Origin of the sequence: Halomonas litopenaei (assembly GCF_003045775.1) — a bacterium.
GTDB lineage: Bacteria > Pseudomonadota > Gammaproteobacteria > Pseudomonadales > Halomonadaceae > Halomonas > Halomonas litopenaei.
In genome coordinates this window covers 1-43,162 of record NZ_PXNS01000022.1, presented here as the reverse complement: position 1 = coordinate 43,162, position 43,162 = coordinate 1, and the positions used below count along the sequence as shown (strand labels likewise).

General features: G+C 60.9%; 33 protein-coding genes and 3 pseudogenes. 17 read left to right on the top strand and 19 right to left on the bottom strand.

Going from position 1 to position 43,162, the window contains the following annotated elements:
* Positions 1–2,371, bottom strand: a 2,371-nt coding sequence (locus C6W88_RS20805; RefSeq protein ID WP_146164694.1) for a retention module-containing protein, incomplete at its 3' end; no start/stop codon positions are given.
* 482 nt (positions 2,372–2,853) lie between these two features.
* Positions 2,854–3,894, bottom strand: a complete 1,041-nt coding sequence (pyrC, locus tag C6W88_RS20800; protein ID WP_045993004.1) for a dihydroorotase — start codon at positions 3,892–3,894, stop codon at positions 2,854–2,856.
* A gap of 249 nt (positions 3,895–4,143) precedes the next feature.
* On the opposite strand from pyrC, the gene C6W88_RS20795 reads away from it, so the two are divergent.
* Positions 4,144–4,686 carry a hypothetical protein gene (locus tag C6W88_RS20795; RefSeq protein ID WP_308812456.1) on the top strand — a complete coding sequence of 181 codons (543 nt, stop codon included), beginning with the start codon at positions 4,144–4,146 and terminating at the stop codon, positions 4,684–4,686.
* Between the two features lie 223 nt (positions 4,687–4,909).
* Here C6W88_RS20795 and C6W88_RS20790 read toward each other — a convergent pair whose 3' ends face one another.
* Positions 4,910–6,151, bottom strand: coding sequence for an NAD(P)/FAD-dependent oxidoreductase (locus tag C6W88_RS20790; RefSeq protein WP_108133868.1), 1,242 nt, complete (start codon positions 6,149–6,151; stop codon positions 4,910–4,912).
* A gap of 136 nt (positions 6,152–6,287) precedes the next feature.
* Positions 6,288–6,749, bottom strand: a complete 462-nt coding sequence (locus C6W88_RS20785) for a tellurite resistance TerB family protein (RefSeq protein WP_231498739.1) — start codon at positions 6,747–6,749, stop codon at positions 6,288–6,290.
* A gap of 103 nt (positions 6,750–6,852) precedes the next feature.
* Between C6W88_RS20785 and C6W88_RS20780 the strand changes: the two genes are divergently transcribed.
* The gene (locus C6W88_RS20780) at positions 6,853–7,320 is read left to right on the top strand and encodes a DUF3592 domain-containing protein (protein ID WP_108133867.1); all 468 of its coding nucleotides are present in this window, start codon (positions 6,853–6,855) and stop codon (positions 7,318–7,320) included.
* Between the two features lie 131 nt (positions 7,321–7,451).
* Entirely contained in the window at positions 7,452–8,072 is a 621-nt protein-coding gene (locus tag C6W88_RS20775; RefSeq protein ID WP_045993008.1) for a TetR/AcrR family transcriptional regulator, read from the top strand.
* 72 nt (positions 8,073–8,144) lie between these two features.
* Here the strand turns inward: C6W88_RS20775 and C6W88_RS20770 are convergent, their stop codons facing one another.
* The 3 genes from C6W88_RS20770 to C6W88_RS20760 form a co-directional block, all read right to left on the bottom strand.
* Entirely contained in the window at positions 8,145–8,633 is a 489-nt protein-coding gene (locus C6W88_RS20770) for a lysozyme (RefSeq protein ID WP_181248703.1), read from the bottom strand.
* A gap of 549 nt (positions 8,634–9,182) precedes the next feature.
* Positions 9,183–10,490, bottom strand: coding sequence for an ArgE/DapE family deacylase (locus C6W88_RS20765; protein WP_108133865.1), 1,308 nt, complete (start codon positions 10,488–10,490; stop codon positions 9,183–9,185).
* A 228-nt stretch (positions 10,491–10,718) separates the two neighbouring features.
* Complete coding sequence (locus tag C6W88_RS20760; protein WP_045993010.1) at positions 10,719–11,417, bottom strand: GntR family transcriptional regulator; 699 nt, start codon at positions 11,415–11,417, stop codon at positions 10,719–10,721.
* Positions 11,418–11,675: 258 nt separating this feature from the next.
* On the opposite strand from C6W88_RS20760, the gene C6W88_RS20755 reads away from it, so the two are divergent.
* From C6W88_RS20755 to C6W88_RS20730, 6 genes are all read left to right on the top strand, one after another.
* Positions 11,676–13,373, top strand: coding sequence for an ABC transporter substrate-binding protein (locus C6W88_RS20755; RefSeq protein WP_231498738.1), 1,698 nt, complete (start codon positions 11,676–11,678; stop codon positions 13,371–13,373).
* Between the two features lie 95 nt (positions 13,374–13,468).
* Complete coding sequence (locus C6W88_RS20750) at positions 13,469–14,449, top strand: ABC transporter permease (RefSeq protein ID WP_045993011.1); 981 nt, start codon at positions 13,469–13,471, stop codon at positions 14,447–14,449.
* A complete protein-coding gene (locus C6W88_RS20745; protein WP_045993012.1) occupies positions 14,446–15,279 on the top strand; it encodes an ABC transporter permease in 834 nt (277 codons plus the stop codon). The genes C6W88_RS20750 and C6W88_RS20745 overlap by 4 nt, the downstream gene beginning before the upstream one ends.
* 3 nt (positions 15,280–15,282) lie before the next feature.
* Positions 15,283–17,058, top strand: coding sequence for an ABC transporter ATP-binding protein (locus C6W88_RS20740; protein WP_108133864.1), 1,776 nt, complete (start codon positions 15,283–15,285; stop codon positions 17,056–17,058).
* The gene (locus tag C6W88_RS20735; RefSeq protein ID WP_108133863.1) at positions 17,058–18,488 is read left to right on the top strand and encodes an FAD-binding oxidoreductase; all 1,431 of its coding nucleotides are present in this window, start codon (positions 17,058–17,060) and stop codon (positions 18,486–18,488) included. The genes C6W88_RS20740 and C6W88_RS20735 overlap by 1 nt, the downstream gene beginning before the upstream one ends.
* A gap of 108 nt (positions 18,489–18,596) precedes the next feature.
* Positions 18,597–19,718, top strand: coding sequence for a pyridoxal phosphate-dependent aminotransferase (locus C6W88_RS20730; protein WP_108133862.1), 1,122 nt, complete (start codon positions 18,597–18,599; stop codon positions 19,716–19,718).
* Positions 19,719–19,967: 249 nt separating this feature from the next.
* Here the strand turns inward: C6W88_RS20730 and C6W88_RS20725 are convergent, their stop codons facing one another.
* On the bottom strand, positions 19,968–20,795 hold the full coding sequence (locus tag C6W88_RS20725) for a 2OG-Fe dioxygenase family protein (protein ID WP_108133861.1): 828 nt from the start codon (positions 20,793–20,795) through the stop codon (positions 19,968–19,970).
* Positions 20,796–21,092: 297 nt separating this feature from the next.
* Here C6W88_RS20725 and C6W88_RS20720 point away from each other — a divergent pair.
* Both C6W88_RS20720 and C6W88_RS20715 read left to right on the top strand, forming a co-directional pair.
* A pseudogene (locus tag C6W88_RS20720) lies at positions 21,093–22,910 on the top strand (putative bifunctional diguanylate cyclase/phosphodiesterase).
* A 216-nt stretch (positions 22,911–23,126) separates the two neighbouring features.
* Positions 23,127–23,930: a lipopolysaccharide biosynthesis protein gene (locus tag C6W88_RS20715; RefSeq protein WP_108133860.1), complete on the top strand. Its 804-nt coding sequence runs from the start codon at positions 23,127–23,129 to the stop codon at positions 23,928–23,930.
* Between the two features lie 175 nt (positions 23,931–24,105).
* Here the strand turns inward: C6W88_RS20715 and C6W88_RS20710 are convergent, their stop codons facing one another.
* Positions 24,106–25,449 carry a UDP-glucose dehydrogenase family protein gene (locus tag C6W88_RS20710; RefSeq protein WP_108133859.1) on the bottom strand — a complete coding sequence of 448 codons (1,344 nt, stop codon included), beginning with the start codon at positions 25,447–25,449 and terminating at the stop codon, positions 24,106–24,108.
* Positions 25,450–25,613: 164 nt separating this feature from the next.
* Positions 25,614–26,612 (bottom strand): NAD-dependent epimerase, encoded by a 999-nt coding sequence (locus C6W88_RS20705; RefSeq protein ID WP_108133858.1) that lies wholly within the window; start codon positions 26,610–26,612, stop codon positions 25,614–25,616.
* A 195-nt stretch (positions 26,613–26,807) separates the two neighbouring features.
* Between C6W88_RS20705 and C6W88_RS20700 the strand changes: the two genes are divergently transcribed.
* Both C6W88_RS20700 and C6W88_RS20695 read left to right on the top strand, forming a co-directional pair.
* Complete coding sequence (locus C6W88_RS20700) at positions 26,808–27,914, top strand: glycosyltransferase (protein ID WP_108133857.1); 1,107 nt, start codon at positions 26,808–26,810, stop codon at positions 27,912–27,914.
* Between the two features lie 3 nt (positions 27,915–27,917).
* A complete protein-coding gene (locus C6W88_RS20695) occupies positions 27,918–28,652 on the top strand; it encodes a lipopolysaccharide kinase InaA family protein (RefSeq protein WP_108133856.1) in 735 nt (244 codons plus the stop codon).
* Here C6W88_RS20695 and C6W88_RS20690 read toward each other — a convergent pair.
* The 4 genes from C6W88_RS20690 to C6W88_RS20675 all read right to left on the bottom strand — a co-directional run bounded on the left by C6W88_RS20690 (position 28,616) and on the right by C6W88_RS20675 (position 33,139).
* Positions 28,616–29,527 (bottom strand): glycosyltransferase family 2 protein, encoded by a 912-nt coding sequence (locus C6W88_RS20690; RefSeq protein WP_181248702.1) that lies wholly within the window; start codon positions 29,525–29,527, stop codon positions 28,616–28,618. The two genes, C6W88_RS20695 and C6W88_RS20690, sit on opposite strands and share 37 nt — an antisense overlap.
* 56 nt (positions 29,528–29,583) lie before the next feature.
* A complete protein-coding gene (locus C6W88_RS20685) occupies positions 29,584–30,711 on the bottom strand; it encodes a glycosyltransferase (RefSeq protein ID WP_108133854.1) in 1,128 nt (375 codons plus the stop codon).
* A 189-nt stretch (positions 30,712–30,900) separates the two neighbouring features.
* Positions 30,901–31,923: a UDP-glucose 4-epimerase GalE gene (gene galE / locus C6W88_RS20680; protein WP_108133853.1), complete on the bottom strand. Its 1,023-nt coding sequence runs from the start codon at positions 31,921–31,923 to the stop codon at positions 30,901–30,903.
* Positions 31,924–31,999: 76 nt separating this feature from the next.
* A complete protein-coding gene (locus C6W88_RS20675; RefSeq protein ID WP_181248701.1) occupies positions 32,000–33,139 on the bottom strand; it encodes a glycosyltransferase in 1,140 nt (379 codons plus the stop codon).
* Positions 33,140–33,391: 252 nt separating this feature from the next.
* On the opposite strand from C6W88_RS20675, the gene C6W88_RS20670 reads away from it, so the two are divergent.
* From C6W88_RS20670 to C6W88_RS20660, 3 genes are all read left to right on the top strand, one after another.
* Positions 33,392–34,579, top strand: coding sequence for a glycosyltransferase (locus C6W88_RS20670; RefSeq protein ID WP_108133852.1), 1,188 nt, complete (start codon positions 33,392–33,394; stop codon positions 34,577–34,579).
* Positions 34,563–35,867, top strand: coding sequence for a PIG-L deacetylase family protein (locus C6W88_RS20665; RefSeq protein ID WP_108133851.1), 1,305 nt, complete (start codon positions 34,563–34,565; stop codon positions 35,865–35,867). The genes C6W88_RS20670 and C6W88_RS20665 overlap by 17 nt, the downstream gene beginning before the upstream one ends.
* Positions 35,868–36,034: 167 nt before the next feature.
* Complete coding sequence (locus C6W88_RS20660) at positions 36,035–37,288, top strand: IS256 family transposase (protein WP_108133850.1); 1,254 nt, start codon at positions 36,035–36,037, stop codon at positions 37,286–37,288.
* Here the strand turns inward: C6W88_RS20660 and C6W88_RS20655 are convergent.
* Complete coding sequence (locus C6W88_RS20655; RefSeq protein ID WP_108133849.1) at positions 37,233–37,481, bottom strand: integrase core domain-containing protein; 249 nt, start codon at positions 37,479–37,481, stop codon at positions 37,233–37,235. The two genes, C6W88_RS20660 and C6W88_RS20655, sit on opposite strands and share 56 nt — an antisense overlap.
* Before the next feature lie 60 nt (positions 37,482–37,541).
* Here C6W88_RS20655 and C6W88_RS20650 point away from each other — a divergent pair.
* A pseudogene (locus C6W88_RS20650) lies at positions 37,542–38,560 on the top strand (IS30 family transposase).
* Between the two features lie 333 nt (positions 38,561–38,893).
* Here the strand turns inward: C6W88_RS20650 and C6W88_RS20645 are convergent.
* From C6W88_RS20645 to C6W88_RS21945, 4 genes and pseudogenes are all read right to left on the bottom strand, one after another.
* On the bottom strand, positions 38,894–40,258 hold the full coding sequence (locus C6W88_RS20645; RefSeq protein ID WP_146164693.1) for an O-antigen ligase family protein: 1,365 nt from the start codon (positions 40,256–40,258) through the stop codon (positions 38,894–38,896).
* Positions 40,259–40,404: 146 nt separating this feature from the next.
* On the bottom strand, positions 40,405–41,418 hold the full coding sequence (gene galE / locus C6W88_RS20640; protein WP_108133847.1) for a UDP-glucose 4-epimerase GalE: 1,014 nt from the start codon (positions 41,416–41,418) through the stop codon (positions 40,405–40,407).
* A gap of 17 nt (positions 41,419–41,435) precedes the next feature.
* Entirely contained in the window at positions 41,436–42,719 is a 1,284-nt protein-coding gene (locus C6W88_RS20635; protein WP_231498736.1) for a sugar transferase, read from the bottom strand.
* A 310-nt stretch (positions 42,720–43,029) separates the two neighbouring features.
* Positions 43,030–43,162 (bottom strand): annotated as a pseudogene (locus C6W88_RS21945) (IS30 family transposase); the annotation flags it as partial.

Below are 43,162 nucleotides of genomic sequence, written 5' to 3'. Positions count from 1 at the left end.
TGTCTTCGCCGGTGTTGGCGGCGTCGTCCACGGCCACAGGCACATCGTCGTTGACGTCGATGGTCAGACTAGTCGAGGCCTCGTCGCCATCGCTGTCGGTAACGACGATGGCGAACAGATCCGCCAGATCGTCGCTGCCGGTGCCCTGGCTGGTGTGGTCCTGGGTGCTGCCATCCAGGCTGTAGCTCCAGCTGTACTCGCCGTCAGAGACGCTAACGTTCAGGGTGCCGTAGTCGCCTTCGACCGTGCCGCCGCCCGTCACGTTCTGGCCGTTGATCACCAACGAGGCCAGGCTGTCGCCGCCTGTGGTGATCGGCAGACTACCGCCGGTGGACTGGCTGCCGTCGCCTGCCGCGCTACCGCCCGGCAATCCGGCTTCGCTGACGCTGAACTGACCGTCTTCGGCATCGGGCGAATCGTTCGGCACGCTGACGGTCGGCGTGGAGTCCGCCGCCACCGTCACGGTGAACACCGCGTCGCTGGTATCGCCATCGGCATCGGTGATGGTGTAATCGATGACCGCATCGCCCTCGAAGCCTGCAGCCGGGGTGAAGGTCACCTCACCGGTGTCGCTGTCGAAGCTAACGCTGCCCTGGCTCGCATCACGCAGGGTGGCGTCGCTGACACTGGCACCGTCCACGCCCTGAGTGTCGTTCGCCAGTACGTTGTAGGTGACGGGGGTGTCTTCGCCGGTGTTGGCGGCGTCGTCCACGGCCACAGGCACATCGTCGTTGACGTCGATGGTCAGGCTGGTCTGTGCCGTATCGCCATCGCTGTCGGTGACGACAATGGCGAACAGATCCGCCAGATCGTCACTGCCGGTGCCCTGGCTGGTGTGGTCCTGGGTGCTGCCGTCCAGGGTGTAGCTCCAGCGGTACTCGCCGTCAGACACACTGACGCTCAGGGTGCCGTAGTCGGCTTCCACCGTGCCGCCGCCCGTCACGTTCTGGCCGTTGATCAACAGCGAGGCCAGGCTGTCGCCGCCGGTGGCGATCGGCAGACTACCGCCGGTGCTCTGGCTGCCGTCGCCTGCCGCGCTACCGACCGCGAGGCCCGCCTCGCTGACGCTGAACTGACCGTCTTCGGCATCGGGCGAATCGTTCGGCACGCTGACGGTCGGCGTGGAGTCCGCCGCCACCGTCACGGTGAACACCGCGTCGCTGGTATCGCCATCGGCATCGCGAATGGTGTAGTCGATGAGCGCCGCGCCCTCGAAGCCCGCCGCCGGGATGAAGGTCACCTCACCAGTGTCGCTGTCGAAGCTCACGCTGCCCTGGCTCGCATCACGCAGGGTGGCGTCGCTGACACTGGCACCATCAGCGCCCTGAACATCGCTGGTGCCGTCGGTATTGACCAGCACGTTGTAGGTGACCGCTGTGTCCTCGCCGGTCGTGGTGGCATCATCCACCGCCTCGGGCGCATCGTCGAGAATCGCGATATCCAGAGTGCCACTGGTGGTACTGCCATCGCTGTCGACAGCACTAATCTCGATGCTGTCGACCACGCCATCGTCGGTTGCGCCATCGACGCTATCGTTGTCGACGTTGTCGGTCAGATCGTAGGTGTAGGCAACGCTACCACCGGTGTCATCGCCGCTATAGCTTGTCAGAGTCAGGCTGCCCAAGGGCGTCTCGATGGTCAGCGGATTGCCGGACAGGCCATTGAGTCGATCCAAGCTGATCGGACCACTGCCGCCAACGGTAATGAACGACAGGCCATCGGGAGCGGATACACCAAAACTGCCACTCGCTGATGTAGCGGCGGTGCCTGATGCACTACCGCCAGGAAGTCCCGCCTCACTGACGGTCTGTTCGGCAGAGGAAAAGCCGATATCGGCGCTGCCTGCTGCTCCCGCAGGCCCATCGAGCCCCGTCAGGGTGACGGACTCGTCCTCATCGGCCGCGGTCCCGCCATCCTGCTCCTGAACGTCGTAGACCTCGCGCTGATAGCCGTACTCGAACGACAGCGGCGACACTTCCTCGACGATACGCAAAAGACGCACGAAATCGTGCCCGCCCTCGACGCCGGCGCCCCCCGCGGAGCCAGCGGCAGGAGCTTCCAACGCCTCGAGCAGATCTCCTTCGCCCTCTTCGAGCAGCGCCAGGACCCTGGCGACCTCGGCGTCTTCTATCACCTCGTCATCGGCCGACCCTTGCTCGTTGATCGCCTCGCTAATCGCCACCTCGACTTCGCCACCGAGCTGCGCCAGGCGGGTGCCATCGGGTTGCACGAGGTTCACTCGAGCGCCGGTTTCGGTGATCACCACCTCGCCCTCAGTCAGGCGGTCGCCCTCGGCCAGGGGCCTCAGATTGCCTTCCGCATCTCTGGCCCAGGCTTGGCCGGTAACTTGTACGACGATGGCGATGATCATAGGGGCGCGTCTCTCTTTTTTTGGATGACAGACCTAGGCCTTGTGAACAAAGGGATGACAAACCTAGTCCGGCAGCAACAAAACTGTGCTTATGCGCACATTACATGCATGGGGTATAGGTCAATACTGTACTAGAGGACAATGAACTACCTCTAATCCAATGGCCCAACTTTCCCATGCCTCTTCGCTACCCCTTTGATGCTTCACGTCAGTCCTTGTTGAGCCCTCCTCCAATACAGAGCCGCCTTCCATGGCATTCCCCTCGCCCGCACCTCGGCGCTGCCCAGGCGCCAAATACGAAAACGGCGCGCCCTTTTGGGGCGCGCCGTTTTCGTGGTCAACAAACCCTGAACCATATCATCAGGGGTAGCTAAAGCAGATTACCGTCCAGAACATCTCATCCAAGTATGAGGTTCGGGTACCAGGCCGCGGCTCGAGGGCGCCACGTCGGGTCATCGCATCAGGTCATCGCATCAGGTCTGTCAGTCCTGGCGCATCTTCCAGCCCAGGGTTTCACCGGCACGCAGCGGTACCAGCGTCTTGCCTTCGCCAAACGGCAGTTCTGCCGGTACCTGCCACTCGACCTTGTCCAGGGTGATCGAGTCGCTGTTGCGCGGCAGGCCATAAAAGTCGGGACCGTGGTGACTGGCGAACCCTTCCAGCCGATCCAGCGCGCCGGCCTGTTCAAAGGCGGTGGCGTACAGCTCGATGGCCGTAAGCGCGGTATAGGCGCCGGCACAGCCACAGTCACTTTCCTTGTCGTGACGGGCATGGGGCGCGCTGTCGGTGCCGAGGAAGAAGCTCTTGTCGCCCGAGGTCGCCGCCTCGATCAGCGCCTCCCGATGACGCTCGCGCTTGAGGATCGGCAGGCAGTAGTAGTGCGGGCGAATCCCGCCCACCAGCATATGGTTGCGGTTGTAGAGCAGGTGATGAGCGGTGATGGTCGCGCCGATATTCGACGGCGACTCGGCCACGAAGCGCGCCGCGTCGGCGGTGGTAATATGCTCAAAAACCACCTTGAGGTCAGGATGACGGGACAGCAGCGGCTTCATGACCCGCTCGATGAACACCGCCTCGCGATCGAAGATGTCGATCTCGTGATCGGTCACCTCGCCATGCACCAGCAACGGCATCCCCAGCCGCGCCATGGTGGCTACCGCTTCCTCGCAGTGACGCAGATCGGTCACGCCTGAGTCGGAATTGGTGGTGGCCCCGGCCGGATACAGCTTGACCGCCTGCACCTTGCCGCTGCCCCAGGCCGTCTCGATGTCTTCCGAAGTGGTGCGATCGGTAAGATAGAGGGTCATCAGCGGTTCGAACTGGCTTTCCGCAGGCAAGGCAGCCAAGATGCGTTGGCGGTAGTCCAGTGCCTGGTCCAGATTGGTCACCGGCGGCTTGAGGTTCGGCATGATGATCGCACGGCCCATCTGGCGGGCGGTATCGGCCACCACGGAGGCCAGAGCGACGCCGTCGCGCAGGTGAAGGTGCCAGTCGTCGGGCCGGGTCAAGGTAATCGCAGTCACTTGTTATCCTGTCGTCGAGTGATCCATGGTCGGGCGCAGTATACCGTAAAGGGCAACGTTTCATGGCCCAAACGGGGTGAGATTTCGCGTATCATTCGAGGGACATGCGCCCGGATCTGATCCGCACCGTCGAGGAGTCGCGGCACGTTACCATCGATGTCCGGGGCGATACGTTGTCAAGGCGCCGACGAGTCCCAGGGCCTCTGGCCGCGCGCAGACTTATTACAGAAACATCCTAGCGAGAGTTACATGCCCAAGGTTCGTCACTACGCCGACCTCGTCGCCACCCTGGCAGGCCTGATGTGGCTGATGCTTTACTGGTCGATCAGCGTGTCGCTGCATATCGGCAGCGCCGAGCCGGCCCTGGCCGCCCTGCTGCTGCTCGGCAGCATGATCCTGGTGAGCTTCGTTCACCGCCCGGTGCGGGTGATGCTGGGCCGCTACCACGTCCGCAAGCGGCGCACGGAGATGTGGATGCACATCCTGGCGCTGCCGCTGAACCTGGCATTTCTGCTGGCCATCGGCATCGACCATCTGATTACACCGATGAGCGGCGCCCAGAAGATGCTGCTGTTCAATGTACTGGCGACGGCCAGCTGGCTGGTGTTCCTGGTGACGCTGCTGATCAAGCTGCTGGCACGCGCCCTGGCCGATCGCCGCGGGTCATCCGGCGCCGAGCCGGCTCTTTCGACCAATAGCTCGACCAATAGCGCGAACGCTACCTTGAACGATACCTCGAACGACGGTAACTCAACCTCCGGCCTTCACCGTCGTGACGCCGACGAAGCCTGATAAAGGCCTCAGATCATGACGGGGCCGATGTCTGGTCACCGACTGGCCCCAGCCTGACCAGCCCCGCCGCCGCCGACAACGGCGCTTGCACGCCGCTTCCCCATCTCTTTCGCCCTCGCTGACTGCCACGCCAGACCGCCCCTTGCAGAGGCGGCATGGCCCCGGACTACCAGCATGGGACGGCGCTAACGCACTTCCGGCATGGACCGGCGCCAGCGCGGGATCAGAAGCGGTCCACCCTGAACGGCGCCATGTCGATGTCCGGCTGCTCGCCATCGATGACCTGCGCCAGCAGCTTGCCGGTCACCGGGCCCAGGGTGAAGCCCTGATGACCGTGGCCACAGGCCAGCCACAAGCCTGACTGCCCGGGTACGCCACCGATTACCGGCTTCATGTCCGGGGTACAGGGTCTGGCGCCTTTCCATGGCGTGGGCTCGAGACGCTGCCCCAGCGGAAACAGCTTGCGTGCCTGCTGCTCCGCTGCCTCCAGCTGTTCCAGGTGGGCCGGCGCATCAAGACGCTCGAGCTCGGCCCCCGTGGTCAGGCGAATCCCGCTGCTCATGGGCGCCAGCAGATAGCCTACCTCGGCGTCCATCACCCAGTGGGTCAGCCTGGCGTCATTCGACTGACCATAGTGCATATGGTAGCCACGCTTGACGAACAGCGGGATCGACAGACCCAGGGCCTTTATCCAGTCCTGTGACCAGGGACCCAACGCCATCACCAGCCCATCTGCCTCCAGGGTGTCGCCCGAAGTGTCGATGCGCCAGGTATCGCCCTGCCGGCACACATCGGTGACGTCCGCCTGGATGATCTCACCGCCGTCATCGGAAAATGACTTGGCGTAGGCGGCCACCAGATCACCCGGACTTGCCACCGTCCAGGGATCGAGCCAGTGGATCGCCCCGGCCAGTCCGGGCTCCAGATCCGGCTCAAGGCGCGACAGCGCCTCACTGTCGAGGTAGTCGAAGCGGATGCCGAAGCGCTTGGCATCCAACTCGGCCTGGGCCGCTCGCTCGCCCAGCGCCTTGCTGCTGCGATAGACCTCGAGCCAGCCCTGGCGACGTACCAGCGCGTCGGCACCGGAAGCCTCGATCATCGCCAAGTGGGCCTCCAGGCAGCCGCCTATCAGCGAGGCGTACTCCGGCACGATCTGTTCGTAGCGGGCGGGCGCCGAGTTCTGCCAGTACTTGAGCAGCGTCCCGGCGCTTGCGAACATCGCGCCCGGCCGATAGCGAATGTCGATCTGACGATTGGGTACCACCCGCAACAAGGTCGCCAGGTCGCGCGGGAAGGCATAGGGACGCACCGCCTCGCGCTGGATGATGCCGGCGTTGCCGTAGGAGGTCTCGCAACCGGGCTCACGACGGTCGAGAAGTGTGACCTGGTGGCCGCGGCGCCTCAGATGCCACGCCACCGACACACCGACCATGCCGGCTCCCACTACCACCATCTTGCGCGACATCATTTCCTCCTTGTCCTATAACGCCTGCTAACGTCTGATGACGTGTGATTACCTGGACATGCCGCCCGTCGCCAGTAAAACCATGGCGGCCACGGCGTCATATGCAGAAAAACTTATTGTAGCGTCAAGACTTTCGCTACACACCCTCGGCGCGATTCTGTTCGACGATACGGGTGCGCACGAAGTCCGAGTGGCTGACGTGCAACAGCTCCGCCAGGGCGCGGATACGGTGTTCCTCCAGGGCATCCTTCTCGCCGTCGGCAAACGCCAGCGCCCACATCTGCTGTACCAGCGCTACCCGGTCCTGATAGCCGGTGCGGTCACGCAATTCACGTACGAAGCGGTGATGATCCACCGCACCCTCGGCCTCTTCCCGAGCCAGTGTCATCAGCTCGTCCAGTGCTTCGTCCTCGAGTTCGAACTGTTCCTTGAGCTGGCTGCGCATCAGATGGATCTCGCTGTCATCCAGGCGGTAGTCCGCACGAATCACCTCGCACAGCAACACCGCCGTGGCCAGTGACAGGTCCACCCCGGACGACGCATCCTCTTGCTGCGCCACATCATTGATCCAACGCTTCAGGGACGCCATCATCGTCATCGTGTTTTCCTCGTTGTTGCGCCTTCCAGGAGGCACATGAACCGCCCGTGACGGCGCCCCCTGCTTCGCCCTCGACATTCATGGGCTCATTCGGAATACCACCATGCCTCATCCGCTGCTGATCGTCTCCCTCGCCGCTCTGATCGGTGCCGTCATCGCCGGCGTCGGCGCGTACAAGGTCCGCGACGTCAACCGCTGGCCGACCGCCGAGGCCACCGTGACCCACGCCGAGGTCCGGCTGGCGGAAGCCCAGCGCCACCAGCGCGAGCGAGACGATCAGCAAAGGCGTTACCTGGCATTGCTGCGCTTCGACGCCACCATCGACGGTCGGCGTATTCAATCCGACAACACGGGATTCGATGGCGTTCCCTCCTTCACCCGACAGGAAGACGCCGATGCCTACATCGCCGACTACCCCGTAGGCAGCGTCGTGCGCGTGCGCTACTCACCGCGCAAGCCTGAGCTGATGCATCTGGGCAACGCCTCTCTGCCCTGGGGCCGCATCGGCCTGGCGGGTTTCCTGCTGGCGGCAAGCCTCGGCGCCTTTGCCCTGTTCTCGTTCAAGACCTGAATCACGCCGCACGCCCACTCGCTGTCGCCAGCCCCCCGTACAACCTGGCGTTGAAACATGAATGTGTAATGCAGACTACAATCGTCCCGACAGCCTGCTATCGCCCCCTCCTGGATTGATGGGAAGCCACGATGACGTCCGCAGATTCATGCTCTACACCGAAGGGCGAGGCCCGCCGCCAGCGGCTCCTGGCCGCCGCCCGCGAGGTATTCCTGGACAAGGGCTACGCCGGCGCCAGCGTCAATGACATCGTCGCCCGAGCGGGCGGCTCGCTAAGCACCCTCTACAAGCTGTTCGGCAACAAGGAGGGGCTGTTCACCGCCGCCCTGGAAGCCCAGGCGTCCAGTGTCTGGTGTCGACTGGGACAGGCCGGCGAGCGACCGCCGCAAGAGGTGCTGGAGGAGCTTGCCCGAGACCTGATCGACCTGGCGCTGCCAAACGCCAACATCCGCCTGATTCGTGGCATCGCCGCCGAGGCCGAGCGCGCCCCTGAGTTGGGGGCACTGTTTCTCGATCACGGCCCGGATCGTACCCGCCGTGAACTGGCCGACTACCTGCGCGACCAGCATGCCCGCGGCAAGCTGGTGGTAAAGGACCCGCGCACCTCGGCCGGCTTGTTTACCGGCATGGTGCTCGGAGAATGGATGCTCGATTCGCTGGTCGGGCGCCCACCCTCGCTGACACTGGAGGCCAGAGACCACCGCGCACGCTACGCGACCGAGCTTTTTCTGGCGGGACATGCACCGACTTGAAGATAGGGCTGACTCCTCGCCCCACCCCGCTTCGGGCACCTCTTCTGCCGGGCTCCCTACGAGAAAACCTGCTTAGATGTCAGGCCCGTAGTCACCCTCTTTAAAGATGCGCCACTCCTCGGCGCGACGCCGCTCCAGTCCTGGCATCACCTCGCCGCCAGCGTACTTCCAGGCAAGCCACGCCTGTTCAAGCGTCGCGTAGGGGGTCACGGTACGGGAATCACACAGCATGGCCACCAGTGAAGAGTTCGAAAATGCCGCCAGTCCGATATTGAAGGCCAGCAACACCAGGGCATCGAACTGGTGCTGACGAAGACCTCGCGCGCCCACCCAGGGACGACAGGCCTCGAGGCGATCAAGCACCCCAAGCTCCACGTGCTGCAGGTCCTGGCGCAACAGTGACTCCGCCCACTGCTTGTCGATGCCATTGGCAAACCACGGCCACTGCTGTCGAATGATCAGATGCCCCACGCCGATCGTCGCCCCCTTCTGCCAGTGGTGGATGGGCGCTCCGCTCAGGTCGAGATAGGGCATCAGCCGGCAGCCCTCGGCGTTGATCAACCATCGTCGCCCTCTCGGGCTCAGCCGACCAGGCGGAGGACTGACCTCCGCGTCGATCGCATCGTAAAGCGAAACCGGTCTCGGCCCTGTACGCCTTGTCCCGCTGGCTGCGGGATTCTCCTCGGGGTCATCCTTCCCGCCCACTTGTGTTGCCATGCCACCCTCCCTGCCAATTGACGCGGGCTCTGCATGAAAGGTCGACATTCCTGAGCCCGCTCGTGCAGCACCCGCCGCTCCACTCCATGGAACAACGCTTTTAGAGTGGCAGCCTGCTGACGGCAAAACCCCGACTCAGGACAACAGAAACCGAGTCGTTCGGCGGTCACAGACGAAAGTGCTCGACCCAGTCAACCTTAATGGGTCGAGCTTGAGGCGAGGAATTTGGCGGGCGGGTCTTGCGGGCGGGTCTTGCAGACAGGCCCGCGGGTCAGGCTTTCGCGCTGAGCGTGCAGGCTTTGCTTGTGGACCGAGCGAGAAGGCCGGGCTTGCACGGCGAACGTGAGGGCCCGGCCAGGGCTGGCCGGGCCAGCGCTGGCCGGACTATGGGTATCACTGCGGACAGGTATCGGAAGCGACCTGGCCCTCGGCCCAGCGCCCCCAGCGATACAGAAACAGCGCGTAGGCCTTGAGGGTGTGCTGGATAGAGGCAATCTCGACCCGCTCATCGATGCCATGGATGCGTTCGGCCACGGGCCCGTAGCAGGTCCCGGCGATGCCGTGTCGATTGAGCGCTCGCAGATCCGTGGTGCAGGTCAACGCCACCGAGGGCAGCTCCTCACCGGTCAGGGCACGATGACAATCTGCCAGCAGGGCGACCCCGGGGCTGTCGGTGTCGACGTGGTGGCCCTCGGAGCGAAAACCGTGAAACTCGACGTCCAGCCCGGAAATGCCCGGGCCCAGCGAGGCGCTGGCCGCCTCGACGCAGCGCCGCACCTTTTCCATGATGTCTTCCACCCGGACTTCAGGCGCGAAGCCGATACGCCCCTCCAGGGTCGCCCGGGACGGCACGCTGGACGCCCAGTTGCCCCCTTCGATCTTGCCGATATTCAGGTTGAAAGGGTGCTCGATCTCGTCATAGGGCGGCTCGCGCCCGGCGTTCAGTTCCGCCTCCAGTGCCTTGAGCGGCGCCACCACCGACTGGATCGCCTCGATGGCGTTGGCCCCGGCGGCGGTATCCAGCACGTGGGCCGGCACCCCGTCCAGCGACACCTTGAACCACAGGGTGCCGATCTGGGCCGTGGTCAGGGTCGCCCCGAACGGCTCGGGAATCAGCGCAAAGTCGCCGCGGCCGTCACGGGCCAGGCAGGCCAGCGCACCATGGCCGGTGCATTCCTCCTCGATCACCGTCTGCAGCGTCAGCGGAAAATCGATCTCGAGTCCGGCCCGCTTCATCGCCGCCACCGCCGTCACCATGGCGGCGATGCCGGCCTTCATGTCACCGGCGCCGCGCCCGTAAAGCCAGCCATCCTCCTGCCAGGCTTCCCAGGGCGGACGAGACCACATCGACAGCGGCTCCGCCGGCACCACGTCCAGGTGGCCGTTGAAGATCAGGTGCGGCCGGGACGAGGTGCCGTTGATCACCGAGATCAGGTTGTGTCGGTCGACGCCCCTGGCCACCGGTGCCTGCTCGGCATCTGCGCCTTTCTCGGGCAGTGGTACGCGCTCGACAGGCAGCCCCATGTCCAGCAGATGGCTTTCCATCACCTCAAGTACCCCGGCCTCCGCCCCCAGCACGCTGTACTCGCGCACCATAGCGCTGGTCAGGGCAAGGGTCTCCGGCATCAAGTCGTCGCAGGCATCGAGCAGCCGCCGTTCGTTGGCGTCCAGGGCATCGGTGGATAGTTGTGGTGTCGTCATTGACGGCAAATTCCGCATGTTAAATGTGTTTTACGCTTACTAGTTATGCACCTTCGAGCACCTGCAGCACAAGACCAGCGCACCCGATACAGGCTCTAGCCGCGGCCCCGGCCCCACCGTTCGACCAGGACTTACGTCGCTATTTGAGTCGCAATTTGAATCGGTATTTGAGTCACTGCTGGAGTCGCTAGTTCGACCACGACGTCACTCCCGACGCCGCCCACTCGTTCAGCCACGCGCCACCCCGGCGTGATCGGCCAACCGCTCGATCACCGAGTCCCTGGCCACGCCAATATGGTAGTCCACCTCGTCCCGGCAGCGCTGAGGATCACCGCTCTTCAGTGCCTCCAGCAGCCGCCAGTGGGAGGCGGCGATGCTTTCGGGGGTCTCGTGGGTACGGGTGATCAGGGTGATGCACAGCCGCAGCTCGAAGCTCAGGTCGTCGAAGGCACGTGCCAGCCGGGCGTTGTCGGCCAGCTCGAACACCAGGCGATGAAAGGCCAGGTCCTCCTCGATCTTGAGCCCCTCGTCATCACCGGCGGCGACCTCGCACAGACGACTGATCTGCCGATGCAGACGCTGCTCGATAGCCGCGTCGAAGCGCGTCATCACACGCTCGAAGGCGTGGCGTTCCAGACCGATGCGCAGATCGAAGACATCGCTCAGCTCGGCCACATCCAGGGTACGCACGAAGAACCCGCGCCGCGGTCGCGATACCAGCAGGCCACGGCTCTCCATCAGCCTGGCGGCCTCGCGTACCGGGGCCCGGCTGATGCCGAGCTCCGCCGCCAGCCCCGCCTCCGACAACCGCTCGCCCGGTGCGAAGCGCGAGGCCAGGATCGCCTCGGTCAAGTAGTCGACCACCTGGTCCACCAGGTTGCGCTGAACCACGAAGGGCGCGGCTGAGGGGTCCCGAGGATTGGCCATGCTCGACTCCCGTAGTTGGCCTGAAGGGTCATACCCCAGTATGACCGTATCCTGCGTCGAACAACAGTCGATTGCCGACTGTCGACAGTTTGTGCCGAGGCTGCTAGGTTCTAAAGGGCTTACGGAAATCCCCAACAACAACAGTCCCGGAGCTGGCCTCAGCGACGCGAAAGCCCGGCAACAGCGCACTGGCGGCGCTTTCTGCCCCTGGCTTCACGCACCTCTGGCAACACCTCCGGGCCACCAAGGTGCCCTGATATGACCTCGAACTCCCGCCACCCCCGCGTCACCTTTCTGCCATCTTGCTCGCCGCTGTCCCCCTCGACCCGGGCAAGCTCGACTCAGACACGCGCCTCTCGCTTCAACGCCTCCCTGCTGACGCTGGGACTCGCCGCCCTGCTGCCGCTGGCGGCCACCCCGGCGCTGGCCCAGGACGACGGCCAGGACGCCCAGCAAGAGGCCACCCAGGAACCCCAGCGGGGCGGTGTCATCGACACCATCATCCAGCCGGAGCCGCCGGGCCTGGTGCTGGGCATGATCCAGAACGCCCCCACCCGCACGGTGGCCGGCAACATCTACGAGGGCCTGCTGCGCTACTCCACCGACATGGAGCCGATGCCGCAACTGGCCAAGAGCTGGGAGATCAGCGAAGACGGCCTGACCTACACCTTCCACCTTCAGGAAAACGCCAAGTGGCATGACGGCGAGGCCTTCACCGCCGAAGACGTGGTGTTCTCCGCCGACGTCTTCCACCGCGACTTGAATCCAAGCGCCCGTGCGGTGCTCGAGCACGTCGAGAGCATCGAGGCGACCGACGACCACACCGTGGTGTTCACCCTGAAGAAGCCCTTCGGCCCGTTCCTGATCTCGTTCGAGGCCGGCACCTTCACCATGGTGCCCGAGCACATCTACGCCGGCACTGACTTCCGCAACAACGAGGCCAACAACCATCCCATCGGCACCGGCCCGTTCCAGTTCGACAGCTGGGACCGCGGCACCGTCATCAAGCTGACCCGCTTCGATGACTACTACGAGGAAGGCCTGCCCTACCTCGATGGCATCAACTGGCACGTCATCCCGGACGGCGCCTCCCGCGCGGTGGCCTACGAGAACGGTACCGTCGACGTGCTGCCCTACGGCACCGTGGAGAACTTCGACGTCCCCCGGCTGACCGCCATGGACAACACCTGCGTGACCGAGAAGGGCCACGAGTACTTCAGCCCCTTCGCCATGCTGTGGATGAACAATCGTGAAGGACCGACCGCCGACAAGCGCTTCCGCCAGGCGGTGATGTACGCCATGGACCGCGAGTTCGCCCGGGACGTGCTGTGGAACGGCATGGGCCAGGTCCCGGCAGGGCCGTTTGGCTCCAACGCCAAGTTCAATGACCCGGACCTCGAGGGCTACAGCTACGACCCGGACAAGGCCGAGGAACTGCTCGACGAGATGGGTTACGACGGCGAGGAGGTCACCCTGCTGCCGCTGCCCTACGGCGAGACCTGGAATCGCTGGGCCGAGGCGGTACAGCAGAACCTCAAGGAGGTGGGCATCAACGTGCGCACCGAGGCAACCGACGTGGGCGGCTGGAACCAGCGACTGGGCGAGCGCGACTTCGACCTGGCCTTCACCTACCTGTACCAGTACGGCGACCCGGCGCTCGGTATCTCGCGGACCTACCTGTCCACCAACACCGAGAAGGGCTCGCCCTGGAACAACGTCGAGGGCTACCAGAACCCCGAGGTGGATGAACTGTTCAACGCCGCCGCCACTGCCTATCCGGACAGCGAGCGTGAGCGTCTCTACCACGAGGTGCAGCAGATCCTTCTCGAGGACGCACCGCTCGGCTGGTTGCTGGAGCTCGGCTTCCCGACCATCTACCGCTGCAACGTCAACAATCTGGTGACCTCGGCGGTGGGCGTCAACGACGGCTTCAAGGACGCCTGGATCGCCGACTGAGCCAAAAACGGCGATACGGCGCGGCCCACCACGGGCCGCGCCAGCCCTGATTTTGCTGCTGCCATCACCACAGGCTTACTGCCCGGGACCTCACCATGCTCTACGCCCGCCTTATCATTTCACGACTGTTGAAGGCCGCCATCGTGCTGCTGCTGATCGTCGTGTTCAACTTCGTGCTGATCCAGCTCGCCCCCGGCGACCCGGCGGCCATCCTGGCCGGGGAAGCCGGCGCCGCCGATGAAGCCTTCATCGCCCAGCTGCGCGAGCAGTTCGGGCTGGACCAGCCCATGTATGTCCAGCTGTGGCACTACGTATCCGGCATCCTGACCCTGGACTTCGGCTACTCCTACCGCCAGCAGATGCCGGTGCTGGACCTGATTCTCGACCGCCTGCCCGCGACCCTGCTGCTGACCGGCACCGCCTTCGTGCTGTCGCTGGTGCTCGGCATCCTCGCCGGCTCCATGGCCGCGATGCGCGTCAAGAAGGCCTCGGGCTCGCTGATCATGGCGCTGGCCCTGCTGTTCTACGCCACCCCGCTGTTCTGGGTGGCGCTGATGGCGGTGGTGCTGTTCTCGGTGTACCTGGACTGGCTGCCCGCCTACGGCATGTTTACCGTCGGCGCCAACCTGGAAGGCCTGGCCTACGCCCTGGACGTGGCCAAGCACCTGGTACTGCCGGCCACTACCCTGGGCCTGTTCTTCATGGCCATCTATACGCGCATGACCCGCGCCTCGATGCTCGACGCCGCCCAGCAGGACTTCGTCAAGACCGCCAAGGCCAAGGGCCTGGCGCCGAGGGTCATCCAGCGCCGCCATATTCTGCGCAACGCCCTGTTGCCGATCATCACCCTGGCGGGGCTGCAGGCCGGCCAGATGGTCGGCGGCGCCATCCTCACCGAGACGGTGTTCGCCTGGCCGGGCATCGGCCGACTGATGTACGAGGCGCTGATGCAGCGTGACTACAACCTGCTGCTCGGGATCTTCTTCTTCTCCGCCGCCCTGGTGATCCTGTTCAACATCGCCACCGACCTGGTCTATCGACTGGCCGATCCACGCATCAAGGGGGCCGCCGCATGAGTTTCTTCGCCCGTTTCGCCCAGAACCGCGGCGCCCTGGTGGGGCTGATCATCCTGTGGGCGATCATCCTGATGGCCGTGCTGGCCCCGGTGCTGTTCCCCGAATCCCCCTGGCGCATGGTGCAGCGCCCCTTCCTGCCGCCGCTGGCCCAGGACGGCTTCTGGCTCGGCACCGACACCATGGGGCGCAACGTCGCCGCCGGACTGATGCACGGCGCCTGGGTATCGCTGCTGATCGGCCTGGTGTCCACCGCCGTGGCGCTGGCCATCGGCGTGCCGCTGGGCGCCATCGCCGGCTACTACGGCGGCCTGGTGGACGACGCTCTGATGCGCTTCACCGAGTTCTTCCAGACCATCCCCAACTTCGCCCTGGCCATCGTGCTGGTAGCGATCATGCAGCCCAGCGTGACCTCCATCGTGCTGGCCATCGCCATCGTCAGCTGGCCGCCGGTGGCCCGCCTGGTGCGCGCCGAGTTCATGTCGCTGCGCCATCGCGAATACGTCGAGGCGGCGCGCCTGGTCGGCCAGACCAACACCCAGATCATCCTGCGCCAGATCCTGCCAAATACCCTGTCGCCGATCATCGTGCTGGCCTCGCTGATGGTGGCTACCGCCATCCTGCTGGAATCGGCGCTGTCGTTTCTCGGCCTCGGTGATCCCAACGTGATGTCCTGGGGCTACATGATCGGCGCTGCACGCACCGTGATCCGCCAGGCCTGGTGGCTGTCATTCTTCCCCGGCCTTGCGATCCTGTTGACCGTGCTGGCGCTGAACCTGGTCGGCGAAGGGCTCGATGACGCCCTCAACCCCAAACTCGCACGGGAGCGCTGAGCCATGAACACCTTTGACAACAGCACCAGCGGCACCAGTGCTTCCACTGCATCGCGCAGCGAACCGGAGAAGGTGCCGAAGAGCGCCACCGCCGGCGATCTCTGTGGCGATCACAGCGGCGATCCCGCCTCGGAACCGATCCTGCGCATCGAGGGCCTGAGCGTCGCATTGCCCGCCGGCGCCGATCGCGAATACGCCGTGGAAGAGCTGTCCTACGAAGTCAGCCCCGGTGAGATCCTGTGCGTGGTGGGCGAATCCGGGTCCGGCAAGTCCATGGCCGCCAACACCGTCATGGGCCTTCTGCCCAAGGGCGTGCGCCCGGTGGCCGGGCGGGTGATGTTCGAGGGCGAGGACGTGCTGACCCTCGACGAGAAGCGTCACCGGGCGCTGCGCGGCAAGAAGATCGGCATGATCTTCCAGGAGCCGATGACCGCCCTCAACCCGCTGATGCGCATCGGCGACCAGATCGCCGAGGTGTTCGAGGCCCACGGCGAGCTTAAGGGCGCCGAGCGTCAGGCCCGGGCGCTGGAGCTGCTCAAGGAAGTCCGCCTGCCCCAGCCCGAGCGGGCCATCCGCGCCTACCCCTTCGAGCTCTCCGGCGGTCAGCGCCAGCGGGTGATGATCGCCATGGCGCTGGCGCTGGAACCGAAGCTGCTGATCGCCGATGAGCCCACCACCGCGCTGGACGTCACCACCCAGGCGCAGATCCTCGAGCTGATCGCCGACCTGCAACGTCGCCACCATATGGCGGTGATGTTCATCACCCACGACTTCGGCGTGGTCGCCGAGATCGCCAACCGGGTGTGCGTGATGCGCCACGGTCGGATCGTCGAGATCGGTCGCCGTGACGAGGTGCTCGACAACCCCCGTCACGACTATACCCGGGCGCTGATCGAGGCCATTCCCAGCGACGCCGCACCGCCCGAGCGCGAGCCGATGGCGCCGACGCCGATCCTCGAGGTACGCAACCTCAATCGGGTATTCCGTTCCCGCGGCGGACTGTTCAAGCCCTCCCGTGAGGTACGCGCCCTGGACGACGTCAGCTTCACCCTGTCACGCGGCGAGACCATCGGCATCGTCGGCGAGTCGGGCTCCGGCAAGTCGACGCTGGGGCGCTGCGTCGTGCGTCTGGAGCGCCCCGACAGCGGCGAGATCCTGCTCGGCGGCGAAGACCTGTCCGCGCTCAAGGGCGACGCCCTGCGGCGCCAGCGCCACCGGGTGCAGATGGTGTTCCAGGACCCCTACGCCTCGCTCAACCCGCGCACCCGGGTGGGCATGGCCATCGCCCAGGGCCCCATCGCCAACGGCGTGCCCCGCGACCAGGCATTGGCCAAGGCCGACGAGCTGCTCGAACTGGTGGGGCTTGGCGGCAGCGCCGACCGCTTCCCTCATGAGTTCTCCGGCGGTCAGCGCCAGCGCATCGGCATCGCCCGCGCCCTGGCACTGGACCCGGAGTTGATCGTTGCCGATGAAGCGGTGTCGGCGCTGGACGTATCGATCCAGGCCCAGGTGCTCGAGCTGCTCGAGGATCTGAAGCAACGCTTCTCGCTGTCGCTTCTGTTCATCACCCACGACCTGCGGGTCGCCGCCCAGATCTGCGATCGCATCATCGTGATGCAGAAGGGCCGCATCGTCGAACAGGGCAGCGCCCAGGAGGTCTTCACCCGGCCTCAGGCCGACTACACCCGCGAACTGCTCGCCGCCATTCCCGGCCGCGACAAGACCACCGATGACAAGACCACCGATGACAAGACCAGCAAAGAGGAGACCTCCCACTGATGGCCGTCACCTCCCAGCAACTATCGTCATCGCTTGCCACGCTGATCGAGACACTGCGCGAGCGCCTGGGTGCAGCCCAGGTGCTGACCGGCGATGACGTGGCAAGCCGCCAGGTGGACTGGCTGAGCCGGGCGTCCTGCCGCGCCGCAGCCATCGTGCGGCCCGGCACCCCCGAGCAGGTAGCGGAAGTGCTCGCCCTGTGCCACCAGGCCCGCCAGCCGATCGTCACCCACGGCGGCCTGACCGGGCTGGTCCACGGCGCCGAGGCGGCCCCGGACGAGCTGGCGCTGTCACTCGAGCGTCTTGCCGCCATCGAGGAGATCGACCCGGTGGCCGGCACCATCACCGTGCAGGCCGGCGCGCCGCTGCAGAAGGTCCAGGAGGCCGCCCGCGAGGTCGGCATGCAGTTTGCGCTCGACCTGGGCGCCCGGGGCAGCTGCAGCATCGGTGGCAATATCGCCACCAACGCCGGCGGCAACCGGGTGATACGCTACGGCATGATGCGCCAGCAGGTGCTGGGGCTCGAGGCGGTGCTGGCCGATGGCCAGGTGATCAGCGCCATGAGCCCGATGCTCAAGAACAACGCCGGCTACGACCTCAAGCAGCTATTTATCGGCAGCGAAGGCACCCTGGGCGTGGTCACTCGCGCGGTGCTCAAGCTGCAGCCGGCGCTTGGCGACACCCGCACCGCGCTGGTCGCCTGTCCCGACTTCACCTCGATGACGTCGTTGCTTACGCACCTGCGTGACAGCCTTGGCGGAAGCCTGGCCGCCTTCGAGGCCATGTGGCAGAACCACTTCGCCCTGATCACCGAACAGGAACGTCATCAGCCGCCGCTGGACGCCGACGCGCCCTACTACGCCCTGGTCGAGTCGCTGGCCAACGACGAGGACCACCACCGCCAGCAGTTCGAGGCGGCACTCGAAGCATCGGTCGAACAGGGCTGGGTGGTCGACGCCGTGATCGCCCAGTCGGAAAGCCAGCGCGACAAGCTATGGGCGATTCGCGATGATATCGAAGGACTGGTGGAGGCCCTTTCGCCGATCATGGCCTTCGACGTCAGTCTGCCGATCGGCGAGATGCAGGACTATGTCGCCGAGGTCCAAGCACGCCTCGAGGCCCGCTGGCCCCAGATGCGCCTGGCGGTGTTCGGCCATCTGGGTGACGGCAACCTGCACCTGTCGGTGGGTGTGGGCAGCGACGATCCGGACACCCGCCACGAGGTCGAGGGCTGCCTCTACGAGCCGCTGGCCCGGGTCAAGGGATCGATCTCCGCCGAGCACGGCATTGGCCTTGAAAAGCGCGACTGGCTGTCGATCTCGCGAAGCCCCGAGGAACTCGCGCTGATGGCGACGCTCAAGCGCACCCTCGACCCCCATGGCCTGCTCAACCGCCACAAGGTGGTGCCCTGGACCGCGCCACAGACCTGACCTGACCTGACCTGACGTGACCTATTAGCATAGGCCGCTGTCGTAACGCTCTCGGACACTCTCTGACACGCCTCCGCCCCCTTCAAGCCAACTCCCACAGGACATCCCATGGCATCCGATACCCCCACCTTCGCCGACCACCTCTACTCCCCGGGACCGGACAACCCCTTCCCTGGCATCTGGGTGCTGAAGCGCCGTATCGGCAAGGAGATCCCCCACCGTCTGGGCTCCAACGAAGGCCTGGACATGCCCCATCGCGCCCTGCGCGAGCACTTCGGTGACGCCATGGTCGAGCACGTCTACTGCTACGGTGACTCCGAGGCCCTGGGCGTGCGCGAACGCCTCGTCCGGCTGCACGGCTTCGACCTGGACACCCTGCTGGTGGACGCCGGCTGCGACAGCCTGCTGGCGCTGGTGCTGCGGGCCACCGCCCCCGCCGGTACCAGCGTGGTCAGCTCCGCCGGCACCTACCCCACTTTCGGCTACTTCGCCAAGGGCCAGGGCTGCCGCCTGATCGAGGTCCACTACGAGGAGACCAGCGACCACCTGGCGCCGGACATCGACGCCCTGATCGACGCCGCCCACCGCCACCACGCCCGACTCGTTTACCTGGCCAACCCGGACAACCCCACCGGCTTCGTCCACGACGAGGCTACGGTCGCGCGGTTGCGTGACGCCCTGCCTGATGACTGCTGGCTGCTGCTGGACGAGGCCTACCACGACTTCCGCGACGACGCTGCCAAGCCCAGTTTTACCCGCGCCCTGCCGGGGGTAATTCGCTGTCGCACCCTGTCCAAGGCCCACGGCCTGGCCGGGCTGCGCGTCGGCTACGCCATCGCCGAGCCCGACACCCTGGCGATGCTTATGAAGGTGCGCATCCACTACGCGGTGTCGACCCTGAGCCTGGCCGCCGCCGAGGTGGTGCTGGACCACCAGGACGAGACCGACGCCCACATCCAGGCGGTGCTGGAGCGCCGGGCGCGCCTCGCCGAGCACTTTAAGGCGCTGGGCGCCGACGTGCTGGAGAGTGGTACCAACTTTATCGGCATTCGTCTGGCCGATGCGGAGCTGGCCAAGCGGGTCAACGCCGACCTGCTGGACGAAGGCAAGCTGATCGCACGCCCGGCTCACCCGGCCCTCGGCCATGTGCTGCGCATCACCGCCGTGGCCGACGCCCTCGAGCCCGGGCGACTTGCCCGCCTGGAGCAGGCGGTGCGTGAAGGAGTCTGAGGCCAAGGCTGAGGCGATGGAAAGTCAGTTCCCAGGCAAGGTTTCGATGGCAGGCGAGGTATCCACAAAAAGTACCGCCAGGCGACCGAGGTCGCCTGGCGGTACTGCTGGGGTGAAGTAAGCGCCGTAGGCCCTATCGCATGCCAGCATAGCAAGCGGCTGGCCCGGGCCCTCGACCCGGACCTCACCACGGACCCTCAACGTCGGTGAAACGCCACCGACGCCATCTTGCCAGGTGCACGCCGGCCTTCAGCTGGCGCTCTCCAGTATCGCTTCGTTCAACACCGCCTGGGGGAAGTGGCGGCGCAACATGCGATTCTGGAACTCGTCCACGAAGCAGGCGTTGATGATGATGATAAAGCGCTCGAAAGGGGCGCTTGGCTCGCACTGGGTGATCGCATCGACGCTATGGAACAGGCGATCGTCACGCAGGTGCAGCACCTCCCCCGGCGCCAGCGTCACCCGGCCGACTTCCTGCTGGCCGGTCTTGTCCCGATACAGGGTGTTCACCGCCCCGCTCACGTTGTCGCGGTTGAGCACCACGATGCTCAGGTACTTGCAGCCGTCGGCGTGGATGCCCTGCCCCTGCAACGGATCCACGGTGCCGTCACCACGTACACCCGTGATCTGCATCAGAATGGGCGCGCGGCGCTCGAGCCCCCATAGCTCCGCCCAGGCCTTGACGAACGCCTTGACGTCCTCGCGCTCGGTAAACTCGGGCAACAGCGGCTCGTAGTAGCGCAGCCGATCCGCCATGCTGGCGGCGTCATTGAAGCGCCCGCCCTGGGCCATGGGACACTCGCCCAGGGTTTCAACCTCACCCTCGTCGTTCAGGTGCAGCCAGGACATACGCTTCCAGCGGCGATTGACGTAGGGGTCCCGCGGCAGGTCGCCGAGAAATGACTGCCAGGCGGACAGATCAATATGCGCCAGGCGCGTCTTGCTCCAGGACTGAGAGGCGACCTCCTCAAAGACAGAGAAATCCCAGTACCCGGATTCAGGAATCCGGAGCCCAACGTTGATCGTCTCGATGGCGGCAAGATGCCGACATTGTACGACTTTCTGCACTATTTTCATGTCATTAACCTCGGTTTTGTGCACAAACGTGTGCACTTCATGGATGTTGCATATGCAACACCGAGGATCATGTGGAGCGCCCACACAGTGGTCAAATACCGGGAACGAAGAAACTTCGTTGACCAACTTGCTGCCAAAAGAGAGTATCTGCGACGTTTATTCCGATAATGGAAAAACTCATTCCGTCGTTTGGTACTCGCTGCTAGCGACAATTTGTACGACACTGCCGATATATGCGGATTCGTTACTTTTGTTCGGGCACACCCTCTGGCACACCTCGCTGCCCCTGCTCAGGAAATGACGCCATTGCACATCGGTGACAGATTCCACACACCACGCTCGACCGCTGCCGATGCCGGCAGCGGCGGAGAGAACGCCCTCCCGCTGCCGTCCCTGACGCTCAGCGACTGGCGCTTTCGTGAACTGCTGATGAGCCTTTCACGCGTCGCGGTGCAGGGGTACGACAGGGACAGGCGCGTCATCTACTGGAATGGCGCCAGTCAGGCGCTGTATGGCTACAGCGAGCAGGAAGCCCTGGGCAAGCGTCTGGAACAGCTGTTGATACCCGAGGCCATGGTGGACGCGGTGATCGATGCTCACCAGGCGTGGGTCCACCGGGGCGTGGAGATCCCCGCCGAAGAGCTCGAGCTCAAGCACCGTTCCGGCGCCAGCGTACCGGTCTTTTCCCACCACGTGATGCTGGGCCAGGAGACCGACAATCCGCTGATGTTCTGTATCGACATCGACCTGGCGGGTGAGCGCAAGGCGCGTCGCGATCTGGACTACATGACGCGCTTCGACCGCCTGACCGGCCTGCCCAACCGCCACGCCTTCGAAATCGAGCTCAAGCGGACCCTGGCAGAGTGTCGGCGCCACAACGACAGCCTGTTGATCCTGTTTGTCGACCTCGACCACTTCAACGAGATCAACGACACCCATGGCTACGACTGCGGCGACAAGGTCATCCGCCAGGCCGCCAACCGCCTGCAGGCCTTCCGGCGCAGCGATGACCTGCTCTGCCGCTTCGGTACCGATGAGTTCGTACTGGCCCTGCCCCAGGTTGACATGGCCACCGACGCCATACAGGTGGCCGAGCGCCTGCTGGAAAGCCTCTCCCGCCCGATGCGGGTGGACGGCCGCGAACTGAGAATCCACGCCTCGATTGGCATCAGCACCTTTCCCGACAATGGCAGCGAGGTGCAGGAACTGGTGGGCAGTGCCGACGCCGCCAAGACCCGGGCCAAACTCACCGGCCGCAACACCTACCAGTTCTTCAGCCCCGAAGCCCACGCGGCGATAGTGCGCCAGCACACCATCGCCGAACGCCTACAGCGCCTGCTCGACCAGGACGGCGGCGGCGAGCTGGGCCTGGTCTACCAGCCCCAGGTGGCTGCCGCCAGCGGGCATATCGACTCCCTCGAGGCGCTGCTACGCTGGACGACCCGGGAAGGTGAAGCCATCTCCCCCGCGGAATTCATCCCGGTGGCCGAGCGCAGCGAACTGATCAAACGCCTGGAGACTTGGGTGCTGCACAAGGTGTGCGAGCAGCAGCGCCAATGGCGCACCGAGGGCAGCCGCCAAGTGCGCGTGGACGTCAACGTCTCCGGGCGTCACGCGGTCATGCCCGGCATGTTCGAGGCCTTCGCCTCCTGCGTTGCGTCATACGGCCTGGGGCCTCGCGAGATCGGCATCGAACTCACCGAGAACGTGCTGATCGAGGCCGGCCAGGACGTGCTGGACAGCCTGCGCCGCCTCTACGACTAGGGTTACAAGATCGCCATCGACGACTTCGGTACCGGCTTCTCATCCATGAGCTACCTCAAGGTGCTGCCGATCACCGCGCTCAAGATCGACCGCACCTTCGTCGCCGAGTGCACCCAGGACCCCAGGGACAGGGCGATCATGGAAGCCAGCATCTTTCTTGGCCACCGCCTCGGTCTCGAGGTCGTCGCCGAAGGCGTCGAAACCGACGAGCAGCAGGCGCTACTGCAGGAAATGCGCTGCGACCTGCTCCAGGGCTTCTACTACCACCGCCCCATGGATGCCGAACTGGCGGCGAGGCTGTTGCGTGCCGACAAGTCGGCACTTTCGCCAACAGGAAAGACGAGTCACTAGGCGCGCTCTCATCCGGATGCCCCTCTTCTCACCAACCATTGCGCGCCAGCCCTTTCATAGCCTCTCTTGCACGCAGGCGCTTGCGCGATACAGCGGCTTCTGTATCCTCTGCAAGGCACCTCGCAATGAATTGTGCCATCAACTTTCTACATAACATTGAACACTCCGCCACCGACTCCTCGGACACGGCGTAGCGCGAGCAAGGACCCCACTGCAATGGCAAACACCCCCACCCAACCTCCGGAGCACTACTATCCAAGGCCACCGGCGGATGACGAGATATCGCTGGTTGATATCACCCTGATTCTGGTCAGGCGCTGGAAGATGATGGCAGGGGTGTTTGTGGTCATCGTGCTGCTGGCGCTCGCCTTTGCGCTGACCAAGGCCAACAGCTACCGCTACGTGTCGGTCTACCACGTGGCCGAACGCCACCCCAGCGGTGACGCCGGTGTCGGGTTGCTGGAAACCCCGGAGAGTGTGGTCGCCAAGATCGACAACTACTACTTCGACATGGTGACAAGCCAGTTGCTGGAGGAAAAATCCCTCGACAAGCTCGGCTTCGAGACCACCGCCAAGGCGCCAGAAAACGTGGCCTTCCTGACCCTCGTCTCAGAGGCTGGAGAAGATCGCGCCGAACTGGTCACCGAGTATCATCAAAAGCTTCTGGACACGGTCAAGGCCGACCAGGATGAGCTTGTCGCCAAGCGTCGCCAGACCCTGGAGCAGCAGCTCGCCAGCGCCAACGAGAGCCTGGAGGCCGCCAAGGAGTCAACTTCGGAGAGTGCCGCCGAACTGGTGGCCACCTACACCGGGAATGTGGTCGACATCGAAGAGAAGCTGGCCTACCTCGCCGAAGGCAATATTCAGCGCGTAGCGGCCCAGAGTCGCGAGCCCGTGGGTACCAGCAAGGCCCTGATCATGGCTCTAGCCATCGTGCTGGGCGGCATGCTGGCGGTGATGGCCGCCTTCCTGGCCGAATTTGCCGGCACGGTGCGCAAGGCGTCAGCCCGCAAGGACTAAGGACCTTTCGCTCCCGCCAGGCGGACATCAGCGCCAATAGCAAAACGCCCCGAAGGCCACGGCCTTCGGGGCGTTTTTCTTTCGGGCTATTTTCTTCGAGCTAGCAGGCCAACACGGGATACGCCTCGCCTGCTGTAAAACGCTTTCCGAATGGAGACTTCTCCATCAGCGTTCTTTATGCAACACCTTCCAGCGAATCACCACGACCGACGGCGTAGTACATCAGCCCGGCACGACGCACGCTCTCGGGGTCATAGAGGTTGCGGCCATCCACCACCACCGGCATCGACAGCTGGTCCTTGAGCCAGGGGAAGTCCAGCGAGCGGAACTCCTTCCACTCGGTGCAGATGACCAAGGCGTCGGCCCCTTTGACGGCCTGAATGCGATCCCCCGCCAACATCAGATCATCACGCTCGCCGTAGATGCGACGGGTCTCGCCCATGGCTTCAGGGTCATAGGCCTGGACCCTGGCGCCAGCCTCCCACAGGGCTTCCATCAGGGTACGGCTGGGCGCGTCACGCATATCATCGGTATTAGGCTTGAACGACAGCCCCCAGATGGCGATGGTTCGACCCTTGAGGTCACTGTCAAAGGCGTTGGCCAGCTTGGCGAACAGTGTCTGTTTCTGGCGCTGGTTTACCGCTTCCACCGCCCCCAGCAGTTCGGCCTCGTAGTCCACCTCTCGGGCGGTGCGAGCCAGAGCCTGGACATCCTTGGGGAAGCAGGAGCCGCCGTAGCCACAGCCAGGGTAGATGAAGTGGTAGCCGATCCGCGGGTCGCTGCCGATTCCGCGACGCACCTGCTCCACGTCGGCGCCAAGACGCTCGGCCAGGTTGGCGATCTCGTTCATAAAGCTGATCTTGGTGGCCAGCATGGCGTTGGCTGCGTACTTGGTCAGCTCCGCCGCCCGCACGTCCATGAACATCAGCTTTTCCTGCAGACGGATATAGGGCGCGTAGCACTCCCGCATCAGCTGCTTGACCTTGTCGGAGTCGGTACCGACCACGATACGCGCACCGTGGGCAAAGTCCTCGATGGCCGCGCCTTCCTTGAGAAACTCAGGGTTGGAGCAGACGTCAACGTTCAGGCTGACACCACGCTGCTCTAGCTGGGACTCCACCATCGCCTTGACCCGATCGGCGGTGCCCACCGGCACGGTGGACTTGTCGACCACCACCTTGTCGTCCTGCATATGCTCACCGATGGCCTTGGCCACCGCCAGCACGTACTGCAGATCTGCGCTGCCGTCCTCATCCGGTGGAGTGCCCACGGCGATAAACTGCAGCACACCATGGTTGACCGCCTTGGCGGCATCGGTAGTAAACTTGAGCCGCCCCGCCGCCACATTGGCCTTGACCATGGGCTCAAGGCCCGGCTCGAAGATCGGGATCTCCCCGCCTTCGAGGCGTGCAATCTTGTTCTCATCCACGTCCATGCAGATGACATCGTGACCGACGTCCGCCAGGCAGGTCCCGGTGACCAGACCCACGTAGCCGGTGCCAAAAATGGTGATCTTCATCCCTTGTCACTCACTGAAATTTTTGATCGGCAAAGGATAGCAATCCCGCCCTGCAAATGGCACAGCCGTTTCCTTGCATGGGTCAAATGGGATAGCGCGAGCACCTGCAGGCACAACCTATCGCCCTTTGCCCCCCCTGGGCTGACACATGTCTGACACATGGCTTACACCGCGTAGAACCGGCGATACCAATCGACAAAGCGCTTGACGCCTTCCTCCACCGGCATCTGCGGGCGATACCCGGTTGCCTGATACAGCGCCTCGGTGTCCGCCCAGGTACGCGGCACGTCACCCGGCTGCATGTCCTTGTAGTGGCAGATCGCCTCTCGCCCCACCGCCTTCTCGATGGCACGAACGAAGTCCATCAGCGACACGGGACTTCCACAGCCGATGTTGTAGAGCGCGTAGGGGGCAGAGGCCGTATCGGTGGTGACCTCGGTGCTGCCACGAGGGGTCGGCACCACGTCCAGCACGCGTACGACGCCCTCGACGATATCGTCGATGTAGGTGAAGTCCCGGGACATGTCGCCATGGTTATAGACGTCCATGGGCCGGCCTTCCAGCACCGCCCGAGTAAACTTGAACAGCGCCATGTCAGGACGCCCCCAGGGCCCATAGACGGTAAAGAACCTGAGCCCGGTGGTGGGTAGGTCATACAGGTGGGAGTAGGTATGGGCCATCAGTTCGTTGGCCTTCTTGGTGGCCGCATAGAGGCTGATGGGGTGGTCGACGTCATCGTCGGTGGCAAAGGGCACCTTGTCGTTGGCGCCGTAGACCGAGCTGGACGAAGCGTAAACCAGATGTTCTACCTTGCCATGGCGACAGCCCTCCAGCACATTGAGGTGCCCCACCAGGTTGGCGTCAACGTAGGCGTGGGGATTGTCGATGGAATATCGCACACCAGGCTGTGCGGCAAGATGGATGACTCGATCGAAGCGCTCCTGCTCGAACAACGCTGCGACCTCCGCCCGATCGGCCAGGTCGATCTTGAGGAAGCGCACATCCTCACAGGCCGCCAGGTCATCAAGGCGTGCCTGCTTGAGGGCGATATCATAGTAGTCATTGAGGTTGTCGACACCGACAATTCGATGGCCCGAACCGCTGAGCCGCTTTGCCACGGCATGGCCAATAAAGCCTGCCATACCGGTAATCAGGAGTTTCATCGCAGAGTCCTTGCCAAGTGCGCTCCCATTGTAACGCGACATCCGGCAAAACGCTGCGCGTCACATCGCGAATCACTTGGACGTGGCTACCCAAAGCATCCACTGCTAGGCCGAAAGGCGACCCTTTGCGTGTTGGCTTTTCGGCTATGGTAGGATTCGCGACGATCCAACGTCGCCAGCCCAGCAGGAGCCGCCGTGAACCATCAGCGAATCGCCTTTGTTATCGAAGACCTCTACGGAGGCGGCGCCCAGAAGTCGCTTTTGTACACGGCGGACCAGTTGCGCCAGCGTGGTCACGCCGTCAAGGTCTTCACCCTGCGCGACAAGGTGGAGCACCGCCTGCCGGACGGCCTCGATATCGAGAACCTGGCGGTGGTCACGCGCCTGACCAAGGCGACTTCCACGGTATTGACCGAAAAGTGGCAGGCCCGCAAGGTCCAGAAGGCCCTTGAAACCTGGCGGCCAGAGGTGGTGATCTCCTGCTCCTGCGACAAGATCACCCGCCACCTGGACTGGCCCAACCTCTACTTCTGGATCAAGTCCGACGTCAGCGCCAAGTTCAGCGACCCGGCCGCCCGGGAAAAGGCCTTTGCCAAGGTGCGCCGCTTCTACGGCGGGCGCAAGGTGATCGCAGTGTCCAAGGGCGTCAAGGAAAACCTCGAGCAGGTGGTGGGACTTGAAGCCGAGACGATCATCCCGATCTACAACCCCTACGAGCGGGAGCCCTTTGTCGCAATGGCAGATGAGCCCCTTAACCTGCCACCAGGGGTCGAAAAAGGCCGCTACCTGTTGTCGGTCGCCGCCATCGAGCCGCGCAAACGCCAGGACCGCCTGCTGCGGGCCTATCGCCAGGCCCGGGACGAGCATGGCCTCGATGTGCCCCTGGTGCTGCTGGGCAAGGGCAAGCCAGAAAATGAACAACGACTGAAGGCCATGATCGGCGAGCTGGGGCTCGATGATCACATCCACTGGCTTGGCTATACCGCCAACCCCTACCCCTACATACTAAACGCCCTTGCCATGGTACTGACCTCGGACGCCGAAGGCCTGCCACGGGTGCTGATCGAGGCGCTGCTGCTGCACACACCAGTGATCAGTGTCGACTGCCCGAGTGGCCCGAAGGAGATCCTGACCCAGGAACTCGAAGACTTTCTGGTGGCACGCGATGACGAGGCAGGGCTTGCCAGCGCCCTGGCGCGCATGGCCGAGGCGCCCGTCACCATCGAACCGCGCCACTATCAGCAGTTTCTCACACAAAACGTGCTGCCGAAGTTCGAAGCCCTGCAGTCAGGTTCAGCCTGAACCATGCAGCTTCTGGATATTCCCTTCAACGACCGGCGCCGGCGCTACCTGATGTTCCACACCCGGGACCTGCCGGAGCGTCTTGCGCTGTCTCAGACCACGACAACCGCCGCCTTCGAGGCGGTGGGCTCCAGCCACTTTTTTGTCTCCCAGGACGGCAGAATTCTGGCCAAGGTGGTGCCGGACAAGTTCTCGAAGACGCTTGAGCCCTTCAAGTGGTTGACGCGCGACTACCTCGAAAAACGCTGGCTGGGCCAGTCGGATGCGCGCAAGGAATACCTCAGCATGCGCATCCTCAAGCAGGCGGGACTGCGCACACCACGGTTCCACGGCTGGGGGTTGAGCCTTAATCCGCTCAACAGAAACGCCTCACTTCTGTTGATGGAACGGGTCAGCGGTGCAACAACGGCGGGCGATGTGTTTGATCAACTCCCCCGCCCTCAGCAGAAAAGCTTTCTCGACAAGTTCAGCAAAGAGGTGGCCCAACTGGCCCGGGCAGGCTTTGTCCACCGGGACCTTCACTTCAACAACCTGCTGATCGATGAGCAGGGTGACTTTACCTGGGTCGACGCCCACGTCAGGCCCCTGCCACGCCAGACGGCCAAGCGATGGCGCCTGCTGGAAGACTCGCTGACACCCAACAAGCTGCGTGGCCACGACAACCTCAAGGAAGTCTCCAACCGACTCCACCACTACCTGGATCAGTTCGACGGGGATCTCAGCCAGGACAGCAGGTAGCGTTTCAGCCAACGCGAACTCGGCGAAAGCTCTCCCTGACGGACGCTGCGTCGCAACACCTCGCGGAACTGAGAATACTGACCTGTGCGGTACAGGGCACTGAGGTAGGTGGATACGCCTCGACTGACCAAGTCCTTGAGCAGGTCAGGTTCCACGCGCTCCTGCACCTCGGTGTTGGTGCGCACGGCGTCGATAAAGTGATAGCCCTGGCGGGCGATACGTTCATGGTGATTGCGGGCACGCACGTCACCGAGGTCGTGCATCCTCGAACAGGCCTGGCCACAGTATCTGGCGTTGACGCGACACAGTGCCCGGATAAAGAACTCCACGTCCTGTTTCTGTCGCAGGTCTTCGCGGAACCCGTCCAACGCAAAAAACCGCTCGCGCGAGATCATGAATGCGTTGGTGTGAAGCCAGCCACGGTCCTTCAGATAGTCGTGAAGCGAGATGTCTACGCCCTTCTCGACGGTGCCGGGAAACAGCACCTCGGACTTGCCCGCAACGATGTTGCCACCAAAGGCGATGCCATCAAATTCAGGGTCTTCAATAAACACCGAGACCCGGCTCTCGATGGAGCCCGGCAGAAGCTCGTCGTCGGAATCAAGAAAACAGACCCACCGTCCCCGCGCAGCTCGCGCCCCCACATTGCGGGCAGCGCCCTGACCGGCATTCTGCTCAAGCTCGATAACGCGCAGCCCTTCCCGCTCACCGGCCAGGCCGCGCAGCATCTCGCCAGAGCCATCGGTCGAGGCGTCGTCGACCACGATACACTCGAGATTCGGGTAATCCTGGCTCAGCACGGAGTCCAGGGCACGTACGACCGCATCGCGACGGTTGTACGAAGGAATAACGACGCTGACACCGTATTGCTCCACAGCCTTGCCACCACCTGAAGAAAAATTCGCGGCGGAGTATAACAAGATGTGCCGCGTCAGGGGGGCAAATCAGCTGCACCTCTATGGTCGTCGCTAAGCGCCAGGTAACGCTCGACGACGTTCTCCAGCCGATAGTGCTCGCACTGAGTGGCATCAATCTGCGGCGTGTCCTTCACCAGGCGGGCGATACAGGCCGCAAATGACTCGATGCTGTCGAGGGGCACGAGCCAAGGCGTCAAATCACCTGTCAGTATCTCTGCCGGGCCGGTGGGACAATCGACGCTGATAACAGGGGTCTGGCAGGCCAAAGCTTCGAGCAGAACAAGCGGAAACCCCTCATAGTCGGAACTCAGGAGAAGCGCACGCGCCCGATCGATATACGGATAGGGATTTTCCCGGAGCCCCAGGGTCAGGACTCGCCCCTCCAACTGGCGCTTTTTTACCATCGACCTGACCTCGTCGAGCCCCGCCCCTCCACCTACCATGATCAATGGCAAGGCGGTGCCACTGGCCAGGTAGGCGTCGAGCAGCCGGTCCAGCCGCTTCTGGCGAATATCCATTCGCCCGACATAGATGAGGTAGTCGTCAGGCACGTCATCGACGGCACAGCCCGCCAAGCGACGAATATTGTCGATGGCGACCGGATTATGGATGGCCACGCCACAAGACGGCGTCACCCCAAAGTGCAGACACAATCGATCCAGCATCGCCTGAGATACGGTGACCAGCTTGCGGCCCTGGTACAAGGCGCGCACCTTGCGCTTCTTCAATAACCGCGAGAAGCCATGTTTGTTACCGAGAAAGCCAATCACCGGGTCCGCATGCAGGCAATACCAGGCGACGTCCCTGAGCCGCGAGCGGGATACCACCTGATGAGCATGGTGCAGGTGCGCATAAACCAGATCGAAGGCGTGCTCTTGTTCCTTCAACCAGCGATCCAGCTTCTTCGCGTGGGCCCGATAGCGCATCCATTTGCTGAGGTTCCCTTTGACCACATAGGGCATGGTCACCAGGTGCACCTCAGCAGGCAGACGATGACTCTGGCGGTCACTCAGGATCAGCAGGGTGACCTCTGCACCGGCATTGACCATGCCAGCGATCAGATCCCTGACCACTACAGGCGCTCCGCCTGAGTCCAGGTGATCCACGATAAAAAGAACGCGTAATACGCTGCCAGAAGACATGCAGGAAGCATCCGATCAAGAAAGGAGCTCCCTATCATCAGCGGCTTCTTGCGTTCACCAGAACAGATATTTGGCCCTACCGCGCGTGACTGATGTGCTTAAACACAAAACAAGCGTTCTAGCGCAGTTTTTACAGTATTAGACGGGAGTCGCAGCCATGAGCCACGCCAGCCAAACTAGAGGTCACAACTAGCCTCCATATCCCTCAGGGTTGGCCGACTGCCAACGCCAGCTATCCCGCATCATGTCTTCCAGCGTTTTTTCGGCGCTCCAGCCAAGCTCCAATCTTGCCTTCGAGGCGTCTGCCCAGAAGGCAGGCAGATCGCCTTCACGACGCGAAACGATGCGATACGGTACCCGCTGCCCCGTCACCTGCACGAAGGAACGGACCATTTCAAGAACCGTCGTGCCCCTGCCGGTGCCCAGGTTATAGGTTGCGACACCCGACGACGTCATCCCCTTCTTTGCCTCCAGTGCCTTGACGTGGCCCACGGCCAGATCCACCACGTGCAGATAGTCGCGCTCGCAGGTGCCGTCCCGGGTTGGATAATCATCCCCGAAGATGGACAGCTCCGGCAGACGCCCCACCGCCACCTGGGAGATAAACGGCAGCAAGTTGTTGGGGATTCCCTGGGGATCCTCGCCGATGCGCCCGGAGGGATGCGCGCCGATGGGATTGAAGTAGCGAAGCAAGGACGCAGACCAGCGACTGTCGGCCCGGGCCAGATCCTCGATCATCTGCTCCACCACGGCCTTGGTCGCGCCATAAGGGTTGGAAGGTCTGCCTCGTCCCATGGCTTCGACGTAAGGCACCGGAGCGTCCTCACCGTAGACCGTGGCGGAAGAACTGAACACGATCGATCTGACCCCAGCCTCCTCCATGGCCTCGAGCAAGCGCTGGGTGCCGATGACGTTATTGTCGTAGTAGGAAAGCGGCTGCCGATAGCTTTCGCCGACGGCCTTCAGGCCCGCAAAATGGATCACCGCTTCCACCGAGTGCTTGGCAAAGGCCCTGTCCAGACAGGCGCGATCACGAATATCACCGCGCACCACCGGCACCTTCTGCCCGACCAGTTCTTCGACCCTGGTGATCGCCCTGGGTGAGCTGTTGCAGAAGTTATCGTAGACAACGACCTCATGCCCGGCGGAGATCAGCTCGACCAGGGTGTGGGTCCCGATATAGCCGGCTCCACCGCTGACCAATACCTTCATTCTATTCGTCCTTACGACATTGTCTGGCAGTTACCATATCCACTGCCAAAATTAAAAAAAGTCTTAACTGCTATCTTCAGCGCGCAACGAAGGCCTGTGCCACCCGCTCCGGCCTGAAGTCGTCAAGCCACTGCTCCCGTACTTCAGGCTTGGGCCCTTCGAGCGCAGCGGTGATTCCATCGGCGAGAGCTTCCTCGCTACGCTCGACCAGGCTGGTCTCGAGCTCACCCTTGAGAATCTCTCGCACGCCCCCCGGGCAGTCCACCGACAATACCGCCGTCCCACAGGCCAGCGCTTCGAACAGCACAATACCCATGCCTTCAAAACGCGAGCTCAGCACAAACAGCCGAGCGTGACGCATCCAGGGGTATGGATTGTATTGATTTCCAGCGAAGATGACCTTGTCAGCGATGTCTAATTCGTTCGCCAAGGCCACCAGGCTATCTCGTTCCTGACCATCCCCTACCAGCACCAGCGGCAGGCTCGTACCGGATCGCGCATAGGCACGCAGCAGCAGGTCGTGCCCTTTGGCCGGCACCAGACGCGCCACGTTCAAAAGGTATGGCTCGGATGGTATCGCATCATTGGCTTCGAGCATCGCCTCACGGATCGAGCGCAGCGGGCAAGGGTTGGGAATCACCGTGAGAGAGCGAGGGCGAAACTTCCAGAGTGTCTGCGCCTTGCGCAAGCTGTCTGCCACCCCCTGAGACACTGCCACCAGATCCCGACGATGATAGAGGCAGCGCGCAAACAAGGCTTTGCGACGGCTGGCGCCATTGAAGTGGAAGATATTTTCGAGCACGTAGCGGGCCCGCCTGTCGCGAAAGCTCCAGACCAGCTCGAAGGTGCCGATGCCCCGAAACACGATGCGGTCTACTCTTCCGTGCTCTTGCTCGAAGCGCTTCAACCAGTGCCGGAACACGACGCCGCCCATCACCCCAAGCCCCAAAAAAAGCGCCCTGCCCATCAGCGGGTTAAGTAACAAGCGGGCCAACACCTCGAGACCATAGCCGACCAGCGTCAATCGATTACGCTGCTGCAGTGGCAAGTGATGCACCTTGACCCCGGAATGCTCTGGCCTCAGGGGCCGTTTCACCTTACGAAAATGCACCAGATGGCTTTCATAGCCTGCTTCATGGAAGGCATCTGCAAGATTGACCGCCACCCGCTCCATCCCGCCCATCTTGAGGGATCTCACCACCACCAGCGTTCTCATGATAGGCGCCCTTGTGTCCTGCGATCGCAAAAGTGAACAATGAGACCACATAATGCTATGCAGGTTCGAGCCACCCCCTCTCGAAACATCAACGGCGATGCTTCCTCTCCACCTCTACCCTTTACTCCATGGGCGCCCGATCTCCACTGGGCCGACTATGCTGGATCATAAACTGCGCTATTTCGGCCATTCGCACCGACCAATCACCTGCTAAACTAACGAAAAATCAAAGAAAAAGCTGGGACCGGGAGCATGAAGGACAAAAAGCGCGTATTGCTCGTGCTAAGAAGAATGGGCATGGGCGGGATAGAGCAGGCCACAAGAACCCTTGCAAAGGCGCTGCAAAGCGCCGGCCACGAGGCCCATCTGCTGGTCCTCAAGGGGGAAGTCTCGTCAGCCGATAGAGAAACCTGCCGGCTCCACCAATACGACGTAGACCGCGAGAGTCGCCAGGGCCTAGGTCGCTTCATTCATCTTGCCGACAAGACGCTGTTGTCTCCCCTTATCAAGCAGTCGGGATTCGTCTGGCGCGGCAGGCGCTGTTCGATCGCCTTCAAAGACTATGTGGCAGCGCTGGAAGCTCAACATGGTCGTTTCGACCTGATCCTGATTCGAGGCCAAGGCGCCTTCGAAAACCTTTGGGCGTTCGATGACGAACGCACATGGCGCGTCGTCGAGGCCGTGACAGGGCGATTTCCAAACACCGCCAAAGGCCGCTGGCTAACGAGAACCTTGTACCAAGGCAAGCAACTACTTCACGTCTCCAGAGGCGTGCAGCAGGAGGTCGGCGATTATCTGGATCGCCAAGGCGTCGAGGTGACCAGAAGCGAGCTTCTCTACAACGCGGTACCGATCGAAGACATACGCCGCAAGGCAACAGAATCGGCAGAACCGGCCATCTCCTGCCCCTACCTGGTACATGTTGCACGACTCGTTCCAGTGAAGAACCAGCAGCGGCTGCTCAAGGCCTACCACCAGGCGGTGAATCAAGGCCTCGACCACGATCTGGTGATCATCGGCGATGGCTCCGAGCGTCGCCACCTTGAAGAAATGACCCTGGAACTCGGCCTTGCCGCCCGAGTCCACTTCTTGGGCCAACGGGACAACCCCTACCCTTGGATGAGAGACGCAACCGCCTTGGTGCTCAGCTCCGACTTCGAGGGACTTGGCATCGTATTGGTCGAAGCCCTGGCCCTCGGCACCCAGTGCGTCGCCTGCAAGGTACCAGGCGGCATCAGCGAAGTGTTGACCGGCACACAGGCTAGACTGCTGGCCGAGCCCAGCGATACTGGACTTGCCGAAAAGATTCTGGAAGCCGTTCAAGACCCAGTCGTCATCGATGAGAACATGATCAAAGTATTTGAACCGCGAAGCGTTATCGCGCAACTTATGGCACTGACAGAAGCCCCTTCGGAACGCCTCTATGCCCACCCTGCGTGACCACCACCTCCCCCTTGCACCCGACTGGGAATGCAAGGCCACCATCGACGACAATGGCAATATTCAGTTGGCTGACCCCACCATTGCCTCACTAAACCCGGGCGACGTTCAACCCAACACCTGGATGCTGGAGGTACGCTACCGGGCGACGTCACGCTGGAAGTTGCCGGCAGTTACCATCTTGGACCGAAGCAACAGCCAAGTTACAGAACTGTTTACCCAGTATCTCGAGCCCAACGAGACCGGCAAACGCCTAATCAACCTCACAGGCATGGTGTCACTCGACCAACTCCAGTTAACGCTGAAACATCTGACGCTAGAGCGCGATGCCACCCTTTTAGGTTTTCGCAATCCGGACCTGGCGAGCGGACCGATCCTTATCATCGCGCCCCACCCTGATGACGCCGAACTCGCTGCCTTTGGTGTCTACAGCCAGCACCCCAAGAATACCTGGATCGTCACCCTCACCGCGGGCGAGCGCCTTAAGCGCCTCGACAAGCAATATTGGCCAGGGCTCGACGATTCACTCGCAGAAGCCTCACAACGCAAAGGCTTTATTCGTGCCTGGAATAGCGCCACCACCCCGCTGCTCGCCGGTGTGCCGGTAGAGCAACTCGTCATGCTAGGCTACTTCAACGACACCCTTGCAGATCTGTATGAAAAGCCAGACACCGTCGTGCCCTCTTACTCAGCACCGATGCTCAAGCCAGATGCTTATCGTATTTGGAACAAGTTGTCTCTACCCACTGACGGACAGTCGCGTAACACTGGCCAAAATCTTCAGAGCGATCTCGCAGCGCTCCTGGCCAGTATCAAGCCGAAAACGATTATCACGCCCCACCCGGACATCGACCCCCACGCCGACCATATCGCCAGTACTCGGCACCTGCAGGCCGCTATCGAGCACAGCGGACATGTCCCTGTCCACCTGTTGCTCTACGCCAACCATCTGAAGAGCACCCGCGGCTTCCCCAGAGGGCCCGCTCACGCCGGTGCAGGCGTATGGCCAACTTATGTCACCAAACAATCACCTCGAAACGACAGGATCGCCAGCTTTCCACTAAGCACCGGAGTCCAGAAACAAAAAGCCCTGGCACTGCACTCCATGCACGATCTTGGAGGCACGCCAGGGCTTGAGCGACAACTGAAACGAAAGCTTAAGAGGTTACTGAGCGGAATCCCCTCCGCAGACTGGAGTGACTACAGCGGTCACGACTACTTCCAGACTCATATAAAGACTCACGAAAATTTCGTGCTACAGAAAATAGACCAAAGCTCGCCGACCTGAACCAGGCGGCCTCAATGAGCAAGTGCAACACCTGACCGATCAGGTACGTTATCGCTATGACTCATTGGAGCTATGGTGATTTCTGGTGTACGGGAGGAGGTCGGAAGGGTGGCGTATCCTGTTGATTGATCACGACCAAGATCTCAATCAACACGAGTGGATACGCCATGACCGATTCTACCCTCCGAGCCCTATCGCAGCCAGAACCCGAGGTCGCCGACCCGTTGCACGAGTTGCTGCGCCAAGGGGCCCGAGACCTGATCGCCAAGGCCGTAGAGGCCGAGCTGGCTACCTTCCTGGCCCAGTATGCCAACACGACCCTGGAGGACGGTCGGCAAGCTGTGGTGCGCAATGGCTATTTGCCGGAGCGCACCGTGCAGACCGGCATCGGTGACGTCACCGTCAAGGTGCCCAAGGTGCGGGACCGGAGTGGCGGCAAGGCCTGCTTCAACAGCACCCTGTTGCCGCCTTACCTGAAGCGGGCCCGCAGCGTCGAGGAGCTGATTCCCTGGCTCTATCTCAAGGGCATCTCCACCGGCGATTATCAGGAGGCTCTGTCGGCTCTGCTGGGTGACCAGGCGAAGGGCCTGTCGGCCAATACGGTCTCGCGATTGAAGGCCCAGTGGCTCGACGAACACAAGGCCTGGTGTCAGCGGGACCTGGCGGACCGCCGCTACGTCTACTGGTGGGCCGATGGCGTCTACAGCAACGTGCGTCTGGATGACCGCCTGTGTTTGCAGGTGATCGTTGGCGTCACGGCACATGGCCGCAAGGAACTGGTTGCCGTCGAGGATGGCCATCGCGAGTCGGAAGCCAGCTGGAAAGAGCTGCTCACGGGCCTACAAGAGCGTGGCCTGACGGAATCCCCCAAGCTGGCGATCGGCGACGGTGCGCTGGGCTTCTGGAAGGCACTGAGCAAGATATATCCAGCCACGGCGCACCAGCGTTGCTGGGTTCACAAGACCGCCAATGTGCTGAACAAGCTGCCCAAGTCGGTGCAGCCCAAGGTCAAGGCCGACCTTCACGAGATCTGGATGGCTGAGACGCGCGAGGCAGCCCATCAGGCCTTCGACCGCACGCTGAAGCGCTTTGGCGCCAAGTATCCCCAGGCGATGGAATGCCTGGCCAAGGATCGGGATGAACTGCTGGCGTTCTACGACTTTCCGGCAGAGCACTGGGTGCACATCCGCACTACCAACCCGATCGAGTCGACCTTCGCCACGGTCCGTCTAAGGACGAAGCGCAGCCGGAACTGCGGCTCCCGGGATACGACCCTGGCGATGGTCTTCAAACTGCTCCAGACCGCCCAGAAACGCTGGAGGCGGATCAAGCACTTCCAGAAGTTGGAGCTGGTCGTCAGCAACGTCAAGTTCCAGGACGGGGAGCAGGTAGCCGATCAATCAGACAGGAATGCGGCCTAACCGCCATCCACCAGATTTGACGATAACTCCGCTCTTCGTTGTAGTACCTGATCCAGCGACTGATGACGGCCCTGGCCTGGCCCAACGATTCAAAGCGATGGAGCCAGATGCACTCCTCCTTCAAGGAGCGGAAGAAGCGCTCTACGAGCCCGTTCTGTTCCGGTGTATATGGCGTCGTGAACTCTTGGGTCAGGCCATAGGGGCGGTCTCAATGAGCAAGTGCAACACCTGATCGATCAGGTACGCTATCGCTATGACTCATTGCAACCACCACCTTACTGCTGAAGAACGTGCCACCATCATGCTGATGCGTGAAGGACACTCGATACGCTCCATCGCCAAGTACCTTGGGAGAGCTGCCAGCACGATTTCTCGGGAACTGGCTCGGCATGCGGTACCTTCTCATGCTGGCTATGACGCCAGTCTGGCGGGTTTCAGGGCCACGCTGACGCGACATCGAGCACGACGACAATCGAAGTTGCGCCTTGGTACGCCTCCCTTCGATCTGGTGACCTACCTGTTACGCAAGTACTGGTCTCCTAGGCAGATAGCCATCACACTAAACGCATGTATCCAAATGACCCTACACGTCAGATCTCTCACGAGGCCATCTACAACGCGCTCTATGTGATGCCCCGAGGCTCGCTGAAAAAAGAGCTCATTGCTTGCCTTCGGCAGGGGAAGGGAAAGCGGCGTCCGCGCAGTCGTGGCAAGGATCGTCGCCGCCAAATTCCTGACTTGGTCAGTATTCATCTCCGGCCGCCTGAGATCGAAGATCGGTTGATGCCCGGGCATTGGGAAGGCGACCTCATCATGGGAGCCAGCAACCGTTCTGCCATAGGCACGTTGGTCGAGCGCACGACACGCTTCGTCATCCTGGTGAAAATGGACGGTACGACCGCAACGGATGCGATGGTCGGCTTTAGTGACAAATTGAACTGTGTTCCACGCTCACTACGGCTGTCGATGACCTACGACCAAGGGATCGAGATGGTCAAGCATGCCGAAATAACCCAACGTACCGGGACAGCCATCTACTTCGCCGATCCACACAGCCCGTGGCAACGTGGGTCGAACGAGAATACCAATGGTCTGCTTCGACAGTATCTGCCCAAGGGAACGGACCTATCGACCTACACCCAGGAGGAGCTCGATGAGATCGCAGACTCACTCAATACCAGGCCTAGAGAGACGTTGAACGCCAAGACGCCTCTGGAGGTATACGCAGAGGTTCTCCAGAAGTCAGTGCCCGGATCTCCGACACTCCAATAGTGTTGCGCTTGTAGTTTGAGACCGCCAGGCCTTTACCGTACCTGTGTAGTGACGACTACTGAACACAAGCCCATTATCAGAGCGAAGGGCCAAGGGGTCATTACATAACTCACTCATGGTAGGTGTCCACTAATGAATAGGTGGACACCTACCGTCTCGGAATTCGGGGCTCAGCGGTAGATTGGGTCACCGGACGCTTACCAATACCAAGTCTAGAGAGACGTTGAACGCCAAAACGCCTCTGTAGGTATATGCGGAGGTTCTCCAGAAGTCAGTGCCCGGATCTCCGACACTCCAATAGTGTTGCGCTTGTAGTTTTAGACCGCCCCACCATCAAGAAGTTAGCTTCTTTCGACCTGGGAAAACCGATTTACCTGACTCCAGCTGCCACCGCCAGATAAAGGTAACAACTACTCCCATCACGACATTTTGGATGTAGGACCCCGTCCAGAAGAAGCTATAGGATTCAAATAGGCTAACAATGAAATAGTAGACAAAAAATGCCCAACCAAAGGCAAAAACTTCCGTAGGCATAACGCCAGCACGCCAGGCCTTCCAGCTTCCTAACCCAGTCCATATAACAAGAACAAGAATGACAGACAACCCCAGAAAGCCGTAGCTCACCAAGAAATCCAGCAAAGTACTATGAAGATGGCCGTATTCATTTTTGACCCACCGAGGTAGCCAGACAGTATGGTCTATCACCAAACCTCTACCATCCCCTCCCCACCCAACAATAGGACGCTCGAGGATCCATTCTACTCCTGCCCGCCAAGTGTGAAGACGGTTGCCGATACTACTGTAAGGCACTTCTTCCCAGTTACCTTGCCATGCATTCGCCATAACCGATTTCTCCGCTGCAATCCGTTGACCGAGCGTATCCTTGAAGACTAAACCACCGGTGCCAGCCACGACCACCATACAGAGTACTACTATTACTCCTTGCCTTCTTAAGCTCCGTGAAGCCCTTCCCGTCAAAACAGCGACAATAAAAATAGCAATAAAAATCAGTAATGTGAATACCAGAGACAACCATACTGCACGAGTTTGTGTTATCAGAACACCAAGCAAACAAATGCAGAAAACGACTATCCAAATGGGTCCCATGACCAACGGACATTTATTCGATAAAAAGAAACGCCTAGAGAAGCATAGAAGGCCAATGACAGCGACACCAAAGAACATAGATGTATGTTGTGCATTTCGTATTCCCAAGTCCATTCGCTGCCCCTTCAGCCCTCTCAACCACTCATCAGCTGCGCCTTGAAATAAGAAACAAGCGGCCAAAAAACCAAGTAGAGCGAACAGCAAAAGGGTCTCGGTGTTTCGCCTCATCCCACCAAGCCAAAAAGCCACGCCGACAAAAAGGAACCACTTCCCTAGCCTATCTAGTTCAGGATTATCTGGCAACCAATCTGGGTGATGAAAATATCCGGCCATCCAACTTACTAACTGAACAGTGACCACCCCCAACAAGCACAGAAAAACAGTATTCTTCCTGAGTGACGACCGTGTCCAAAAAATGACGAACAAAGCAACCAAGGCTATTGCTGTTCCTGATTTCTGCCCTATGTCAGGCAGACATATCCGAAAAGAACTATAAAAAAAAGTCAGCACCAGAAAGATACCGGCCATCCATTTCGGACAATACCCTACCGAAAAACCAAATGAAAATATACTTTTCTTATCTGTTATCACTTAAAAAACCAGAATTAGACTTACTATAAACCTGATCCACTAAAAAGTCGACCATAACAAATTCCAAGCCAGGCTGCCAATCAACAAACTTACATAACTTCCCCCCCAAAGTAACCGATTGCCAACAAGACAAAAAAACAGAAATCTTAAGAGTACCCATTAGGATTTTTTACCTGCCAGTTCCAAGTATCTCTGACCATATCAAATATATTATTCTTTGCTTTCCAACCCAGATCTGATTCAGCTTTAGATGGATTTACCCAACATTCGGCCACGTCGCCTTTCCTTCGATCGACAAAACGATAAGGAATTTTTTTCCCTGAAGTTTGCTCAAATGCTCTGATCATTTCTAGAACTGATACTCCGCATCCCGTCCCCAAGTTCCAAACACCGGTACCTGGTGACTCGCTGATTTTTTTCATTGCAGCAAGGTGACCGTCCACAAGGTCACTAACATGGATATAGTCACGAACACCGGTTCCATCGATTGTTGGATAGTCGTTTCCGTATACGGAAAGAAAGTCGCGCCGTCCAACAGCCACCTGCGCGATGTAAGGTACCAAGTTGTTTGGAGGACCTTGCGGATCTTCTCCGATCCTTCCGCTTACATGAGCACCTACTGGATTAAAATACCTTAGTAATGCAATAGACCAACTAGAATCAGAAACTACCAGATCATTTAGGACCTCCTCGACCATAAGTTTAGAGCGACCATATGGATTCGACGGGTTGCCAGTAGGAGTACTTTCATCTATTGGCATTCTCTCTGCATCACCATACACAGTAGCAGATGAGCTAAAAACTAGGCGCCTTACTCCAACCTGATTCATCGCCTCACAAAGTGATAATGTTCCACCAACATTGTTTTCATAGTACTCGATCGGTTTTTCCACACTTTCCCCGACGGCTTTTAAACCCGCGAAATGCAATACGTCGCTTACTTCATTCTCAATTAACAAGTTCTTGACCAGTTCTTTATCCCTAATATCACCCGGGACAAAAACACATTTTCTTCCAGAAATCTCAGAGATTCGCTTAATAGACTCCACAGATGAGTTAGATAAGTTATCTAAAACCACTACGTCAAAATCGTTCTCTAACAACGATAGGACCATATGAGAACCGATATAGCCAGCCCCACCCGTCACGAGAATACTCATACCATCACCTCTTAAAATTATTTCGCACCAAATCCTGTGAAAATCGTCTTCAAAGTTTTAAAAACTATGAGAATATCAAGCCAAAGAGAAAAATTTTTAATATAATAAAAATCATGCTGTATTTTAATGCGTGTATCATCCGCATCACTAGCATAACCTTGAACGACCTGTGCCCATCCTGTTATACCAGGCTTCACAACATGCCTATATATATAAAATGGAATCTCATCCTCAAACTTCTCAACAAAAGCCCTTTGCTCAGGTCGGGGACCTATCAAACTCATTTCACCCTTTATAACATTAAAGAACTGAGGCAGCTCATCAAGTCGTGTTTTTCTAATAAACTTACCTACTTTCGTAACCCTTATATCCTCTGATTGAGCTAGCCTAGCACCGTCCTTTTCCGAATCAAGACACATGCTGCGAAACTTATAAATCTTATATGTTTTATTTCCCTGGCCAACACGATTCTGTATAAAAAGTACTGGACCTGGGCTGTCCAGTTTTACCGCAATAGCAGTTAGGGCCATTATAGGCAATGTAATCGGAAAGGTTAACAATACTGCAAAAAAATCGCATATACGCTTAAATATGCTATAGGCCATTGAGGGAAGCAAAGATCCAATTTCATTTTCTGCAAGATGCTCAATCTGCACCCGCCCCGTAACAGACTCACTGATTTGCTTAACGTGGTAAACAGGAATATGATTAAGAGTACATTCTGCAAGAAATCGCTCCCACTCCGGGGTTAGCTCGTTCGATCTCAAATCAGCGACAATTCCATCATAGCGAACCCCTTGGAGATCAGGTTTTGTTAACTCTCTTATTTCACTAGCACTTGTATTGTTATCAAGAAGCACTCCCGCATTACCGACGGGGACAATGGCGAGCTTTATCCTCCGATAGCGAATACCAACAAAGTAACCAACGAAACACCAACCCAAAGTCAAAAGATATCCAGAAAAAAGAACTTGGCGAGAGTACCCCTCTCGAGAAAAAAACAAAACTGCAATTGCAAATAAAAATGCACTTGTCACTGTAGGAACAACATACGCTAATATCTGTACACCGGGGTGCCTGAGGAGCCTTCTCTGAGTAACGATAACAACTACAAAGGATACAACGATAGCCGTAATAGTATTTATACGCACGCTATTAAGCGAAAACCAAAAACCCCACCCCCACCTCTCAAGCGCAGGGAGTAAAGCAACAACAGCTAACCCGACCACAATTTGGAAAGGTAATGTCAGCAGGGCCATTTCATACCAGCGAGAATGACGACGTTCGTATATTCCTTTCACAACTTAACCTTTATGTCCTAGATTCATAGAATAGCTGCAACACTTTGGACCACGAGGTAGAGGCGGGAGGGTCAGCGCCGGTACTCTTCTCGGCTTGAAGTAGAGCATGAGATCCCCCTGCCTCATTCATCTGAGTGCTGAATGAGTTCGTTGCGCCGGAGAATCTCGGCATCGGCCGTCTTTACCCTTGGGTGGTCGCATGGTCGCCGGTTTTCCTATAACTAAATCGACCTTCTGGCGGCGCCTTTATCGCAGTTTTGCATCATCATCTGACTTCTGCGTAGGGCGGTCTCAAACTACAAGCGCAACACTATTGGAGTGTCGGAGATCCGGGCACTGACTTCTGGAGAACCTCCGCGTATAACTCAAGAGGCGTCTTGGCGTTCAAAGTCTCTCTAGGCCTGGTATTGAGTGAGTCTGCGATCTCATCGAGCTCCTCCTGG

Bases quoted from the DNA above. Each gene is read 5' to 3' on its own strand.
- C6W88_RS20745 (WP_045993012.1), top strand. From the start codon at position 14,446: ATGAGTTTCTTCGCCCGTTTCGCCCAGAACCGCGGCGCCCTGGTGGGG.
- C6W88_RS20710 (WP_108133859.1), bottom strand. From the start codon at position 25,449: ATGAAGATCACCATTTTTGGCACCGGCTACGTGGGTCTGGTCACCGGG.
- C6W88_RS20670 (WP_108133852.1), top strand. From the start codon at position 33,392: ATGAAGGACAAAAAGCGCGTATTGCTCGTGCTAAGAAGAATGGGCATG.
- C6W88_RS20785 (WP_231498739.1), bottom strand. From the start codon at position 6,749: ATGACGATGATGGCGTCCCTGAAGCGTTGGATCAATGATGTGGCGCAG.
- C6W88_RS20760 (WP_045993010.1), bottom strand. From the start codon at position 11,417: ATGGCCAATCCTCGGGACCCCTCAGCCGCGCCCTTCGTGGTTCAGCGC.
- galE (WP_108133847.1), bottom strand. From the start codon at position 41,418: ATGAGTATTCTCGTGACGGGTGGGGCTGGCTATATCGGTTCTCATATG.
- C6W88_RS20795 (WP_308812456.1), top strand. From the start codon at position 4,144: ATGCCCAAGGTTCGTCACTACGCCGACCTCGTCGCCACCCTGGCAGGC.
- C6W88_RS20740 (WP_108133864.1), top strand. From the start codon at position 15,283: ATGAACACCTTTGACAACAGCACCAGCGGCACCAGTGCTTCCACTGCA.
- C6W88_RS20790 (WP_108133868.1), bottom strand. From the start codon at position 6,151: ATGTCGCGCAAGATGGTGGTAGTGGGAGCCGGCATGGTCGGTGTGTCG.
- C6W88_RS20775 (WP_045993008.1), top strand. From the start codon at position 7,452: ATGACGTCCGCAGATTCATGCTCTACACCGAAGGGCGAGGCCCGCCGC.
- C6W88_RS20750 (WP_045993011.1), top strand. From the start codon at position 13,469: ATGCTCTACGCCCGCCTTATCATTTCACGACTGTTGAAGGCCGCCATC.
- C6W88_RS20780 (WP_108133867.1), top strand. From the start codon at position 6,853: ATGCCTCATCCGCTGCTGATCGTCTCCCTCGCCGCTCTGATCGGTGCC.
- C6W88_RS20665 (WP_108133851.1), top strand. From the start codon at position 34,563: ATGCCCACCCTGCGTGACCACCACCTCCCCCTTGCACCCGACTGGGAA.
- C6W88_RS20755 (WP_231498738.1), top strand. From the start codon at position 11,676: ATGACCTCGAACTCCCGCCACCCCCGCGTCACCTTTCTGCCATCTTGC.
- C6W88_RS20685 (WP_108133854.1), bottom strand. From the start codon at position 30,711: ATGTCTTCTGGCAGCGTATTACGCGTTCTTTTTATCGTGGATCACCTG.
- C6W88_RS20730 (WP_108133862.1), top strand. From the start codon at position 18,597: ATGGCATCCGATACCCCCACCTTCGCCGACCACCTCTACTCCCCGGGA.
- galE (WP_108133853.1), bottom strand. From the start codon at position 31,923: ATGAAGGTATTGGTCAGCGGTGGAGCCGGCTATATCGGGACCCACACC.
- C6W88_RS20765 (WP_108133865.1), bottom strand. From the start codon at position 10,490: ATGACGACACCACAACTATCCACCGATGCCCTGGACGCCAACGAACGG.
- C6W88_RS20705 (WP_108133858.1), bottom strand. From the start codon at position 26,612: ATGAAACTCCTGATTACCGGTATGGCAGGCTTTATTGGCCATGCCGTG.
- C6W88_RS20695 (WP_108133856.1), top strand. From the start codon at position 27,918: ATGCAGCTTCTGGATATTCCCTTCAACGACCGGCGCCGGCGCTACCTG.
- C6W88_RS20660 (WP_108133850.1), top strand. From the start codon at position 36,035: ATGACCGATTCTACCCTCCGAGCCCTATCGCAGCCAGAACCCGAGGTC.
- C6W88_RS20725 (WP_108133861.1), bottom strand. From the start codon at position 20,795: ATGAAAATAGTGCAGAAAGTCGTACAATGTCGGCATCTTGCCGCCATC.
- C6W88_RS20735 (WP_108133863.1), top strand. From the start codon at position 17,058: ATGGCCGTCACCTCCCAGCAACTATCGTCATCGCTTGCCACGCTGATC.
- C6W88_RS20715 (WP_108133860.1), top strand. From the start codon at position 23,127: ATGGCAAACACCCCCACCCAACCTCCGGAGCACTACTATCCAAGGCCA.
- C6W88_RS20675 (WP_181248701.1), bottom strand. From the start codon at position 33,139: ATGAGAACGCTGGTGGTGGTGAGATCCCTCAAGATGGGCGGGATGGAG.